This is a genomic window from Pseudoneobacillus rhizosphaerae, from assembly GCF_917563885.1.
Taxonomy (GTDB): domain Bacteria; phylum Bacillota; class Bacilli; order Bacillales; family Cytobacillaceae; genus Pseudoneobacillus; species Pseudoneobacillus rhizosphaerae.
In genome coordinates this window covers 1-42,328 of the sequence record NZ_CAKJTG010000032.1, presented here as the reverse complement: position 1 = coordinate 42,328, position 42,328 = coordinate 1, and the positions used below count along the sequence as shown (strand labels likewise).

Annotated in this window: 39 protein-coding genes, 24 tRNA genes, 2 rRNA genes and 1 pseudogene; 7 read left to right on the top strand and 59 right to left on the bottom strand. The window is 37.7% G+C overall.

The window, feature by feature from the left end:
* Window positions 1–79: 79 nt before the first annotated feature.
* From LRP83_RS20420 to LRP83_RS20340, 17 genes are all read right to left on the bottom strand, one after another.
* Window positions 80–156, bottom strand: a tRNA-Asp gene (locus tag LRP83_RS20420).
* A 41-nt stretch (window positions 157–197) separates the two neighbouring features.
* Window positions 198–271: transfer RNA gene (locus LRP83_RS20415), tRNA-Met, on the bottom strand.
* Window positions 272–296: 25 nt separating this feature from the next.
* Window positions 297–389: transfer RNA gene (locus LRP83_RS20410), tRNA-Ser, on the bottom strand.
* A gap of 34 nt (window positions 390–423) precedes the next feature.
* Window positions 424–500: transfer RNA gene (locus LRP83_RS20405), tRNA-Ile, on the bottom strand.
* An 81-nt stretch (window positions 501–581) separates the two neighbouring features.
* Window positions 582–658, bottom strand: a tRNA-Met gene (locus LRP83_RS20400).
* A 37-nt stretch (window positions 659–695) separates the two neighbouring features.
* A tRNA-Ala gene (locus tag LRP83_RS20395) sits at window positions 696–771 on the bottom strand.
* A gap of 22 nt (window positions 772–793) precedes the next feature.
* Window positions 794–870 (bottom strand) — tRNA-Pro (locus tag LRP83_RS20390).
* A gap of 6 nt (window positions 871–876) precedes the next feature.
* A tRNA-Arg gene (locus LRP83_RS20385) sits at window positions 877–953 on the bottom strand.
* A 74-nt stretch (window positions 954–1,027) separates the two neighbouring features.
* Window positions 1,028–1,113: transfer RNA gene (locus tag LRP83_RS20380), tRNA-Leu, on the bottom strand.
* 89 nt (window positions 1,114–1,202) lie between these two features.
* Window positions 1,203–1,287: transfer RNA gene (locus LRP83_RS20375), tRNA-Leu, on the bottom strand.
* Window positions 1,288–1,319: 32 nt separating this feature from the next.
* Window positions 1,320–1,395 (bottom strand) — tRNA-Lys (locus tag LRP83_RS20370).
* Between the two features lie 24 nt (window positions 1,396–1,419).
* Window positions 1,420–1,494: transfer RNA gene (locus LRP83_RS20365), tRNA-Gln, on the bottom strand.
* A gap of 15 nt (window positions 1,495–1,509) precedes the next feature.
* Window positions 1,510–1,586 (bottom strand) — tRNA-Asp (locus tag LRP83_RS20360).
* 104 nt (window positions 1,587–1,690) lie between these two features.
* Window positions 1,691–1,762 (bottom strand) — tRNA-Glu (locus tag LRP83_RS20355).
* Window positions 1,763–1,771: 9 nt separating this feature from the next.
* A tRNA-Ser gene (locus LRP83_RS20350) sits at window positions 1,772–1,862 on the bottom strand.
* Window positions 1,863–1,869: 7 nt separating this feature from the next.
* A tRNA-Asn gene (locus LRP83_RS20345) sits at window positions 1,870–1,944 on the bottom strand.
* 132 nt (window positions 1,945–2,076) lie between these two features.
* Window positions 2,077–2,550, bottom strand: coding sequence for a SprT family protein (locus LRP83_RS20340; RefSeq protein ID WP_230498587.1), 474 nt, complete (start codon window positions 2,548–2,550; stop codon window positions 2,077–2,079).
* Between the two features lie 121 nt (window positions 2,551–2,671).
* Between LRP83_RS20340 and cmpA the strand changes: the two genes are divergently transcribed.
* The gene (gene cmpA / locus LRP83_RS20335) at window positions 2,672–2,785 is read left to right on the top strand and encodes a cortex morphogenetic protein CmpA (protein WP_230498585.1); all 114 of its coding nucleotides are present in this window, start codon (window positions 2,672–2,674) and stop codon (window positions 2,783–2,785) included.
* A gap of 596 nt (window positions 2,786–3,381) precedes the next feature.
* Here the strand turns inward: cmpA and LRP83_RS20330 are convergent.
* The 9 genes and pseudogenes from LRP83_RS20330 to acpS all read right to left on the bottom strand — a co-directional run bounded on the left by LRP83_RS20330 (window position 3,382) and on the right by acpS (window position 11,037).
* A pseudogene (locus LRP83_RS20330) lies at window positions 3,382–5,132 on the bottom strand (Tex-like N-terminal domain-containing protein).
* A gap of 166 nt (window positions 5,133–5,298) precedes the next feature.
* On the bottom strand, window positions 5,299–6,093 hold the full coding sequence (gene sigB / locus LRP83_RS20325) for an RNA polymerase sigma factor SigB (protein WP_230498583.1): 795 nt from the start codon (window positions 6,091–6,093) through the stop codon (window positions 5,299–5,301).
* On the bottom strand, window positions 6,071–6,544 hold the full coding sequence (rsbW, locus tag LRP83_RS20320) for an anti-sigma B factor RsbW (protein ID WP_230498582.1): 474 nt from the start codon (window positions 6,542–6,544) through the stop codon (window positions 6,071–6,073). The genes sigB and rsbW overlap by 23 nt, the downstream gene beginning before the upstream one ends.
* Complete coding sequence (locus LRP83_RS20315) at window positions 6,541–6,873, bottom strand: anti-sigma factor antagonist (RefSeq protein ID WP_230498581.1); 333 nt, start codon at window positions 6,871–6,873, stop codon at window positions 6,541–6,543. The genes rsbW and LRP83_RS20315 overlap by 4 nt, the downstream gene beginning before the upstream one ends.
* 223 nt (window positions 6,874–7,096) lie before the next feature.
* The gene (ndoA, locus tag LRP83_RS20310; RefSeq protein WP_007083556.1) at window positions 7,097–7,447 is read right to left on the bottom strand and encodes a type II toxin-antitoxin system endoribonuclease NdoA; all 351 of its coding nucleotides are present in this window, start codon (window positions 7,445–7,447) and stop codon (window positions 7,097–7,099) included.
* 4 nt (window positions 7,448–7,451) lie between these two features.
* On the bottom strand, window positions 7,452–7,733 hold the full coding sequence (locus tag LRP83_RS20305) for a CopG family ribbon-helix-helix protein (protein WP_230498580.1): 282 nt from the start codon (window positions 7,731–7,733) through the stop codon (window positions 7,452–7,454).
* Between the two features lie 153 nt (window positions 7,734–7,886).
* Window positions 7,887–9,074, bottom strand: a complete 1,188-nt coding sequence (alr, locus tag LRP83_RS20300; RefSeq protein ID WP_230498579.1) for an alanine racemase — start codon at window positions 9,072–9,074, stop codon at window positions 7,887–7,889.
* A gap of 250 nt (window positions 9,075–9,324) precedes the next feature.
* Window positions 9,325–10,341 (bottom strand): LolA family protein, encoded by a 1,017-nt coding sequence (locus tag LRP83_RS20295; protein ID WP_230498592.1) that lies wholly within the window; start codon window positions 10,339–10,341, stop codon window positions 9,325–9,327.
* 315 nt (window positions 10,342–10,656) lie between these two features.
* Window positions 10,657–11,037 (bottom strand): holo-ACP synthase, encoded by a 381-nt coding sequence (acpS, locus tag LRP83_RS20290; RefSeq protein ID WP_230498578.1) that lies wholly within the window; start codon window positions 11,035–11,037, stop codon window positions 10,657–10,659.
* A gap of 73 nt (window positions 11,038–11,110) precedes the next feature.
* Between acpS and LRP83_RS20285 the strand changes: the two genes are divergently transcribed.
* Window positions 11,111–11,695 carry a rhomboid family intramembrane serine protease gene (locus LRP83_RS20285; protein ID WP_230498577.1) on the top strand — a complete coding sequence of 195 codons (585 nt, stop codon included), beginning with the start codon at window positions 11,111–11,113 and terminating at the stop codon, window positions 11,693–11,695.
* 63 nt (window positions 11,696–11,758) lie between these two features.
* On the opposite strand, the gene cshA is transcribed toward LRP83_RS20285, so the two are convergent.
* From cshA to LRP83_RS20250, 7 genes are all read right to left on the bottom strand, one after another.
* Window positions 11,759–13,261, bottom strand: coding sequence for a degradosome RNA helicase CshA (cshA, locus tag LRP83_RS20280; RefSeq protein WP_494337130.1), 1,503 nt, complete (start codon window positions 13,259–13,261; stop codon window positions 11,759–11,761).
* A 166-nt stretch (window positions 13,262–13,427) separates the two neighbouring features.
* Window positions 13,428–13,616: a hypothetical protein gene (locus LRP83_RS20275; RefSeq protein WP_230498574.1), complete on the bottom strand. Its 189-nt coding sequence runs from the start codon at window positions 13,614–13,616 to the stop codon at window positions 13,428–13,430.
* A 2-nt stretch (window positions 13,617–13,618) separates the two neighbouring features.
* The gene (locus LRP83_RS20270) at window positions 13,619–14,305 is read right to left on the bottom strand and encodes an alpha/beta hydrolase (protein ID WP_230498572.1); all 687 of its coding nucleotides are present in this window, start codon (window positions 14,303–14,305) and stop codon (window positions 13,619–13,621) included.
* 19 nt (window positions 14,306–14,324) lie between these two features.
* The gene (locus LRP83_RS20265) at window positions 14,325–15,701 is read right to left on the bottom strand and encodes a UDP-N-acetylmuramoyl-tripeptide--D-alanyl-D-alanine ligase (protein WP_230498571.1); all 1,377 of its coding nucleotides are present in this window, start codon (window positions 15,699–15,701) and stop codon (window positions 14,325–14,327) included.
* Between the two features lie 74 nt (window positions 15,702–15,775).
* The gene (locus tag LRP83_RS20260; protein WP_230498569.1) at window positions 15,776–16,858 is read right to left on the bottom strand and encodes a D-alanine--D-alanine ligase; all 1,083 of its coding nucleotides are present in this window, start codon (window positions 16,856–16,858) and stop codon (window positions 15,776–15,778) included.
* Window positions 16,859–17,080: 222 nt separating this feature from the next.
* Window positions 17,081–18,568, bottom strand: coding sequence for a SulP family inorganic anion transporter (locus LRP83_RS20255; protein ID WP_230498568.1), 1,488 nt, complete (start codon window positions 18,566–18,568; stop codon window positions 17,081–17,083).
* A gap of 203 nt (window positions 18,569–18,771) precedes the next feature.
* Window positions 18,772–19,551 carry a hypothetical protein gene (locus LRP83_RS20250; protein WP_354002359.1) on the bottom strand — a complete coding sequence of 260 codons (780 nt, stop codon included), beginning with the start codon at window positions 19,549–19,551 and terminating at the stop codon, window positions 18,772–18,774.
* Window positions 19,552–19,737: 186 nt separating this feature from the next.
* On the opposite strand from LRP83_RS20250, the gene LRP83_RS20245 reads away from it, so the two are divergent.
* The 3 genes from LRP83_RS20245 to LRP83_RS20235 all read left to right on the top strand — a co-directional run bounded on the left by LRP83_RS20245 (window position 19,738) and on the right by LRP83_RS20235 (window position 20,819).
* Complete coding sequence (locus LRP83_RS20245; protein ID WP_230498566.1) at window positions 19,738–19,839, top strand: YjcZ family sporulation protein; 102 nt, start codon at window positions 19,738–19,740, stop codon at window positions 19,837–19,839.
* A 113-nt stretch (window positions 19,840–19,952) separates the two neighbouring features.
* Window positions 19,953–20,078, top strand: a complete 126-nt coding sequence (locus LRP83_RS20240) for a YjcZ family sporulation protein (protein ID WP_230498589.1) — start codon at window positions 19,953–19,955, stop codon at window positions 20,076–20,078.
* Between the two features lie 186 nt (window positions 20,079–20,264).
* The gene (locus LRP83_RS20235; protein WP_230498564.1) at window positions 20,265–20,819 is read left to right on the top strand and encodes a thioredoxin family protein; all 555 of its coding nucleotides are present in this window, start codon (window positions 20,265–20,267) and stop codon (window positions 20,817–20,819) included.
* Between the two features lie 49 nt (window positions 20,820–20,868).
* Here the strand turns inward: LRP83_RS20235 and LRP83_RS20230 are convergent, their stop codons facing one another.
* From LRP83_RS20230 to LRP83_RS20190, 9 genes are all read right to left on the bottom strand, one after another.
* Complete coding sequence (locus LRP83_RS20230; RefSeq protein ID WP_230498563.1) at window positions 20,869–21,672, bottom strand: P-loop NTPase family protein; 804 nt, start codon at window positions 21,670–21,672, stop codon at window positions 20,869–20,871.
* A 44-nt stretch (window positions 21,673–21,716) separates the two neighbouring features.
* Window positions 21,717–22,499, bottom strand: a complete 783-nt coding sequence (locus LRP83_RS20225) for an ABC transporter permease (RefSeq protein ID WP_230498561.1) — start codon at window positions 22,497–22,499, stop codon at window positions 21,717–21,719.
* 5 nt (window positions 22,500–22,504) lie between these two features.
* Window positions 22,505–23,308, bottom strand: a complete 804-nt coding sequence (locus tag LRP83_RS20220; protein WP_230498560.1) for an ABC transporter permease — start codon at window positions 23,306–23,308, stop codon at window positions 22,505–22,507.
* Complete coding sequence (locus tag LRP83_RS20215) at window positions 23,305–24,282, bottom strand: ABC transporter ATP-binding protein (protein WP_230498558.1); 978 nt, start codon at window positions 24,280–24,282, stop codon at window positions 23,305–23,307. The genes LRP83_RS20220 and LRP83_RS20215 overlap by 4 nt, the downstream gene beginning before the upstream one ends.
* Window positions 24,283–24,412: 130 nt before the next feature.
* Complete coding sequence (locus LRP83_RS20210; protein ID WP_230498557.1) at window positions 24,413–25,000, bottom strand: NADPH-dependent FMN reductase; 588 nt, start codon at window positions 24,998–25,000, stop codon at window positions 24,413–24,415.
* 242 nt (window positions 25,001–25,242) lie between these two features.
* Entirely contained in the window at window positions 25,243–25,722 is a 480-nt protein-coding gene (locus LRP83_RS20205) for a DMT family transporter (RefSeq protein ID WP_230498556.1), read from the bottom strand.
* Between the two features lie 25 nt (window positions 25,723–25,747).
* A complete protein-coding gene (locus LRP83_RS20200) occupies window positions 25,748–26,443 on the bottom strand; it encodes a Crp/Fnr family transcriptional regulator (protein ID WP_230498554.1) in 696 nt (231 codons plus the stop codon).
* A gap of 26 nt (window positions 26,444–26,469) precedes the next feature.
* Complete coding sequence (locus tag LRP83_RS20195; protein ID WP_230498553.1) at window positions 26,470–26,895, bottom strand: DMT family transporter; 426 nt, start codon at window positions 26,893–26,895, stop codon at window positions 26,470–26,472.
* 174 nt (window positions 26,896–27,069) lie between these two features.
* Window positions 27,070–30,159 (bottom strand): efflux RND transporter permease subunit, encoded by a 3,090-nt coding sequence (locus LRP83_RS20190; RefSeq protein ID WP_230498551.1) that lies wholly within the window; start codon window positions 30,157–30,159, stop codon window positions 27,070–27,072.
* A 100-nt stretch (window positions 30,160–30,259) separates the two neighbouring features.
* Here LRP83_RS20190 and LRP83_RS20185 point away from each other — a divergent pair, with 100 nt between their 5' ends.
* Window positions 30,260–31,093: a TetR/AcrR family transcriptional regulator gene (locus LRP83_RS20185; RefSeq protein ID WP_230498550.1), complete on the top strand. Its 834-nt coding sequence runs from the start codon at window positions 30,260–30,262 to the stop codon at window positions 31,091–31,093.
* Between the two features lie 210 nt (window positions 31,094–31,303).
* A complete protein-coding gene (locus tag LRP83_RS20180) occupies window positions 31,304–32,314 on the top strand; it encodes a nuclease-related domain-containing protein (protein WP_230498548.1) in 1,011 nt (336 codons plus the stop codon).
* A 288-nt stretch (window positions 32,315–32,602) separates the two neighbouring features.
* Here LRP83_RS20180 and glmS read toward each other — a convergent pair whose 3' ends face one another.
* The 17 genes from glmS to LRP83_RS20095 form a co-directional block, all read right to left on the bottom strand.
* Complete coding sequence (glmS, locus tag LRP83_RS20175) at window positions 32,603–34,405, bottom strand: glutamine--fructose-6-phosphate transaminase (isomerizing) (RefSeq protein ID WP_230498547.1); 1,803 nt, start codon at window positions 34,403–34,405, stop codon at window positions 32,603–32,605.
* Window positions 34,406–34,892: 487 nt separating this feature from the next.
* Window positions 34,893–36,245: a phosphoglucosamine mutase gene (gene glmM / locus LRP83_RS20170; protein ID WP_230498545.1), complete on the bottom strand. Its 1,353-nt coding sequence runs from the start codon at window positions 36,243–36,245 to the stop codon at window positions 34,893–34,895.
* A gap of 41 nt (window positions 36,246–36,286) precedes the next feature.
* Window positions 36,287–37,519 carry a CdaR family protein gene (locus LRP83_RS20165; RefSeq protein WP_230498544.1) on the bottom strand — a complete coding sequence of 411 codons (1,233 nt, stop codon included), beginning with the start codon at window positions 37,517–37,519 and terminating at the stop codon, window positions 36,287–36,289.
* Window positions 37,512–38,339 carry a diadenylate cyclase CdaA gene (gene cdaA, locus LRP83_RS20160; protein ID WP_230498542.1) on the bottom strand — a complete coding sequence of 276 codons (828 nt, stop codon included), beginning with the start codon at window positions 38,337–38,339 and terminating at the stop codon, window positions 37,512–37,514. Before cdaA ends, LRP83_RS20165 begins: the two co-directional genes overlap by 8 nt.
* Before the next feature lie 226 nt (window positions 38,340–38,565).
* The gene (locus LRP83_RS20155; protein ID WP_230498541.1) at window positions 38,566–39,189 is read right to left on the bottom strand and encodes an anti-sigma factor family protein; all 624 of its coding nucleotides are present in this window, start codon (window positions 39,187–39,189) and stop codon (window positions 38,566–38,568) included.
* A 15-nt stretch (window positions 39,190–39,204) separates the two neighbouring features.
* The gene (sigW, locus tag LRP83_RS20150; RefSeq protein ID WP_230498539.1) at window positions 39,205–39,768 is read right to left on the bottom strand and encodes an RNA polymerase sigma factor SigW; all 564 of its coding nucleotides are present in this window, start codon (window positions 39,766–39,768) and stop codon (window positions 39,205–39,207) included.
* 192 nt (window positions 39,769–39,960) lie between these two features.
* Window positions 39,961–40,857 carry an arginase gene (gene rocF, locus LRP83_RS20145; RefSeq protein ID WP_230498538.1) on the bottom strand — a complete coding sequence of 299 codons (897 nt, stop codon included), beginning with the start codon at window positions 40,855–40,857 and terminating at the stop codon, window positions 39,961–39,963.
* A gap of 177 nt (window positions 40,858–41,034) precedes the next feature.
* Window positions 41,035–41,107 (bottom strand) — tRNA-Lys (locus tag LRP83_RS20140).
* A gap of 1 nt (window position 41,108) precedes the next feature.
* A tRNA-Gln gene (locus LRP83_RS20135) sits at window positions 41,109–41,183 on the bottom strand.
* Window positions 41,184–41,274: 91 nt separating this feature from the next.
* Window positions 41,275–41,358 (bottom strand) — tRNA-Tyr (locus LRP83_RS20130).
* Between the two features lie 13 nt (window positions 41,359–41,371).
* Window positions 41,372–41,444: transfer RNA gene (locus LRP83_RS20125), tRNA-Thr, on the bottom strand.
* 94 nt (window positions 41,445–41,538) lie between these two features.
* Window positions 41,539–41,614, bottom strand: a tRNA-Val gene (locus LRP83_RS20120).
* A 62-nt stretch (window positions 41,615–41,676) separates the two neighbouring features.
* A tRNA-Glu gene (locus LRP83_RS20115) sits at window positions 41,677–41,751 on the bottom strand.
* A gap of 20 nt (window positions 41,752–41,771) precedes the next feature.
* Window positions 41,772–41,844: transfer RNA gene (locus LRP83_RS20110), tRNA-Thr, on the bottom strand.
* Window positions 41,845–41,886: 42 nt separating this feature from the next.
* Window positions 41,887–41,961, bottom strand: a tRNA-Asn gene (locus LRP83_RS20105).
* A gap of 10 nt (window positions 41,962–41,971) precedes the next feature.
* A 5S ribosomal RNA gene (gene rrf / locus LRP83_RS20100) occupies window positions 41,972–42,087 on the bottom strand.
* A gap of 150 nt (window positions 42,088–42,237) precedes the next feature.
* A 23S ribosomal RNA gene (locus LRP83_RS20095) occupies window positions 42,238–42,328 on the bottom strand; the annotation flags it as partial.

Sequence of the window (42,328 nt, the reverse complement as noted above, 5' to 3'; positions counted from 1 at the left end):
CACAAGGATTTTCAGTCCTTTGCTCTACCGACTGAGCTACTGAGCCATAAGTAGAATTTACATTTTTTTTAGAAAAAAATGGCGGTCCGGACGGGACTCGAACCCGCGACCTCCTGCGTGACAGGCAGGCATTCTAACCAACTGAACTACCGGACCAAGTATTTTCAAGTGTTTTTCTTGAAAATAACCAAAAATAATTGCGGGGGCAGGATTTGAACCTGCGACCTTCGGGTTATGAGCCCGACGAGCTACCGGGCTGCTCCACCCCGCGACGATAATAAACTATTAAAAAATTATGGAGGAGGAAGAGGGATTCGAACCCCCGCGCGGTATGACCCGCCTGTCGGTTTTCAAGACCGATCCCTTCAGCCGAACTTGGGTATTCCTCCGTATTGAATGTTATTTTGCTATCGCAAAAAACTCTGGTGGACCTTGTAGGACTCGAACCTACGACCGGACGGTTATGAGCCGTCTGCTCTAACCAGCTGAGCTAAAGGTCCAATAAATATTTGTGTCTGTAAAACTCATGGTTATTTTGCATTCGCAAAAAACTTGGTATTTTTCAAAGTACAAAAAATAATTGGTAGCGGCGGAGGGGTTCGAACCCCCGACCTTTCGGGTATGAACCGAACGCTCTAGCCAGCTGAGCTACACCGCCACAATTTATATATGTTGTTTTGCTTTTGCAAAAAACTTGGTGGAGTCTAGGGGGATCGAACCCCTGACCTCCTGCGTGCAAGGCAGGCGCTCTCCCAGCTGAGCTAAGACCCCAGGAATAGTCATTAAAATGAAGTGGTCGGGAAGACAGGATTCGAACCTGCGACCCCTTGGTCCCAAACCAAGTGCTCTACCAAGCTGAGCTACTTCCCGTTCATATGGCGCGCCCGAAAGGAGTCGAACCCATAACCTTCTGATCCGTAGTCAGACGCTCTATCCAATTGAGCTACGGGCGCATATGTTGTAAAAGCAACTTAATCATAATACCATTTTGAAGTTATAAATGTCAAGGTGTTTTTTATTTTAATTTTGGTGCGGCCGAGAGGACTTGAACCTCCACGGGGTTGCCCCCACTAGGCCCTCAACCTAGCGCGTCTGCCATTCCGCCACGACCGCATTAGTAAATAAGAACATTTATAATGTTAACAAATACCATCGTTATTTACAAGTGTAAATAACTGGTTTTTCTACTCAGGAATGATAATTGGTGCGGGTGAAGGGAGTCGAACCCCCACGCCTTGCGGCGCCAGATCCTAAGTCTGGTGCGTCTGCCAATTCCGCCACACCCGCATATTAATGATAGTTTGTATTCACAAAAAACTTGGTGAGCCATGAAGGACTCGAACCTTCGACCCTCTGATTAAAAGTCAGATGCTCTACCAACTGAGCTAATGGCTCAAAAAAAAAAGAAAAAAAAAAAAGTGGCTGGGCTAGCTGGATTTGAACCAACGCATGTCGCAGTCAAAGTGCGATGCCTTACCGCTTGGCTATAGCCCAATTATAGGAAAAAAATGGCGGTCCGGACGGGACTCGAACCCGCGACCTCCTGCGTGACAGGCAGGCATTCTAACCAACTGAACTACCGGACCAAGTATTTTAAGTGGTTTCCTTAAAAACAACTTACAAGATTTATTATATGGTAGTCAGCAAGGAAGCCGTCCTAGCCAGCCACTTACTAACCACCAATTGCCAATGACCCCTACGGGATTCGAACCCGTGTTACCTCCGTGAAAGGGAGGTGTCTTAACCACTTGACCAAGGGGCCTAAAATTTATGGCGGAGAAGGAGGGATTTGAACCCTCGCGCCGGTTACCCGACCTACACCCTTAGCAGGGGCGCCTCTTCAGCCTCTTGAGTACTTCCCCATAAAAATGGCTCCGCAGGTAGGACTCGAACCTACGACCGTTCGGTTAACAGCCGAATGCTCTACCACTGAGCTACTGCGGAACATTATTAATTGTTGTCTTATCGACAATTTATATTATAAAAACGTCGAGGTCAAAAGTCAAGAAGTAAAAATCATCCTTTTATCAAACAATAGAAACCTTCCTAGTTGCAGAAGTTGATTTTAGCAACAGTTTATTCCGATGTCAATACTGTTATTTGTTTTAATTTGCCTTTACATCTTCCACAAACATACTTCTTCACATTGACAGTCCGCTTTCTTTTAAAGACTAGCGAACACCCCAAACATGAATACACGTAAATCTTTGCGCTTCTATTTGTTTTCGGTCGATCAGGTAATTGCCTGCAAAACCTTGGAGCACCGACCTGCATCATTAAATTCTTAAAATCTTTATCTTGATGCTTATATCCCTTCTTTTCTAAATGGAGATGATAATGACATAATTCATGCTTAACAATCCCGATTAATTCTTCTCTCCCTAATTGTTCCAAATACCGTTTATTAATCTCAATATTATGCGTTTGTAGGATATACCTTCCACCAGTTGTCTTCAATCTTGAATTAAAGATAGCTAGATGGCGAAATGGTTTTTGAAAGAACTGAAGTGAAACTTCTTCCACTAATAATTGTAGCTCTTCATTTGTCATTTGTGCCCCCTCCATTTTCAAGAACATGACAAACTATTATAGCATACATTATAGATACCTAATCATATAAAACGATGTGAATTCCACCTGAAAATCTATCATATTAAGGAGGTTTCCTCTTATGCCTGTTTGGCTCCAAAACCAAATGCAAAGGGCTTTTTATGAGAAGAACCGTTATCAAATCAAACTATTAAATCAATGTTGGTTTTTTTATAGAAAAAAACACTGCTCCTAATAGTAATCCCGTTTTGATACGGAAATGGCATACGAATCGACGTATGCCATTTTCCCTTTCATATCATATAAGGATTAGAAATGCCTCTTATAGAAAAGTAAAACCTTTAATAATAAATTTTAAGGAAGAAGCTTGTTGGACACACAAAATTAAGTGTCAATTGGGATTTCATTTCTTACGACATTTCTAAATACATAAGAATTCTTATCCTTAATTTTGTAACAGGTGATATTTAGATAAGCGGAGATTTTCCGGTTAAAGCACGTAATAGGACATGGTTCGAGGTATATAAGCGGAGGTTTTCCGATTAAGCAATGTAAAATGACCCATTTTGACGTTTTTTGAGTAAATAGTCGGAATCCTTCCGTCTATTTAAGCTATTTTCAGTGCTATTTCGTAATTAAGAGAGTTTTCTCCGCTTATTTATCCAACCAAACCGATTCCCTCATCTAGGTCCTTAGGGTTCGCACTATATTTAAATTTATGGGTGGTGGCATAATAATGGAAAGGCGTGTCAAATCTGTTGTCAGATTGCACGCCTTCTTCATTGTTATTTATAGGATATGCACCTCAAAACGGAAGGGCTTATCCTTGAATTATTCCCCTGGTGGCAACATTGTTAGTGAAACGCGTCCCTTTTGTTTATCTACTGAATCTACCCAGACGGTAACGATATCACCAACTGATACGATGTCTAACGGATGCTTTACAAAACGTTTTGTTAATTTAGAAATATGGACAAGGCCATCCTGCTTCACACCGATATCGACAAATGCACCAAAATCAACTACATTTCGAACGGTACCTTGTAGCTCCATTCCTGATTTTAAATCCTCGAGTTGCAATACATCCTTTTTTAATAAAGGAGCTGGCAACTCATCACGAGGATCTCGTTCAGGTCTCACAAGTGCATCAATAATATCCTTTGTGATACATCATGTTGGTATTGCCCAACCCCAACCGATTTCGGATCAATTTTTACTAGTTCTGCTAACGGATCCTGTAAACGACGTGCAATGGAAACAGCACTACGTTCTTCTACCTGATAATTAGGAAATTCTTCACGGGCTAAATCAGATGCCGAATAAACACTAGCACCAGCTTCATTAACAATGAGGTAATATACCTCTTCTTCAACCTCTTTTAATATATCCGCGATGAACTGTTCTGTTTCTCGAGAGGCAGTTCCATTTCCTATTGCAACCATTTCGACCTTATACTGTTTGATAATGTCAAAAATTCTTTTTCTTGCTGCTTCTAATTTATTTACTGGTGGATGCGGATAAATAACACCAATCTCTAATACTTTACCAGTATCATCTACTACTGCTAATTTACAGCCTGTCCGATAGGCTGGGTCGACACCTAAAACGATTTTCCCTTTTAGTGGTGGTTGTAATAAAAGATTTCGTAGATTCTCCGAGAAAATGTGTATCGCTTGTTCTTCGGCTTTTTCGGTTAATTCATTACGAATTTCCCTTTCAATCGAAGGCTGTATCAACCTTTTATAGCTATCTTCAATCGTCTCTACAACAAGGGTTGCTACAATGGAGTTGGAGTTCTTCACCCATTTCTTTGTTAGAAACCCCAGTATTGACTCAGTCTGAGGCTTTACTAAAACCTTCAAAATATCTTCCTTTTCCCCACGATTAACAGCTAACACACGATGGGGAACAATTTTTGCAACAGGCTCTTCATATTCGTAATACATTTCATAAACTTTCTTTTCGTCCTTTTCTGCATCTTTAACATTCGTTTCAATTCTACCGTTTTTAAACGTTTCTTGTCGGATCCACTTTCGACTGTCTGCATCATCAGATATCCATTCAGCGATAATGTCCTTTGCTCCAGCAATTGCCTCATCAATTGTAGTTACTTCTTTTTCACCAGATAAAAACTCTTGAGCTTTTGCCTCTACACTTCCCGTTTGCGGGAACGACATAAGCCATTCTGCCAGGGGCTCAAGACCCTTCTCCTTCGCAATCGTCGCACGAGTTCGTTTCTTCTGCTTATAAGGACGATAAAGATCTTCTACTTCTTGTAATTTAGTTGCTTTACGTACTTGTTGCTCTAGTTCTGGTGTCAGCTTACCTTGCTCATGGATAATCCTTACTACCTCTTCTTTTCGTTGTTCTAGGTTTTGTATGTATTGCCAGCGCTCACTAATGTCTCTTATTTGAACTTCATCTAGAGCTCCTGTCTGTTCTTTCCGGTAACGCGCAATAAACGGAACCGTATTTCCATCTTCCATCAGATCTATTACACTTTTTACTTGTTTTAATAATAAATTTTGCTCAGTTGCAATTTGTTTCAATAAAATGTCTTTCTTCTCAATAGTTTGTTCCAATTTTTCAAACCCCCAGCTCTTAAAACTCTATCACCATTGTATCAAAAAAGTGCCTAAACGTTAAAAATCCTATACGAATCTTTACAGAAATAAAGCCTACTCTATCCAGAGTAGACTAATAATGGGCTGTGTACATAAATTTAACTATTCTTATTTTTCGACTCTATTATGAAAAAAACTCCATATCGTTCCTATCTGTTTGGATTGCTTCCTTTAATTTTTTTATCGCTCGCCGCTGAATACGTGAAACATGCATTTGAGAAATCCCCAATTTATCACCTGTCTCCTTTTGACTTAGGTTTTCAAGATACGTATACTGAATAATCTGCCTCTCCCGTTCCGAAAGAATAAATAGTACCTTTTCAAGCGCTAATTTTTGATTAATCTTTTCGTACCCTGAATCAACTGTACCAACTAAATCTAATAGAGTGACCGTTCCACCTTCTGAATCGGCCTCTATAGAGTGATCGACCGAAAGTGCTTGGTAGCTCTTCCCTATCTCCATCGCTTCTAATACTTCTTCTTCTGAAACATCTAATTCCTCAGCTATCTCTATTACTTTAGGAGAACGTTGTAGTTTACTTGTGAGTTCTTCAACAACCGTTTTAATTTTTGGCCCGAGCTCTTTTATCCGTCTTGGAACGTGCACACTCCAGGTTTTATCACGAAGAAATCGTTTAATCTCTCCTAAAATGGTCGGAACAGCAAATGCTTCAAAACTTTTGCCGAACCCTTCATCATACCTTCGAATGGCCCCTAATAGTCCTAACATTCCAACTTGATAAATATCCTCATGATAAGCTTTACCTTTCGAATACTTTCTGGCTAGTACCACTACTAGATTTTGATAGTGAATAACTAACTGGTTTAGAGCCTGTTCGTCTTGATGTAGTTGATAAGCTTTAATTAGTTGATAAATCGACTCTTGAGAAAGACTATTAGGTTGAGATGGCTTTTGCATCAATCTCCACCTGCTCTCCTTCTATATATTTGGTCATAAAAACTGTTACACCCTCGGTTTGATGAATTCTTACTTCATCCATTAAAGTTTCTATCAGGTAGAGACCTAGACCTCCTTCTCGCAAAAAATCGATAGAATCATGCATAGCATATGGACCCTTCCCATTCCTAGCCAGTTCAAAATCGAAGCTTTGACCATGATCAACAACCATGATTTCTATTCGATTACGATAAAGCCCAAATCCAACTTGTACTTCCCCTTGCCCCTCTAACTTATAGGCATGCTGTACGGCATTTGTACAAGCTTCACTAACAGCAATTTTCAAATCATCTAAGTCTTCGTAGGAAAACCCCATCCGATTAGCTATCCCCGATAAAGTTAAACGGATGACCGCGACATATTCTGGTTTGGCTGGTATCTTTATCTCAATATAATCATACGGTTGATTCATACTTCTTCACCTTCTACCCCACTTTTTATATTCATAATATCCGCAAGGCCTGTAATCATAAAAAGCTTATTTATTCGGTCTGATAAACCTGTCAATTGAAGTCTTCCGTTGTGTTTACGCAGCGATTTAAATACCCCAACCATAACGCCTAAACCGGTGCTATCCATATATGTAACTCCATTGAGATCGACTATTAAATTCATTTCTTCCTTTTCAGAGAATGGAAAAAGCTTCTCCTTTAACTTGGGAGCCGTGTATACATCAATTTCTCCACTTACAGATACATGTGTTTGCCGTTCTGTCGAATTAATAGTTATAGACAAATTCATACCTGACCTCCGCTTTTTTTGATAGTAGTCATGTATTTTAATTACCCCAATATTTTTCCGCCTAAACCTCTCTTTTGATGATTATGATTGTAGAATTGTCTCGATTCTCTTTTTTTCAAAACAATTAAAAAAAGACAAGCCTCGGTTGCTTGTCTTTTGCAGATACACCAGTATATTACGTTTAGTATGTAGAAACGCTCTATAAAAGAGCGTTGATGATTCTTTAAAACTCGATAAGACCTAAGCTAACTTGTAGGGCTTCATCCACTTTTTCCATCATTTCGTCATCAAGATGAGTAATCTTATCGGTTAACCGCTGCTTATCAATTGTACGAATCTGTTCTAGCAGAATAACGGAATCCCGTTCAAAACCATAACGTTTCGCATCAATTTCGACATGAGTTGGCAGCTTTGCTTTTTGGATTTGAGCTGTGATTGCTGCAACAATGACGGTGGGACTAAACCGGTTCCCGATGTCGTTTTGGATGACAAGTACTGGTCGGACGCCGCCTTGTTCTGAACCAACAACTGGGGATAGGTCAGCAAAATATACGTCACCACGCTTCACAATCAACGGATTATCCTCCGCTAACAAGACGTTCTACTGTGTGTCCCGCTTCGTACTCCGCTAAGAATGCTTCGGATGCAATGGTAAGATTAATCTTTGCCATTTCCATATAGCCTCTTCTCATGGCTTCACGAATTTGTCTCTTTTTCCGTTCGCGCAAGTACATTTTCGTTGCTTGATAAATGAGTTCACTTCGGTTTACATTCTCTTGTTTAACAAAACCATCTAACTCGTTTAATAAATGTTGCGGTAATTCCACTAAGATTTCCGTTGTTGCGCTGGATTCAGACACAAACATACACCTCCGCCATCACTACACACCATTATACTTACCAGTTTTAATAATACCATCAATCCTACGATATGCAAAGTATTTTAAGAGTACTTCTGTATTATCCGCTTAAAAATCAACTTTTTATACAGACTTTTTATGCTATTTTGCCATTCAGTGGTCATTGTGTAATAAAGGGTTTTGAAGTTCAACCATTTTACCAGAACGCATGTACACTCTTGGAACACGATTTGAGATAATACATGGAATCTCATAATTAATCGTTTCAAGCTTTTGAGCTATTTCATTACATGAAATATTCTCATCTTGTTGCTTTCCAATTAACGTAACCTTTGTACCGACGGGGAGAGCATGAGGGAGGTTAATCATGCATTGATCCATGCATATTCTTCCAACAATCTTCGTTCTTTTTCCTTCGACGATTACCTCTTGTCCCTGTAGTCTACGTATCCACCCATCCGCATAGCCGATTGGGACGGTGCCAATCCACTCCTTTTCGCCAGTCTCATAGGTAGCTCCATAGCTTACCTTCTCACCCTTTTGAAGCTTTTTCACGTGTACAAGCTGCGAATGAAGACTGAAAGCTTCTTTTAATTCGAAAGGAAGTAATGGCTCCATTTCTCTCGAAGGAGTTAAACCGTACATCGCAATTCCAACTCTGACACCATTAAATAAAGCAAATGGAAATCTTAAGGTTGCTGCACTATTACTGCAATGGATCAACTTTGGTTTTTCTTTAAAAACAGATAGAATTTCAAGAAACCTTTGGTGCTGACCACGCAAATAGTTATCGTCTAATTCATCAGCGGTGGCAAAATGGGTAAAGACTCCTTCTAAGAAAAACCGACTATCTTTTTTTACAAAATCACAAATAGCTTTCACTTCTTCTTTATCTCTTATGCCAATTCTGCCCATACCTGTATCTATTTTTACATGTACATTTAAAACTTGATTTTTCTCAAGAAATTGTTGAGCCTCAGTAAACCAATCGGTCCGAAAAGCTGTTAATGTTACGTGATGTTGGGCAGCTACACTTACATCCCTCGGACGACTAGCTCCTAATACAAGTATAGGTGCATCAATCCCTTGTTCTCGTAGCGCAAGAGCTTCATCTAAAAAAGCAACTGCTAAATAGGTTGCACCAGCCTGTAGTGCGGTTTGAGCAACTTGAACAGCGCCATGGCCATAAGCATTTGCTTTCACAACCGCAATAAACTGAACCTCATTCGGGAGGATCCGTTTGATCGATTGAACGTTTTCCTTAATTGCATCTAAATCGACTTCTGCCCACGTATCTCGATAAAAATAACCTTGCTCCATCATTCCACTTCCTATATACATAAAACTTAATGTATCGATTATTAAACTGTTTTGTACCGCTTGTCAAATCGTTTTTTACCCTTAGAGTGTCTTGCGTTATCGTCTACCTCTTTCTAACTGTTTTTGGCACTCAAGAATCCTAATGTGTCATCGATTCTTTTACCTATTCTATACCTTTTCCAAACCTATATAAATCATCAATAATAACTATTTTATTTTTAAACAAAGGTAAAGCAGACCTCATATAAAGGCCTGCTTTTAGCTTGGGTTGTTATTTTACCCCATTTACCTCAACAGAACGAGCTACCATAACCATTTCTTCTGGAGTTAGGTCGTTGGAAGCAAGCTTGTAATCCACACCATCTTGGGTCCAGGTAATGGAACGCTCAGTTAATGCCCCGATAGTGAAGCCTAAATCAATTGGTTCACCATTTACAAGGGAAGAGGTGCCAATTGTTTCAACAGCTACTGCTCTTTCTTGGATTAAGGTGTATGATTTTTCTCCACCACCGTATGTTAAAATCACACGTTTTCCATCTTCAATTGCCACTTCATCTTCATCAATTAAACCTACACCTTGAATTTCTGCAGATGGATATTTAACGGTAAATTCATTATTTTTCACTTCAGCCATTGCCGGTAATCCAATATTAGCTCTAGTCATGTTATTTTTCATATCAAAGTCATCTTTATCAAAGCTAGCATCAAATTTCACTTTCTCAAATTCGACAGTCACTAGTGCATTACGATCTGGATCCATCACTTTCACCTGACTTGGAGATAAATCCTTTTTGTTTAACTTAATTTCTTGTAGTGGTAGCATTTTATTATTTTGATATCGTGTCTTTGTTTCAAAGACATAATGATCTTTAGTCGCTTCAAATTTCGCTTCTTTATCCTCAATGATATCTGCAATTAATGATTCATAAAGGTAGGCTTGACTGCTATTTTGCGGCCAGTCACTTTGGAATTTAAAACTTTTATTTAACGCAGGCGTTAAAACGAATACTCCTTCATCATTGCGTAAGATCATTTGACTTTGATCTTGCTTTGCATTCTTCAAGTTTACACGATAATAAGTAGGGTCCTTATGCCAGATTTCCACATTATAAACTTGTGGTTCTGCACCCATTTGTAAGGTCATCTTAGCATTGACCTTATAGCTATCTAAATCACCCAACTTGCTATTTAGTTCCTTCACCACATCTTCTTGTGATTTTGCACCACATGCTGCTAGTACAAACATTACCATTAGCCCAACGAATAGCAGGAACAACTTCCTTTTCATTCCTTCAACCCCTTCTTGTCTCATTTCATACGTATATAGAGAGACGACATGGCAATTCTTTGCGAAAGGAAATTCCTTTCGTCCAAGCATAGCCTTGTCTCCCCTATTGCACTATGAATATATGAGACAACCTGAGGGATTATGACGGACATGGATGACAAGCTTGAAAAATTTTAATTTTTTTGATTAGGCTCTTTTCGTAAACTTTGTTGCTATTGCTACTAAAATACCAAACAAAATAAAGGTAGAGCACATAAAAATTTGAATACAATGACGAAAAGATGCCCCGAAGCCTTAATAAATACGGGTTTAAACTTAGTTCGAAAAGCAACAATCTTTGCGAAAACAGCCTTCTATTACTACTTGGGCAACCGCATACTCTCTACTATGAGAAATAGAAAGATGTACACCTTTATTATTCGGTGCAACAATTTGTGGTTTTCCAAAAGAATCTGGCTGAATTTCGATATCAAGAAAGGAAAGTTGGTTTCCGATTCCGGTCCCATTTGCTTTAGCATATGCTTCCTTTGCAGCAAATCTTCCCGCCAGAAATTCAACTTTTCTTTCAGCAGATAATTTTTCAAAAACTAACAGCTCATTCTCAGTTAATATCCGTTGTATAAATTTTGGTTGTCTATCTATAATGGTTTTAATACGGTTCAATTCAATAATATCGATACCAATTCCCGAAATCATTATTCAACATCCTTCTAAATAGGTTTAATCTGCATAACCATTAGTACAAACTTCTTTTTTCAGGGGGGCATTTATGTTTACTCGTACAGAAAGCTTTAAAGAATTCCTGCGATTTTATCCGATAGTTTCAGTCATAATCTTCATTAATTTGTTAGTATTTGTTATTGGATATATCCCTTTCCTTCCTAGGACGTGGATATACGAAACGTTTTCTGGTGTGAATTTATATGTAGCACATGGTGAGTTTTGGCGGCTTCTTACCCCTATTTTTTTACATAGCGGCTTTACTCATTTACTATTTAATAGCTTTTCCTTAGTTCTTTTCGGACCAGCATTAGAAAGAATCGCAGGAAAAGGCCGTTTTCTAACTATTTACCTTGTTTCTGGAATCGCTGCAAATATAGCTACCTTCCTTATACAACCTCTCACTTATATTCATGTAGGCTCAAGTGGTGCGATTTTTGGTCTTTTTGGTTATTATTTAGCGATTATTTCATTTCGAAAATCGATGCTTTCCCGTGAAAATGCTCAATTAGTAAAAACCATCGCTATCCTTAGTATCATTATGACGTTTTTACAACCTAATATAAACGTTACCGCACATATTTTCGGATTAATTTCAGGATATTTAATTGGAGCTATACTTTTAAAGAAATAATGAGGAAAAAGGATAAAAAAAAGAACATGAACGTTATCATGTTCTTTTTTTATTTGTTTCTAATTAACGGTTAAAACTTCTAGGCTTTGATGATTTACCAGATCCAGTGCTACCGCCAGTACCGCCGCTCGGTTTACGTCCTTGACCTTGACGTGCTGGGCTCTTTTTACGCGCTGCACCGCCTGCATTAGAATCTTTATAATTTCTACGACGATCACGATCTTGTGGCTTTCTATCGCGACGTTGTTGTGGCGATTCTTCAGTTAATTTAATTGGAGTTGTATCCGGTTCTTTCGTAAGCATCTTTAATACAGCTGCTACTACAGTTGAAGCATCATGCTCTTCTAAAATCTGGTCAGCCATACGCTTATAGAATTGAAGGTTGTTGCTTTCAATAGCGGCCATAATTTTATCAAGTGCTGCTTTTTGTTGACCTTCTAGAGCTTCATCTAAGCTTGGTGGCTTCATGCGCTCCATTTTTGATCTTGTCGTTCTTTCAAGAATGTCTAAGAAAGACTTCTCACGTGGTGTGATAAACGTGATTGCTTCTCCTGCTTTACCAGCTCTACCTGTTCTACCAATACGGTGAACATAACTTTCAGGATCTTGTGGAATATCGAAGTTGAATACATGAGTAACTCCAGAAATGTCCAATCCACGAGCAGCCACATCTGTCGCTACTAGGATATCAATGGAACCATCTTTAAACTTCTTCAGTACAGAAATACGTTTTGCTTGGCTTAAGTCACCATGAATTCCTTCTGCTGTATATCCTCTTTGAGTTAACGCATCTGAAAGCTCGTCAACACGACGCTTCGTTCTTCCAAAAATAATAGCTAATTCAGGGGATTGGATATCCAATATTCTTGTTAACGTATCAAATTTATTTCTTTCTTGTACTTCAATATAGAATTGATCGATAAGAGGGACAGTCATCTCTTTCGTTTTCACTTTAATAACTTCCGGATCCTTCATGAAACGATCGGCAATTTTGCGAATTGGTCCTGGCATTGTTGCTGAGAAAAGTAAAGTTTGGCGTTCTGAAGGAGTTTGAGAAAGAATCGACTCAATATCCTCAATAAAGCCCATGTTTAACATTTCATCTGCTTCATCTAAAATCACGGTGTGAACTTTAGAAAGATCCATGGTTTTACGGTTAATATGATCCAGCACACGACCAGGTGTACCAACAATAATATGTGGATTTTTCTTAAGCGATCGAATTTGTCTGCTAATATCTTGCCCACCGTAAATCGGAAGGACTTGAGCTCTTTTACCGTACCCAACTTTGTAAAGCTCTTCAGAAACTTGAATCGCTAACTCACGCGTTGGTGCAATAATAATTCCTTGGATACCGTTAATCTTTGGATCAATTTTATCCACTAACGGAATACCAAATGCTGCTGTTTTCCCTGTTCCTGTTTGCGCTTGTCCGATCAAGTCCTTACCTGATAAAGCTACAGGAATTGTTTCTGCTTGAATTGGAGTTGATTCCTCAAACCCCATTCTTTTTAATGATTTCATCGTATCTTGACTTATACCTAAATCTTCAAATCTTGCCAATATTTTCATTCTCCTTCGTAAAGCCTTATATTTAAAAAATTTCTTACCATACGTCTATCAGTAAGGTCTTTTCGTAAATTTTGTTATTTTTCAATACACTTATAGTGCGAATCATTTAAGTCACATGGGAACTAATGTATAGTTCATATAAAGAGCACGAAACTCTAGTTTACAGTTTTAGTGTGTTTCGAAAAACAACATTTAATGCAAGACAAGCTATCATCAAAAAAAGACATTCTCCCTGTGGAGTATGCCCTAAATTTAAAAAGAAATTTCCTCTAGACACTTTGATTTCAATCATAACACCAAATAAATTCAATTGCAAACGATTGGCAATAAGCACCATTATTCCTTCCATCTCTAAATGACTAAAAAGGACAGGATTTTCTCGAAAAGTAGCTCATTATCTTCGCAATGACATATATGATGTTTCGATTTCGGTATATAGAGAATTTCTTTTTTATTTGCTCCAATGGATTCATATAGATATTGGGCACTTTTCATTGGAACAATCCCGTCTGCTTCACCTTGGGCAATCAAGGTAGGTACCTTAACCTCGGGTAACATCGGTCTAATCTCCGCAACCAATTTTCGAAATTGGATGGTTGCTCCGATGTTCGTTTCTGTTATTTTTTTCTTATAACGCTGAAATAGCTCGTTACTCGCCAGATTTCCTCTAAAACTGTCCCGAACTATTTCTTTCATATCCTCTGCTAGTTGCTTTAGATTAATATAATAAGCAGCCGCACTTAATAAAACAAGCTTATCAACCGGGTATTTTGTCGATAAATAACTGGCAATCATGCCACCCATAGAGAACCCAATGACATACACCTTTTCACATTGATCAAGCAGCCACTTTAGTTCCACTTCGGCATGTTCCAGCCATTCCCTATAGGAAATCCCTTTTAACCGCAAGGTGTCACCATGTCCAGGCAATGTTGGTATCCTTAGTAGCCAATCCGTTCTTTTTTTAAAAAAATCGACAAGAGGAGCTACTTCATATGGAGAGCCAGTAAATCCATGAATACATAAACATCCGATCATTATAGCTCACCACTCATTACTAGGTCTGTAATCCGACAACAACTTCTTCTAATTTCATTCCTCTTGATGCTTTTACTAACACTAAAGTATTTGGTTTTGATTGTTTTTTTAATTCCTCGATGAGTGTTTGTTTATTTGTAAAAGTTTGGACTTGGTTTTCCTGTAGAGTTTCTCTTGCACCTCTTGCTATTTCATTACCCAACTTACCAAAGGTATAAACCAAATCAATTTTCTCTGGATGTAACGCCTTCCCAATTTCATAATGAAAATCCACTTCATCTGGACCTAGCTCAAGCATATCTCCGAGCACAAGAACCTTCTTCTCATAACCCGGTAGTGAGGAGACTAATTCAATCGCAGCCTTCACAGAAGTAGGACTTGCATTATAAGCATCATTTATTATTTTTACACCATTTGCCCCTTCCAGTAGCTCCATTCTCATATTTGTCAGCTTTAAACTTTTAAAGCCTTCATTAATTTTTGAAAATGGAATATGAAACTCGTTGGCTACAAGCATCGCACTGAGTGCATTCATAATATTATGGGTCCCTAATACAGGTAAGTGATAGACTTCATCAATATTATTCACCTTAAAATAACTTCCACTATCAGTTGTCGTGATTTCAGTTGGGTAAATGGTATTGCTTTCAGTCTTCCCAAAAGTGAAAAGGGTTGCATCGCCGTCGTAGTGGTCCAATTTATCCCTTAATAACGGCTCATCGCCAAAATAAATAATCTTACCATTAGCTTTAAGACCATTTAGAATTTCAAGCTTCGCTTCCGCAATCCCCTCACGAGAACCTAAATCTAGTAAATGCGACTCCCCGATATTTGTAATGATAACCGCATCTGGACTTGCGAGCCTAGACAAAAAGTCTATTTCACCTCGTCCACTCATTCCCATTTCCAATACCGACATCTCAGTATCTTCCTCTAGTTGCAATATTGTTAAGGGAAGTCCGATGTGGTTATTATAGTTTCCTTCTGTTTTCTGAACCTTATACTGAAGCGAAAGAAGATTCGTGACCATATCTTTCGTTGTTGTTTTTCCGTTACTTCCCGTTATCCCAATCACCTTAAGGTTCAATTGATGACGGTAACTCTTGGCCAATTGTTGAAGTGCTTCTAAAGTGTCTTCTACGATGAGAATAGGTAGATGTACAGGGGGATTCGGAACATTTCTTTGCCAAAGAGCTGCTGCTACTCCTTGATTAATCGCTTCCTCCACAAATTGATGTCCATCAAAATTCTGTCCAATAATTGGAACATACAAACTGCCCATAACCAGGTTGCGCGTATCGATACAGACACCTTGAATCGTTTTATTTTCAAAAGACTGATAATCATTTATTACTGAAATCATTTCCGATAATTGCTTGATTGTTCTTTGAATCATGGGAATTCTCCTTCCTATACAACAATAAGCCTGACCAAAAAAGCACTAGTTCGGTCAGACCCATGATGTATGTTTTAGTCTAAAATATGTTTAATATTTTGTTTTTCCTTATGTCTTTCTGTTCCAAGGTCTACAAGTCGCTTGATCAATTCTGGATACTCTACACCTGTATGCTTCCAGAGTAATGGAAACATACTGAATGGCGTAAATCCAGGCATTGTATTGACTTCATTAATTAATAGCTTTCCTTCTTTTGTTAAAAAGAAGTCGGCACGCACCAATCCTGAACAATCTAAAGCTTTATAGGCTCGGATGGCCATTTCCTTCATTTCATCATACACTTCTTCGGAAATATCCGCAGGTATGACTAAAGCTGTATCCCCATCCTCATACTTCGCTTTATAATCATAGAATTCTGTTTTCGGAATAATCTCACCTGCGACCGAACACTCCGGTTCATCATTTCCAAGAATCCCCACTTCAATTTCCCTTGCCACAACACCTTCTTCAATAATAATCTTGCGATCAAATTGGAAAGCATCAATAAACGCATTTTCTAATTCTTCACGGTTCGAACATTTACTAATCCCTACACTTGAACCAAGGTTTGCAGGTTTAACGAAACAAGGATATCCTAACTGGCCTTCCACTTTTAAATAGCTTGCTTCTCGTTCCTTTTCCCATTCGCTTCTGATAAATGAAACATAGGCGACCTGAGCTAAATCTGCTTGCGCAAAAATATTTTTCATAAAAACCTTATCCATTCCAGCAGCTGACGCAAGTACCCCATTTCCGACATATGGTAGGTTCAATAGTTCTAAAAGCCCTTGAACGGTGCCATCCTCTCCATTTGGTCCATGGAGTAATGGGAAAATGACATCTAATGCCTGTGAATCATGATCATTTCCGTTAAATACCTTCGGTGCTAGTGCCGTAGGAGATTGCGCCTCTTCCGAATTGAACTCCAAAGCTTTTATATTATCAACTGGTCCAGTTAATTGTGGTCCTCTAACCCATTGACCTTCTGTTGTAATATAAATGGGATGTATATCAAACTTTTCTAAGTCAAGAGCTTTAATGACTGCCATTGCAGTTTGCATCGAGACTTTATGTTCGGCAGACTTGCCTCCGTATAATAAACCAAGTTTCGTTCTCATGTAGTTGTACCTCCATTTTTTTCACGTATTTATTTTACCACTTTCTCTAATAACATACGAAAGATAACCGAATCATTTTGCCCAATTAAGTCTATACTCCTATATGTTTATGAAAATGGAGCTCGGTTGTATCTTATTATTTTCCTAATCAGTAGTAGTTTTGCCTAACACTAAATAACCCGCCGATTGAACGACGGGCTATTCTTTACTATGAGTACAAAATTAATGACTTGATATACTTGCACCTTCTTGCTTATGAACAGCAAGTGTGTCAATGAGATGTGAGCTAGGTTCATTCAAACCTTTTAGTCTTACGTGCGCTCCATTTTCACTTAATTTAATAACAATTTTATCGATTGCTGCTACTGCTGAATCATCCCAGACATGAGCATGTGTAAAATCAATATCGACCTCTGCTACAGATTCTTTTAAATCAAATGCGGCAATTAAATCTGTAACGGATGCAAAGAATAGCTGTCCAGTGACCAAATAAGTACGTCGCCCTTTATTATTTAAAGAGGAGGAAACCTTTACTTTTGAAATTTTCGCCACAAAGAAGATCGCACTTAGAAGAATCCCAGCAAATACCCCTTTAGATAAATCATGTGTAAATACAACTGTTACAACTGTTACTACCATAACAATTGAGTCGGTTATTGGTGTTTTTCTCATCATCTTGATCGATGACCAATCAAAGGTTCCAATTGATACCATGACCATGACCCCAACAAGAGCTGCCATTGGTATTTGCACAACTAAATCACCTAATACAATAATTAAGAACATGAGGAAGGAACCTGCTACAAAAGCTGATAGGCGACCACGGCCACCCGATCTCACATTAATTCCTGACTGACCAATCATGGCACAACCAGCCATTCCTCCGAAGAAACCAGTCACAATATTAGCAATCCCTTGTCCTTTTGCTTCACGGTTTTTATCACTTTCGGTGTCAGTTAGGTCATCTACGATGGAAGCTGTTAATAAGGACTCTAATAGACCTACCATAGCTAAAGCTATGGAATAAGGAAAGATAATCATTAATGTATCCCAATTAAATGGGACTTGCGGAATCAAAAAACCTGGTAATTCACTCGTAAGTTTCCCCATATCCCCAACTGTTCTAACATCAATCCCAGCAAATATCACTAATGCGGAGATGACGATAATCGCCACTAATGGTGAAGGTATAGCCTTTGATATCCTAGGAAAAAGGTAAATGATTGCTAAAGCACCCGCTACAAGCGTATACATCACCCAAGTAGCTCCAACAAACTGTTCAAGCTGCGCCATAAAAATCAGAATCGCTAATGCATTCACAAAGCCAATCATGACTGACCTAGGAATAAACTTCATAAATCTTGAAAGCTTTAATACACCAAATAAAATTTGAATGATTCCTGTTAATATTGTCGCCGCAAACAAATATTGCAATCCATGATCTTTTACAAGTGTGACCATTAATAAGGCCATCGCCCCGGTAGCAGCAGAAATCATACCGGGTCTACCACCAACAAATGCTATAACAACAGCGATACAAAAAGAGGCATAGAGACCTACCATTGGATCAACACCAGCTATAATGGAAAAGGCAATGGCCTCTGGAATTAAGGCTAATGCAACAACTATGCCGGAAAGAATATCACCTTTGATATTGCCAAACCATTGTTCTTTAAGTACGTTTAGATTCAAAAAAACACTCCTTTTCATTTTTTTGACTTTGAACTCTCATCAAAGCCGATTCCGTTTAAAGCAAAGTGAATCATAACACATATTCCTGCTTTTGAAAATTACAGAAGTAAGCGTTAAATTACTTATTAAACTAATAAATACTCACCTTTCCTCGTTATTACAATACAAAGTATAAACCAAAAACCTCCTAATTTTTATAGGAGGTTTTTTGACTTTTATACTTACATAAGCAGCTTCCACTCATCCGTTTTTTTCTCATAAACGAGTTTTGCCTGACAATTATTTTTTTCAATTTTTAAAGCTTCCTCATACATATCGTCCATATCAATGTAATCCCCAATTACCCATATAGGAATTTCGATTCGTTGCTTAATTTCTTCTCTGTTTCTTAATGAAATAACGATCCCTTCTTTAATTAGATGGGAAATTTGAGATAATGTTTTACCTGAAACGGCTGGAAATGGTTTGTTTTTTCGAAGATTAAACAATGACTTTCTCGTATGAAGCTGGCTCATTTTTATACCAACTACATTTCCTAGCATTTCATAAAAATCATCTAATTCACGATAGTAAACTTTATTAAACCAACCATCATCATGCGCTAAATACGCAAATCGATTCCTGAGCTTCTGATAAAACGGCTGTTTTAAATGCTGCTTAATATGCCCAAGATAGAGTAATTCAGCTATCTCCTGACCACTCAAATCATTAAGCCCTTCAATCCCATTGAAATCAATCCAACAAAAATTACCGTATCCATATACGCCATCATTCATCAATACATCCATTTTTTCTTGCGGAACAAATTCTAGTAAAGTATGCATGTTGAATTCACCATCATTAAATCGATGCTTCAGTAATAAAAGATATTTCAATTTTACAGATAAAGATTCCATGAATTCCTTAAACTCAATTCCATAGGTGATTACATATTGATCGTAGTTATTATGATGTATGTATATAAGATCACGAACTTCGTGAACCTGCTTTTTCAATTGCAATTGTAAGACCTCCAAAAAAAGAAATGCGAAAAGCACCTTTACTATTTATATTGTAACAAAAATAGCACGGTAATCCTATTAACCTGTCCTAATATGACAGACATCCTAAAATTCCATGTTTGCCTAGGTACACCTAAAGAGGAAATCCCATATGTTATAGGGAAAACTTACAAAGGAGGAATGGTTATGTCAGGTTCAGCTGGATGTCACAGTGGGGGTTTCGCTCTACTTGTCGTATTGTTCATTCTTTTAATCATTGTGGGAGCTTCTTGGGGATTCTGTTACTAATTATCCCTTCCTACTCTCATTTTTAAGGTGAATTCTTCTACTTTTTGTTTAGAGAATCATCTCATCTTATTAAACTTGAAATTGGTTATATTATAATAGGTGGTGAAAATCTTATGTACGGGTATGGGTACGGATATGGTTGTGGTTGCGGTACTCCTGGTTATGGCTATGGTGGTACATTCGTTCTAATCGTTGTATTATTTATCCTATTAATTATCGTTGGAGCTGCTTGGGCTTAATATATAAAAAGGTACAAAGAGAATAGCTCTTTGTACTTTTTTTGTTGTTATTGATTAACCCATGGATCAATTATCTGTTATTTTTCAGCCAAATATACATACAACTTTTTAGGCAGAAGAATTGCTAATGATTTTATATATCGTTACTATAAAAAAAAAGAACTAAAAATGAAAGGGGAAGTTTTGATGTCATTAGTAGCATGGTTTGAAAAAGGGATGACTTTTGAAGAATATCGAAACAGTATGCAAGTTAATCAACAGGAATTATCCCATGTCTATGAACAATTAACCTTCACTGCGGAGGACCTATCTATTTTTAAAGAAGTAGCAAACCGAAACTGGAGAGGAATTGTTCTAACGGCTGATTGGTGTGGAGATGCTGCATTAAATGTGCCAGTTTTACAAAGAATGGCAGAGGAAAGCAACATTGAATTGCGTTTTCTCATCCGTGACGAAAACCTAGAGCTCATGGATCAATACTTAACGAATGGGAAATCTAGATCGATTCCCATCTTTGTATTCATTGATCAAGAAGGCAAAGAAACAATGGTTTGGGGACCACGAGCACCTCATGTAGAGGACCTAGTAACCTCATTAAAATCGACATTACCTGAGGCAGATTCACCTGAATTCCAAGATGCGCAAAAAAATATGTTTCGTGAATTCAGAGAAAAAATCACTTCAGACCCAACTATTTGGAGAACAGTTGTTAATAGTGTTAAAGAGAAACTAGAAGCATAAAAATAAAGAAGCCATTCATCTGAATTTCCGATGATGGCTTTTTATTATATTAAATATAAGCAAGTATTTGTTCCTTACACATATCCCAATCAAAATTGCTGTTATTTAGGATTAAACTTTTTGATTCTAGCTGCTCTAAACATCTCTTTTCTAGCTTTTTACGTTCCTCTAAAAAATGAAGAACTCCTGTTTCACCCGCTAGTCCTTGAGACTGTCCATACTCTTGCCCTGTATAATACCAAGTGAGAAACTCAAACCATTCTACAGAACGGTCCTTCCTCACACGATCCAAGCTTTCTTTTATATTGTCTTGCTCAAAATAAAGAATCACCGGGTCTAAACTAGCAATCTCCCTTGCAATCTTTTCAATATGAGAAAAAATCACTTCCGCAGAAACATTATGCTTAGCTAATAAAAACGTAAAAGGATTTTGTAGAAAGCAGCATTCTAACACGTACACCTTATCCTCCGCTTCGGCTAATTCAGCAAACTCCTGCCACCTCAGTAATGTAACCTCACAAAAGTTTTCTACAGATAACTCATAAACATCAAATTTCTGTAAAGCTTTATGTAGGTCTGGGTTGCTATCTGACAAAGAAGCATATGAGATGAAAAACCATCTATCTTTATTTACACCGAAGTTGCGAATGAAGGGAAATTCCTTCTCCATTTCAAGTAATTGGTTTTCATTAAGACAGGCAACAGATTCATAGTCTGCTGGATGTTCCGGATTTCCTTCTAAGAAAAGATGTGTATCCTTTCCTTGTTCACTTAGTACTTTAGCTAACCAATTTGCAGTTGTTGTTTTCCCCGATCCTGGAATTCCTTCCACTATATATAATTTTCTAATCATCTTATTCTCCTTTCAAATTTGTGGATTCAAATTAAATAATTGTTCTAAGACCCCGTTGAGCGGTAATGCCTAACTCCGAAATGCCAAACAAGAAGACAAGGTAGGATAAATAGACTTCCTATTAATGGTGTCAACATATGAAGAATATCATTTCCTTCTGTCCTTCCCAGGATATACATGAGAGGCAAATAATTGACTGTCCCAAACGGAATCACATAGGTAAAAAATTTAGTTATCCATTTTTGATAAATATTCAATGGATATTGAGCGATTTCTCTTCCACCGTCTGTAAAAATATTGATGACTTCAATCCCCTGTATGGTCCAAAAGCACATAGTCGCTGCTACTATATATATTCCTGTAAAAATAAGAACCCCACTTATGATCATCAGGCAAAGGGTAATCGCCTTCACCACACTCCATTCAATCGACAGATTCATTAAAGCCCAACATAATACCATAACACTTTGAAGGATTCGACCAAATCTAGTAAACTCAAACTTTGAACCAAGCACTTGTACAACCGTACTTCTTGGACGTACTAATACCCGATCAAATTCTCCATTCACGACTAAGCCAGAAAAGGCGTCATACCCACGAGCAAAGCACTCACTCGTAGCAAATGCCATATGAATAACGGCAAAACATAGCGCAACCTCGAAAAAATCCCAACCTTTAATTTGGCCGAAGCGTTCAAATAAGAAATAAAGTCCTGCGAATACAGTAAAAGGGATAAAAAACTGTCCAAATGAAAGTAGCCAAAAGGATGTTCGATATTGCATCTGAGATTTAAATAATATCAGTAAGTATTTAAAATATAGCTTCAAACCTTTTACCCTCCTTGTACGACAACTCTTCGTAATGCTTTGTTAAGTGCTATTCTGCCTAACCAAACAAGACCAACTAACCATACAAGTTGCACGAGTATACCGTTTAAAGCTTCATTCTGTGGAATATGTCCTGAATAAACCCTGAACGGAAAATCAGCTGTTAGACGAAACGGGAGCATATAGGCGATTGACTGAAGCCAATCTGGCATAAAGGGGATGGGAATAATTAATCCTGCAAAAAACTCCCCAAGTACTCCAATCATCAATGTAGATCCTATTGGTGACATTGTGTAAAAGACAGAAATATAGATATACATCGAAATGGCCACTAGTAGGAGTAATCCCAATAATAATGCCAGAAGAAATAATATCCCCGTCACAACATTTGGTGGAAGGGTCATCGAATAGGGCTCAGGTAAAAAGAAAGCCACTATTAAAATGGGGAAACTTCGTAATAAAGCACTAGAAAGCCGCCCAGCAAGTAGCTTTGCATACCAAAATCCATAAATTTCACATGGTCTGCAAAGCTCATAGGCGATATTACCGCTCGTAATTAAAGTAAATAATTCATTATCACGAAACCATAACATAACAAAGGCTAAAAAGGATTGTTGGAGCCATATGTAAGTAATCAATTCTTTTAATGATATAGGTGGGGTGTAAGGAGAGTATTCATAGAAGGCTTCAAAAATCATGATGTACATAAATCCCCAGAAAAACTGTGTAGCTACTCCTGCCAAAGCTGCAGCTCGATACTGCATCCCATTCAATAAACGTAGCTTCAAAACCGAATAATAAGCACTCATATTTGATATTCCTTGTAGAGCTGTACGATGATTTCTTCAATCGGTCGAGATTCAATCGCCACATCAATTAGGTCTACTTTGCTTGATAATTGCGTGATAACTTTTGAGGTCAAAACAACCTCAGTATCGACACTTATAACCGCACGGACAGGAGACCATGAGAGCAAAGTTGTATCTGGTATTTGAAAAGGATAGTTATTTTCATGATAATCTACTGTAATCGTTTTTTCCGTACCAAACCGACTACGTAGTTCCTTTAATTTACCATCATACAATAATTTCCCTTTTCCAATTAGAATCACTCTCTCGGCTAACGCTTCAATATCACTCATATCATGAGTCGTTAGGATAACTGTAACTCCTCTTTCTTGGTTAATTTTTTTAATAAATTGGCGGACAGCAATTTTAGAAACAGCATCTAGACCAATCGTTGGTTCATCTAAAAATAGTATTTTAGGGTTATGCAGGAGAGAAGCGGCAATTTCACACCTCATTCGTTGCCCTAAGCTTAATTGACGAACAGGAGAATTCAAAATATCTTGTAACTCTAACGCTCCCACAAGAAGCTCCAGATTGTTTTCATATTCTTTTTGCGGAACTTTATAAATATCACGCAACAAAAGAAAGGAATCAATAACTGGCACATCCCACCATAACTGTGAACGCTGACCAAAGACAACACCAATATTTTTTACATATTGAACTCGGTCCCGCCATGGATTGAAGCCCATAATGGTACAATTCCCGCTGTCTGGAACTAGAATCCCACTCATTACTTTAATGGTTGTCGACTTTCCCGCTCCGTTTGGTCCAATGTAGCCGACAATTTCGCCAGGTTCAATTGAAAAGGATATATCATTTAGCGCTGGAATGATTGTATGTTCACGATAAAAAAGAGCCTTTGCTGCTTGACGCAACCCAGAAGCTCGCCTGGCAATCTTATAAGACTTGCTAATCCCTTCTAATTTAATCAAATAATTCCCCCCTTAGGTTATAGTCACAGAGGAAAATATTAACATTCACCAAACAAGATTGTCAAGAATTTTTAGAATAGTTTATTATAAAAAAGAGCGAACAGGTCTAACCTGTTCGCTCTCATTTATTTTATCTTAGTGTTTTTAGGGCACCGCTCCATGCATTAACCTGATCAAGCATCGCATTTACATTATCAAGGTGTAGTGCTTGAGGTTTGAAATCCGCTCCGTTTTCAAAATCTGTAAACAAAGATAATGTTGGATGTACACGTACATCTGCAATCATTAATTCTCCCATAATTCCGCGTAAATGTTCAGCAGCACGCGCTCCACCTGTTGAACCATAGCTTACAATACCTGCTGCTTTGTTGTTCCATGCATCACGAGCTAAATCAAGGGCATTTTTTAATGCTCCTGTAATACTGTGGTTATACTCTTGAACAATAAATACGAAGCCATCTAAGCTAGCAAGCTTTTCATTCCAAGCTCCAATTCCAGGTGCGTCCGCTTCACCTAAGAACGGTAATTTAAAGTCTGCAATATCAACAATTTCATACTCTGCGTCTCCGCGTTTGTCTGCAATTCCTTTAACCCATTCTCCAACTTGTGGACTAACACGCCCTTGACGTGTACTACCTAAAATAATTCCAATTTTTAATTTACCCATTGTTTTTTCCTCCTTAGTTGAATTGCCAAATAATTTATCTATAAAACCCATTGCTGGCACCACCCTATAATATTTTAATTAAATATTCTTGAATTCAAGACACCGGAGATAAAATAAAGTGCACATCTCACTTCAGGTACACTAATTTAAAATATCTCGAATACGAGATTTATACTACTATACTATATATTGATTGTCAAACAAATAAATCTTAAGTTGCCATTCTAATAGAAAAAGCCTTACTTCATTAAAGAAGTACGGCTAGGTTAATTTGAAAAATCTAAAAGTTATTCCTAACCAGCTGCATTTTCCACTTTAGATGTCTCCTGGTTCTTACGTGCACCAGCAAATTTAAAAACAAAAATACCACCTATGATTACTAGTACACCAATTAGCTGCTTGAAAGTAAAAGCGACTTTTTCGAGACCTAACCAACCAAACGAATCAAAAATGAGAGCAAACCCAAGCTGTGATGTTAGAACGATCGCGATAGCATAGGTAGGACCTAGTAATCTCATCCCCTGCACTAGACAGGTTACTACTCCCACTCCTAGCAAACCACTGAACCAGTACCACGGCTCCATATTTTGTAAGTTAAACATTTTTTCGCCTTCAAAAATTAGACCAATTGCCATTGAAGCAAGGAATCCCATTCCTAAGACCAGAGTAGTTGTCGCCCAAGACCCAGCTCGTTCATTCACTTTACTATTGAAAATATTTTGAATACTTAACAGAGAACCTGCAACAAGTGAAAATATTAGTCCTAAAATCATGTTCATTTTGCTCCTTTGAAGAGATTTATTCATAAATATTATGATTGGCCATCGCTCTTAAGCCTTCTCGGTCCTTAACTAGAATAGAACCCTTACTTCGCTCAATCATACCCTCTGCACAAAATTGACCGATAACTCGGTTTAAATGTCGATAACTAGTTCCTATTAAGTTCGCTGCATCCTTTATATTGATACTTAATTGTCCATTAAATAGAGAATCAGATTTATCAAAGGAGACTGACAATAGATAGCTTGCCAATCGCACTTCCACTGGATACATCAAATTAAAACTCATTGAATTTGATTTTATGGCAAACTTCCGAGTAATAATATCTAGTAAAAATTGCAGCAGCGGTGCGTAATCCTTGCCATATTTTCTTAACCAACGATGATGAACGCCAATCATACGAACAGACGATACTGCTTCAACGGTATTGATAATGTTGATATTCTGTACGTATTCAATATCCCCAATCAATTCAAGTGGTGTTTTAAATGAAAGAATAAGCGTTTTGCCTTCCGCTGAGGTGGTATAAATTTTCACCTTTCCCTCCACAAGTAAATACAAATGCTCTGAAGGATCTCCCTGCGAACAGATAAGTTCACCTTGTTCAAAACTGTATAACGACAAATGCGGTAGTATCTGTTCATTAAAAATTGACTCTAGATTGTAGGAATACATATAAGATTTAAGTAGCTCCGCATCATTCATTTCTTTCATTAAAGTCTCACCTCAAATTCTTCCGATTAAAGCCTTAATATCACAACACCAATAACCATCATGCCAATGCCGATGAGTTGGGGTAGCCTCATCTTCTGCCTTTTCAAACCGAACCATCCATTGCCATCAATAACAAAAGTCAAACCTAGTTGTGAAATTAGGATCACCGCTATCGAAAGAGTAACTCCAATCTTTTGAATAGCCTCAACATTACTAAAAATAATGACTGCTCCAAAAGCTCCTCCAGTTAAATATAACGGATTCACCCGCTTAAACTTTTTCCACTTTTTATCTCGAATAAACATTAAAATGAGCATTGCCATCAGAAATCCAGTAAACTGTGTAACCGCCGCTGCTTGCCAAGTACCAATATCTTGACTTATCCGTGTATTGGCAACACCTTGTAATGTAATAAAGGCTCCGCCTAAAAATGCAAATACAAACCCTCGCATTATATTCTCTCCCTAATTTAGATTCCTCTTTAATTAAATGATAGAGACAGGTATTTTGGATAGGACATATGTCCTTAAGTTGCAACAGATTTTATTAATTACTCATAAAATCAATTTTTTTCAAATAAAAAAGCCCTACAAGAGGTCAAAGAAACTTGTAGGGCTTTTTCCATTTTAGTTTTCTACTACTTCTTTACGATTTTTCTTGAATAGTTTAGACAATACTTCATAAACGATTGGTACAACAATTAATGTTAATAACGTTGAACTTGCTAAACCACCGATTACGGTAATACCTAGACCCTTCGAGATTAAACCGCCACCGCCAGAGCCAATTGCCAATGGGATTAGTGCACCAATTGTTGCAATAGCTGTCATCAGGATTGGACGTAGACGAGTTGCACCGGCTTCTAAAATCGCTTCACGCATTCCCATTCCATCACGTTCCATATGGATAATGCGGTCTACGAGTACAATGGCATTTGTAACAACGATACCAATTAACATTAATAGACCCATCATGACAGAGACAGAAATGGTTTCACCAGCAATTAATAACCCAACAAATGAACCAATTACGGCAAATGGTAAAGAGAATAGGATCGCAAATGGCGCGACACCTTCACCGAATGTAACAACTAAAATAAAGTAGACGATGGCGATGGCAGCAAGCATGGCCAATCCAAGTTGTGTAAAGGTTTCAGTCATGTCTGCCTGTACTCCAGCAACGCCCATTGTTACACCTTTTGGTAAATCTAATTTATCAATTTCTTTCTTTACTTCTGAAGTTGCTTTTGAAATATCCTTACCAATGATGGTACCCGAAACGCTTGCGTAGTACTCGCCTTTGCTACGTGCAAGTGTATTTAGCGTAGTTCCTTTTTCTACTTTTACAAGCTCAGAAAGAGGCATTGTTGTGCCAAGTGCTGTTGGTACTTGTGTTGCTAAAATATCATCAATTGATTTAGGTTGTGCTTTTTGTTCTTGCTGAACGATTACTTGTAGTGAGTTGCCGTCCTTTTCAATCGTTGTGAGAACATCTTGTGTTTTATTTGGATTTAACATCATTACAATTTGACCCGTTGTTAGACCATACTGCAATAGTTCATCTTGTGCTACTTTAAAAGTGTACTCAACATATGCATCCTCTGCACTTGAAGAAACATCTTCTAACCTATCATTTTTACTCATCACTTTTTCTACCATTTTTACAGCATCATTTAGTTTACCTAAATCCTCACTATAGAAAGTGTAGCTTACTTCATTTGTAGACATTGAAGTAGGAGCAAAGTTCTGAGATTTCCATTCACCTGTTTGACCAATGTTGAAGACATACTCTTCAATCTCAGTACGAGCTTCTGGGAATCCTTCCATTTCAGGATCAAAGATGAGGTACATTAAGGCACCTCCGCCTCCTCCGCCCATCATCGCTGCCATTGGATCTCCACTTTCAGTTACTGATATTTGAATAATATCAATATCCTTATGTTTAAGCATATCTTCTTCAACCGCTTGAACATTTGCTAATGTATCTTCCTTTAGCTCACCTGCTTTTGGAGTGTAAGTTAAATACATTACTTTATCTTCTTCACTACCCATGAAACTAAACCCAATTAATGGGGTTAAGGCTAAACTTCCAGCTAATAAAATAATTGAAATGGTGGAGGTAATAATTTTATGGTTAAGTGTCCATCCAAGGATCCCTTTGTACCAATTAGCTAATTTACCAGCTTCTTTATGATGGCTATGGCTTGCTGTTTTTTCACTATATAATTTTTTCTTAAATAAGAAGTGAGATAACGCTGGCACAATTGTAATCGCTACAACTAACGAAGCTCCAAGCGAAAACGACATCGTTAATGCAAAAGGTGTAAATAGCTCGCCGACCATACCACCAACAAAGATCAATGGTGCGAAAACCGCAACTGTTACTAATGTTGATGAAAGGATAGGTTTGAACATTTCAATAGTCGCTTCTCGAACAAGGGCGCGACCGGTTAATCTTTCTTCTTTTAAATGTAGACGACGATAAATATTTTCCACTACAACGATGGAATCATCGATTACACGACCAATGGCAACCGTAATCGCACCTAGTGTCATTATATTTAGCGTAATATCCATCCAGTTTAAAATCAGTAAAGCCATGAAAATCGAAACTGGGATAGATACAATAGAAATAATTGTTGATTTAAAATCGCGTAGGAATAAAAGAATGATTAATACGGCAATTAATCCACCAAATAACGCTTTTTCAATCATTGTTGAAACGGATTTTTCAATTGGAGCACCTTGGTCAAGTGATACATCAATAACAAGACCTTCGATTTTTTTCTCTTGTTCCTTAATTAACTTCTTTACTTCGTTTACTACAGTAACAGTGTTTGCTTGTTGCCCTTTCACAATTTGAATGGCAATAGCATCTTTTCCATTTGTACGGGACACCGATTGTACTTTACCAACTAAGTTTATAGTAGCAATATCGCTAAGCTTTACAAATGGTGTTGGACTTGCGGCTGTAGGTGTGACAGGAATAAGCATTTCTTTCAATTCATCTTCTGTCATGAACTTCCCGTCAACAGATACCGCTTGTTCTCCTTCTTCGAACTCAAAAAGGCCTAATGATACAGCTAGGTTACTTGCTTGGATCATTTGCTTTACTTTGTCTTCTGTTAAGCCAAGCTCAGTCATTTTCGCTTCGTTATACGTCAGCTGAACTTCTTCAATATGCTGACCCGTAATGGTTGCAGAAGCAACACCTTCAATTTTCTCAATTTTAGGAAGTAAAACTTCCTCTACTGTTGACGTAATTTCAACAATATCCTCATGGGCACTACTTACACTTAATGCAACTACAGGCATCATGTTCATGCTAATAGCTGTGATAATTGGCTCCTGTGCCCCTTCAGGTAATTTCACTGCATCTAAAGCAGATTCTAATTCCCGTTTAGCTTCAGCCATATCAATACCATATTCATATTCCACCTGAAGACTTGCCATGTTGGAATATGAATTTGAATAGACAAATTTAACATTTTCAAGGTTTTCTACCGCTTCTTCTAAAGGAATAGAAACCTCCTCCATCACTTTCTCAGGAGTTGCTCCAGGATATACGTCCATTACCATTAAATAAGGAATGGAGATATTCGGAATCGTTTCCATATTCATACGAGTACCAGAATAAATACCCGAAACAGTAATAATTATGGTAAGCAACCATACTGCAAGTTTATTTTTTAAAACAAAATTTACTAAACCGTTCACCTTAACACCTACCCTAAATTGACTTATCAAGCTACTTTATTTATACTAATGACTAACTGGTCATTTGTCAATGATAGGACATTAGGAGCGATAAAATTAGATGATTAAAAAACAATTAATTATGGAAAAATCATTAGAACTTTTTGCTAAGCAGGGGTTTGAAGCTACCTCAGTTCAGCAAATAACAGAACATTGTGGTATATCAAAAGGTGCCTTTTACTTATCATTTAAATCAAAGGATGAATTGATAACAGCCTTAATTGACCATTTTATGAGCCAATTCATTTCAAATATTGACTATGTAGTCAAAAATACGATAAATGATGATCAATTGTTATTTGAGTTTTATTATGCAACATTTGATTCTTTTCAAAAGCAATCAGATTTTGCCAGAATTCTCGTCAAGGAGCAAATGCAATCATTTAATGAAGACCTTATATTAAAGTTTCATTCATACGATAGATTAATCGAGAAAATTATTTTAGAGATGATTGAAAATTTATATGGGGAAGACGTCAAACATACAAAATATGATTTAATTTACTGTATAAAAGGCTTTATGAGTATGTATTCACAATTGTTTTTATTTTATAATGTACCGATAGATTCAAACCTACTATCTCAATCACTTGTAGAAAAAACAAATTTACTAGCTAAACATACTACCATACCATTTATTTCTGAAGACCTAATCGACATGATTAAACAACCAATAAAGGATGATGTTACGAAAGAACAGGTCCTTGAACTCATTGAACAAAAACTAATAGAATTAGGAGATTCTATTGAAAAGCAATCTTTAATACTTTTAAAGCAACAGTTACTTGAACCTACCTTAAGTCCTGTTCTTGTGAAAGGACTATTAGAAAATATTCGAAATCATCCTCATTGTAAATGGATTGGTTTTTTGCTTCGGAGGTACTTTGGGTTTTAGCATCTAGAAGTATTTTATCTTAGGCACATATATTTTTATGTGCCTGTTTTAAGGCGTATTTCTGCTTATCCGGGCGTATTTTCGGCTATCCGGGCGTATTTTCGGCCATCCGGGCGTATTTTTCCTCTTTCATATGTTTACATTTTAGACACTTTTTTTATATCCGAGGAAAGGTATAATTTTACTGTAATAAGAAAAGGGGGTTATACTTTGTCTACATCAAAACTGTTAGACTATTCAAATGTAAAAAAGGTTCGATCACCCAATTTACAGTTACAGGGATTGATTGCCGCACAACGCCGTTTACTTAATACTCATCCAAGCGTGCCGTTAATTTCCTCCAATCAATCATCCTTACAAGCTGGAATTGGAGGTGAAGATAGAGTAGCAAATGAACTTAGTAAACATACTTTTTTTATGGAAAACTTTATTTTCCATGACTTGTCACTTTATTATTATAGCAAATACCAGATGGATACCTTTTTTCTAACTCGATATTACGCCATCATATTTGAAGTCAAAAACTTAGCTGGGACCTTGTGCTTTCTGGACAATCCTCCACAACTTATACAAAAAAAAGATAATGGCGAAATAAATGGTTATGATAGCCCTGCGGCACAGGTTGAACGTTATGGTGAGTTAATGACCCTTTGGTTTGGTAGTCGTAAGATTTCGCTTCCTATTTATCGTGTAGTGGTTTTAGCATATCCTAAACAAAAGGTGGAAAGGCCACCTTCCAAAACAAAAATCCTGTTTCCCAGTTTAATATCTTCCTACATCAGAAACATTCCCCTAGACAAAATTTGGTTGGACAATGAAACATTCAACTGGCTTTCTTCTGAACTAGTAAATAGACATCAATTCTATATTCCCGCTCCAATTTGTGAAACCTTTAATATTTCAACCAGTGATGTACGTACCGGAGTACTATGTAAAACATGTGGTCAGTTAGGTATGAAAAAAACAATTAGAAGTTGGAAATGTATCCATTGTGGTTCCCAAGATCACTTGGCCCATTTGCCAGCAATAAAGGATTGGTTTTTGATAATGGGAAGTAAGATGACTAATACAGATTGTAGGGAGTTTCTACATGTTGATAGGAGGACAGCTACTCGTATATTAGCAAGCATGGAATTGCTAAGTGAAGGAACCTTTAAGAATCGAACCTATTTGATGGACTTTGAGGGTTTATTACGAACTGGTAAGCTACTTGAGCTATAAGATGAAGTTGATTTTTCAGTCCTTGTCTAGTGACATGGCGCAAAACACTAGAAATTAGGCTGCTTGAATTTGGCGCAATCTTCTAAATCAACGTATTCTGCTTATAGGGGCGTATTTTCTGCCATCCTGGCGTATTTCTGCTTATCCGGGCGTTTTCCCTGCCATCCGGGCGTTTTCCCTGCCATCCGGGCGTATTTCTGACTATCCGGGCATATTCCCTGCCATCTCAGCTCTAAATAAAAAAGCCTCGACACAGATCAATTCTGCATCAAGGCTTTTTCTCAAAAATTACTCAACTGTCACACTTTTAGCAAGGTTGCGCGGCTTATCAACGTCACAATCACGGTGTAAAGCAGCATAGTAAGAAATCAATTGTAAAGGAATTACAGCTATAAGCGGTGTTAAGATTGGGTTCACTTCAGGAATCACGAAGCTATCCCCTTCTGAATTTAATCCTTCCATAGAAATGATACAAGGGTTAGCACCACGAGCTACTACTTCCTTCACGTTTCCACGGATACTTAAGTTCACATATTCTTGAGTGGATAAAGCGATAACTGGTGTGCCTTCTTCAATCAAGGCAATCGTTCCATGCTTTAATTCCCCACCGGCAAAGCCTTCAGCTTGAATATAAGAAATTTCCTTCAACTTAAGTGCACCTTCAAGACCTACATAGAAATCAAGGCTACGGCCGATAAAGAAGGCATTGCGAGTTGTTGATAGGAATTCGCGGGCAATACGTTCGAATTCTTCTTTTTCATCACAAAGTACTTCCATTGCGTTCGCAACGATACCTAGCTCTTGAACAAGGTTGAAATTAAGCTCATGACCACGGCTCTTACCTGTAACTGCAGCTAAAATTGATAATACTGCAAGTTGTGCTGTGTAAGCTTTTGTAGAAGCAACTGCAATCTCAGGACCAGCATGAAGTAAAAGCGTATAATTTGCTTCACGAGATAATGTAGACCCAGGAACGTTCGTAATCGTGATTGCCTTATGACCCATTTCTTTCACTTCTACTAGTACGGCACGGCTATCAGCTGTTTCTCCACTTTGAGAAATGAAAATGAACAATGGCTTTTCAGAAAGCATTGGCATATTGTAAACAAATTCGCTTGAAATATGAACTTCAACTGGAATTTTAGCCATTTTTTCAATGAATTGTTTTCCAACAAGACCTGCGTGATAAGAAGTTCCTGCAGCAATAATATAAATACGGTCTGATGCATTCATCGCATCAAGAATCGGTTGATCAATCGTTAATTCGCCTTGATCATCCTGATATCTTTGAATGATTTTACGCATAACTGGTGGCTGCTCGTCAATTTCTTTTAACATATAGTGAGGGTACGTACCCTTTTCAATATCGCTCATATCTAATTCTGCTGTATATGGATCACGCTTAATCACGTCACCATTTAAATTCTTAATTGTAACGAAGTCTTTTTTAACGATAACAATTTCTTTATCCATTAACTCAACATATTGGTTTGTTACTTGTAGCATTGCCATCGCGTCGGAAGCCACCACATTAAATTCATCACCAAGACCAACTAGAAGTGGGCTCTTATTTTTAGCAACATAGATTGTTTCTCTATCTTGTTCGTCTAAAAGTCCAAGAGCATATGAACCGTGTAACAATTTCAGTGTTTTGCGGAAAGCTTCTTCTACGTGTAAGCCTTCACCTACAAAAAGTTCAATCATTTGCACGATTACTTCCGTATCGGTTTCACTCTTAAATTCAACACCAGTTAAATATTCACGTTTTAGTAAGTCATAGTTTTCGATGACACCATTATGAACAAGCGTAAAGCGAGTAGACGTACTTTGATGTGGATGTGAATTCTCTTTACTTGGAACACCATGAGTGGCCCAACGAGTATGTCCAATTCCAGCACTAGCAAATACATCAGTATTTACGCCTTCTCTTAAATCAGCAATACGACCCTTTTCCTTAAAAACATGAACACCTTCTTCATTCATAACAGCAATTCCTGCTGAATCATAACCGCGGTACTCCAGCTTTTCTAATCCCTTTAATAAAATCTCTTTTGAATCAAGATTCCCAATATATCCAACAATTCCACACATCTGTTTTTCCTCCTTGATTAAGGGGGACATGCTAGCACAGGAGGCATAGCTTGCCCCCCCTATCTTTGTAGTTAAAATGATATGAATAGCCGGACCACTCTTTTTCCGATTCTCATGTCACATAATCTTCCCTTTGTACTTTAGGTTACCCCAAAGGTTTAAGGAAGAAATATTCGGTTGTGTGATTCAACCGGGAGGTATCCGCCGAAAACTCGATACTCCTCCTCCTCGTCAACTAACCTCTTTTCGATCAATGGTTAGTCCTGGCGCTTTTTCGTGCAATGTTCTCTATACTTGCCTCCTTTTAACAAAATTGAGTGGAATGTTTTTTACAAAACAGGTTAAGCATACACCAGGTACAGTAGAAACGTCAATAGATAAAAGGAAATTCATTTCCAGTATAGTTATAGCAATCATTAGAAGAAAAGGTGTTTAAATAAAATATGCATGAGGGCGCGTTAAGGTTCCCTCATGCATAGCTTTCCCTCTATTCTTCTTTTAAGCCCATTTCCTCTTCAACTACGTTGGCAATTTTCTCTACATAGCTTTTTACTAGTTCTTCTGTTGAAGCCTCTGCCATTACTCGTACTAATGGTTCTGTTCCTGAAGGGCGAACTAAGATTCTACCATCACCATTCATCTCAGCTTCAACTTCATCAATAATAGCCTTCACTTTTTCATTGTCAGTCACGTGGTGCTTATCTGTCACACGGATGTTAACAAGCTTTTGAGGGTATTTCTTCATTTCACCCGCTAACTCTGATAATGATTTTTTGGTCATTTTCATAATATTTACAAGCTGTAGTCCTGAAAGTAGCCCATCACCTGTCGTATTATAATCAAGGAAAATAATATGACCAGATTGTTCTCCACCTAAGTTGTAGCCATTCTTTTTCATTTCTTCAACAACATAACGATCGCCTACAGCGGTTTGCACACTTTGAACCCCATGATTTTCAAGACCTTTATAAAAACCTAGGTTACTCATTACGGTAGAAACTACTGTTCCGTGTTTTAATCTGCCATGTTCCTTCATATATTTTGCACAGATATACATGATTTGGTCGCCGTCAACGATATTTCCGTTTTCATCAACGGCAATAAGGCGGTCGCCATCCCCATCAAATGCTAAACCAACGTCCGCATTCTTTTCCTTCAAAAAGGCTGCTAGGGCATTTGGATGAGTGGAACCAACACCCTCATTGATATTTAAACCATTCGGAGAAGCTCCCATCGTCGAGAGATCCGCTTCTAAATCAGCAAATAAATGTGCTGCTAATGAAGAGGTTGCTCCATGGGCACAATCGAGTGCAACATGAATACCTGCAAAATCCTCATCCACTGTTTGTTTAAGATATTGGAGGTATTTTTGCCCACCTTCAAAATAATCAATAACCTGTCCTAGCTTCGCTCCAGTTGGTCTTGGAAGATTATCTTCTAAAAGGTCTATATAGGTTTCGATTTCTTCTTCTTGATCATCTGAAAGCTTAAAGCCATCAGGGCCAAAAAACTTGATACCATTGTCGGCAACCGGATTATGGGAAGCGGAAATCATTACACCTGCTTGAGCGCCTAATACTTTAGTCAAATAGGAGACACCTGGAGTAGAAATAACTCCTAACCTAACTACTTCAGCACCTATGGACAAAAGGCCAGCAACCAATGCACCTTCTAACATATGGCCAGAAATTCGTGTGTCACGTCCGATTAGAACTTTGGGGCGATCCTTATCCTTTGTTAAAACATATCCCCCAAATCGCCCTAATTTAAATGCAAGTTCTGGTGTTAACTCACTATTAGCTACTCCGCGTACACCATCAGTACCGAAATATTTACCCATCTATAAATCGCTCCTTTATTTAAGAAAAATTGCTTTGAAAATTATACTTCCTTTTCTGTTATCGTGATTCGAGCTACTGATTTACTTAATTTCCAGTTTAATTGAGCAGGACCTTCAACTTGGATATCTACTATATGTAATCCAGTTGTTAAATTAGATAAATCAATAAACAAATTAAAGTCATCTGCATTTAGACTATCTAATTCTTCACTTGCCCCACTGACTGTAATATTCACCGTTGCATCTACAGGGTCTCGATATTCAAGATTATAATCATCCGATAACCCATCACTTGAGATGGGAATACCTGAAAAAGTTCTTTCTTCCATCTTTGTCACATCCACTTTAACCTCTACGGTTTGTGGGCTTACTTTTGTAATTCCCTCTGAAATAATAACAGGAAGAGTGAGAATTGTGTCTCCTGTAATTTTATTCATATCAACCTCTACTCGAACACTTTCTGTTTTCTTAAGTAGCTCTTCTGGCCCAATAATGATAGCTTCAGCTAAATCAAGAATTTCAATAGTGTTTAAAACGATACTTTGTGGTAGGCTACCTTTTTGGACAATTTTGATTGGAACTGTTTTCTTCGCGCTCTTTACTGGTATTGTCACTTGGACTGTTTCAGGCTCAACCACTACATCGAGTTTATTTAATTCCTGGTCTAGCACTCGAACCTTTGCCTCTCTTGTTACAGATCGATTGATTTTATCCTTAATATCAAGTGAAGCTTTAACATAAGTAATTCGCTCGATCGTATCTTTTGCTCCAGTTATTTTAACCGTAGAAGGCTCTACAACTGGTTGCTCGGCTTCATATCCTTCTTCAAGTAAGGCTGTATCATATTCTGCTTCGACTTTAAATTCTTTTGTTACTCTCTCTTGAACGGTTATATTCGCATAAGCTGGGTCAATTTGAACCCCTAACTTATTATTAATGTCCTTAATTTTGATAGGTACGGTATGATTACCGATTTTAATACCATCAAGGTCTACATATACCTCAAAGTTTTTTAATGCTTTTGCAGCCTGTACATTTGGTAATGGTCCCTGAATTGTTACATCTACTGTATTTGGGACTCCAGATATGACAAGATTCTCTGTATCATAATACGCTTTTACAGGGACATCCTGAATAGTTTCCGTGTTTTGCACTCCTGGAACATTAACATCATTTGTTTTGCTTTCATTATCAGGAACAGCCGAATAAAGAAGTAAAGCTAGAGCAAGAGCAATTGCTTTCATAAACCAACGGTTATCCATTAATTTATCCATGATTCTTCCCCCTCCAATTCCATAGAGTGGAAGACGTTTGCTTGTCTAGCTGTTTTGATAAAAGTTCATTTGACAATAAATCTTTAAATGTCGTTAAATTTAAATCTCGATGTAATTCACCATTTTTTGTTAATGAAATACTTCCCGTTTCTTCAGAGACAATCACTGTCACACTGTCCGTTACTTCACTTATCCCTAATGCGGCACGATGTCTAGTTCCTAACTCCTTTGAAATAAACGGACTTTCAGATAGTGGTAAATAACAAGCAGCAGCTGCAACATTGTTTTTTTGAATAATCACCGCTCCATCATGAAGGGGTGTATTGGGAATAAAAATATTAATTAAAAGCTCAGATGAAATTTTAGCGTGTAAAGGTATACCCGTTTCTATGTAATCGCTCATTCCTGTCTCTCTCTCAATGGAGATAAGAGCACCAATGCGACGTTTTGCCATATAATCGGTTGCTTTCACAATAGCCTCAACGCCCTTTTCTCTTTCATCATCCTCCTGACCGTTCGTTCTAGAAAAGAATTTACCTCGGCCGAGCTGTTCAAGAGCCCGCCTGAGTTCCGGTTGAAAAATGATAATAATTGCAAGAAATCCCCACGTAATGGTTTGTTCTGTAATCCAACTTAATGTTTTCAAGCCGGAAAAATCACTGACAACTTTCACTAGAAGGATGACAAAGATTCCTTTTAACAATTGGACAGCCTTTGTTCCTTTTATTACCATTATCAGTTTGTAGATAACGTACCATACTAGGAGAACATCAACAATCATAGCTAGATATTTCAAAATACTGAAATCGGCCATTGACATTGTCCTTCCTCCGTATAAGGCTTAAATGATAATTCCTGTTAATCTTGGCTTTTTAAAAGAGCCACTAACTCTAATGAATCAATTTAATATTAGGATAACTTATACATTATAACATAATTAGGTTTACTATATATTCTTTGAAAAAAGCTCATTCCATACTCTGTTGCTAAAAAGGCTAAGAAGAATGATAGTCCCTCTATTCGAAGGACTATCATTCTTCTTAAGCTTATTTAACTATATTAACCGTATCTTTGGTTATTTTTTTCATATGATACCAAAGCCAATCAAATAGTTGATTAATTTCTTCAATTTCTCCAGTAACTTGACCAGCAGAAGCTAAATATTTCTCACCATTGATATCTCCATTGATAACTGTAACATTTCCATCCACTTGTCCCTCGATTTTTAAATCGCCGTTTTTTACGACGATATCTCCATTAACCGTTTTACCTTCTGGAACAATGACAGTATTATTTTCAATGATTAGATTAGGATTTTTGGAAACAGAAAATTCCTGATCCTCATTCCACCCTGTAATTAAACTTCCAACCATTAAGGTTAAAAATAACGAAGCTGCCGTCACCATTGGGTGTCTACGGAACCATCTTTTTAATCCTACTTGTTTCTTCTCGTTCGGAAGACGTGCCATTACAGCCGAAGTGAAATTTACAGGCGCTTGAATATGAGAGGTGCTTTGAACTAATGCTATGGTCTTTTTTAATTCTTGGAAATGACTTTGGCAGTCTGCACATATTAAGAGATGTTCCCTAAGCTTAGTCTCATTATCTGGTGTTATTTCTTCATCTAAGTAATCGTGCATATAGTCAGTATAGATGTCTGGACAATTCATTTTATTCACCTCTATTTAAACATGGCGTAGTTGCTTTCTTAAAGCTTCTCTTCCCCTATGAATTCTTGTTTTAACCGTTCCTATCGGTAAATTTAAAATCTTACTAATTTCAATTAACGATAGCTCTTCGATATATTTTAAGACGATAACTGTTCGGTACTTTTCAGGTAGTTTTAGAATCTCACTTTGAATGGTTTCCTCTAACTCTAAGCTTTCTATTTCTTTCTCTGGCATATCAGTTTTAGAGGGTATTTGTGAATACATATTTAAACCATCAGTCCCAGCCACTTCAGCATCTAAATAATAATCTGGCTTTTTCTTTCTAATCCGGTCAATGCAAAGATTAGTTGCTATTCTAAATAACCAGGTTGAAAACTTTAAATCAATATTAAAACTATGGATATTAATAAAGGCCCTAATAAAAGCCTCTTGAGCGATATCCTCCGCTTCATGGCGATTCCCAAGCATTCGATAGCTAATCTGATATACTTTGTCCTTATAAAGCTCGACAATTTCTCCATAAGCATCCTGATCGCCTTTAAGTACTTGTAGTATTCTTTTTTTCACTAACGCTTCCATTTATTTATACCTCCGCTCTACTGCGGCTAATCGATATACGTACCGATTGCAAGAAAGGTTTCATTTTTTACAAAAAAAATATTAACTCTTCTATATTAACAAATATTTACTAATAAGGTTTGAAAAATTAAAAAAGGGCTACAAAAAAGTTTTAGAAAAAAAATAGCAGCTCAAAAGTTGAGCTGCTATTTTCTATTTTAACTTTTCACCAAGTAATGATCCCATTAATGCAACGGCTACCGTAGCTGTTTTATTTTTTTCATCTAATATCGGATTTACTTCCACAAATTCTGCTGATGTAATAATTTCGGCTTCCGCAAGCATTTCCATTGCTAAATGGCTTTCACGATAACTTATTCCACCAATTACTGGGGTTCCTACACCAGGAGCATCATGTGGGTCTAATCCATCTAAATCTAATGATAAATGAACACCATCTGTATTTTCTTTAAAATAAGCAATGGTTTCTTCCATCACTCTTGTCATTCCAAGGCGATCAATTTCATGCATCGAATAAACCTTAATACCTTTTTCTCTAATGAGTTCCTTTTCACCTTCATCTAATGAACGAGCCCCAATTATAATAATATTTTCTGCTTTAACCTTAGGGTTATAGCCTGCAATACCTGTTAAAGTAGGATGGCCAAGTCCCATACTCGCTGCTAGAGGCATTCCATGTATATTTCCAGATGGAGAAGTATCAGCCGTATTTAAATCACCATGAGCATCATACCATATAACTCCAAGGTTCTTATAATGTTTTCCAACTCCAGCTAATGTTCCAATGGCAATACTATGGTCGCCACCAAGAACGAGAGGAAAATCACCATTTTGGATAACTTTATCAACCACAGCAGCTAATTTTTCGCTACCTTCTGCAACAGCTTTTAAATTCTTTAAATTGGATTCAGTATTAGGTACTCTCTCTGCTCTGCCAATTTCAATATCCCCGATATCTTCAACTTCATAATTTAAGTTTTCTAATCGTTCCACGACCCCAGCATAACGTATCGCGCTTGGTCCCATATCCACCCCACGACGTGTTTGCCCTAAGTCCATTGGAACACCGATAATTGATATTTTCTTCATGATTGCTTTCTCCTCCCTCTGCCTTGTATATACTATTTTAACCGCTTTCATAGAAATGGCTCAACTCGACAAAATTATGTATATATATACGAAAGGAAAAGAAAAAAAACGAAAGTGTATTGGTCTTGGTCAATAAAAAAATGTCCTTACTTTCTAGTGAAAGTAAGGACATTTTAATGAGCCATGAAGGACTCGAACCTTCGACCCTCTGATTAAAAGTCAGATGCTCTACCAACTGAGCTAATGGCTCTTGGCTGGGCTAGCTGGATTTGAACCAACGCATGTCGCAGTCAAAGTGCGATGCCTTACCGCTTGGCTATAGCCCAATTATTCAAAATAAAAAGGACATTTATATCTTGTCCCATTTTTTTGTTTTTTATTAAAAATACTTAATATTTTTCAAGTACGAAAAATACATGGTGGAGGGGGACGGATTCGAACCGCCGAACCCAAGGGAACGGATTTACAGTCCGTCGCGTTTAGCCACTTCGCTACCCCTCCAGGTAAAATACAGTGCCGGCGATAGGAGTCGAACCCACGACCTACTGATTACAAGTCAGTTGCTCTACCAACTGAGCTACACCGGCATAATATAAAAGGTATAACTATTAAAAATTTAAAGGAAAGATATTTTCACTATCGTGAAAAATCTTTGGTATTTTTCAAAGTACGAAAAATAGTTGGTGGAGGATGACGGGATCGAACCGCCGACCCTCTGCTTGTAAGGCAGATGCTCTCCCAGCTGAGCTAATCCTCCATATAAATTTAATTTTTTTCGCTATCGCGATTAAAGGTTAGATATTTTCTTACGAATAAACTTGGTGACCCCTACGGGATTCGAACCCGTGTTACCTCCGTGAAAGGGAGGTGTCTTAACCACTTGACCAAGGGGCCATAATTTTTAAAATATGGTAAGCTTCCAAGCGGGCTCGAACCGCTGACATCTTCCTTACCATGGAAGTGCTCTACCTGCTGAGCTATGGAAGCATAAACAACTACCTGCTCGCAATTAAATCTTCTAAAAAAATATGGCTCCGCAGGTAGGACTCGAACCTACGACCGTTCGGTTAACAGCCGAATGCTCTACCACTGAGCTACTGCGGAACGATATTATGCCTGGCGACGTCCTACTCTCACAGGAGGAATCCTCCAACTACCATCGGCGCAGAGAAGCTTAACTTCCGTGTTCGGTATGGGAACGGGTGTGACCTTCTCGCAATCGCCACCAGACTATTTTAGTTGCGACACTATTTTATTATAATGTCTTTTTGAAAAATTTCAAGAGAAAATTTTAAGGAAAATTATTTAGTTCGCAAAAAATTTTGTTCCCTCAAAACTAGATAATGTAATAGAAGAAGTAAATCATATCGCAAATCAAATTTGGTTAAGTCCTCGAACGATTAGTATCAGTCAGCTCCACACGTCACCGCGCTTCCACCTCTGACCTATCAACCTGATCATCTTTCAGGGT

Bases quoted from the DNA above. Each gene is read 5' to 3' on its own strand.
- LRP83_RS20210 (WP_230498557.1), bottom strand. From the start codon at position 25,000: ATGGGTTTTATAGATAAATTATTTGGCAATTCAACTAAGGAGGAAAAA.
- LRP83_RS20255 (WP_230498568.1), bottom strand. From the start codon at position 18,568: ATGAAAAGGAGTGTTTTTTTGAATCTAAACGTACTTAAAGAACAATGG.
- LRP83_RS20270 (WP_230498572.1), bottom strand. From the start codon at position 14,305: ATGATCGGATGTTTATGTATTCATGGATTTACTGGCTCTCCATATGAA.
- glmS (WP_230498547.1), bottom strand. From the start codon at position 34,405: ATGTGTGGAATTGTTGGATATATTGGGAATCTTGATTCAAAAGAGATT.
- LRP83_RS20165 (WP_230498544.1), bottom strand. From the start codon at position 37,519: ATGGATAAATTAATGGATAACCGTTGGTTTATGAAAGCAATTGCTCTT.
- LRP83_RS20315 (WP_230498581.1), bottom strand. From the start codon at position 6,873: ATGAATTTGTCTATAACTATTAATTCGACAGAACGGCAAACACATGTA.
- LRP83_RS20340 (WP_230498587.1), bottom strand. From the start codon at position 2,550: ATGACAAATGAAGAGCTACAATTATTAGTGGAAGAAGTTTCACTTCAG.
- rocF (WP_230498538.1), bottom strand. From the start codon at position 40,857: ATGAAGAAAATATCAATTATCGGTGTTCCAATGGACTTAGGGCAAACA.
- LRP83_RS20295 (WP_230498592.1), bottom strand. From the start codon at position 10,341: ATGAAAAGGAAGTTGTTCCTGCTATTCGTTGGGCTAATGGTAATGTTT.
- LRP83_RS20260 (WP_230498569.1), bottom strand. From the start codon at position 16,858: ATGAGAACGAAACTTGGTTTATTATACGGAGGCAAGTCTGCCGAACAT.
- LRP83_RS20155 (WP_230498541.1), bottom strand. From the start codon at position 39,189: ATGAATTGTCCAGACATCTATACTGACTATATGCACGATTACTTAGAT.
- LRP83_RS20195 (WP_230498553.1), bottom strand. From the start codon at position 26,895: ATGCGAGGGTTTGTATTTGCATTTTTAGGCGGAGCCTTTATTACATTA.
- LRP83_RS20185 (WP_230498550.1), top strand. From the start codon at position 30,260: ATGATTAAAAAACAATTAATTATGGAAAAATCATTAGAACTTTTTGCT.
- LRP83_RS20265 (WP_230498571.1), bottom strand. From the start codon at position 15,701: ATGATTCAAAGAACAATCAAGCAATTATCGGAAATGATTTCAGTAATA.
- rsbW (WP_230498582.1), bottom strand. From the start codon at position 6,544: ATGAATCAACCGTATGATTATATTGAGATAAAGATACCAGCCAAACCA.
- sigB (WP_230498583.1), bottom strand. From the start codon at position 6,093: ATGCAAAAGCCATCTCAACCTAATAGTCTTTCTCAAGAGTCGATTTAT.
- LRP83_RS20235 (WP_230498564.1), top strand. From the start codon at position 20,265: ATGTCATTAGTAGCATGGTTTGAAAAAGGGATGACTTTTGAAGAATAT.
- sigW (WP_230498539.1), bottom strand. From the start codon at position 39,768: ATGGAAGCGTTAGTGAAAAAAAGAATACTACAAGTACTTAAAGGCGAT.
- LRP83_RS20205 (WP_230498556.1), bottom strand. From the start codon at position 25,722: ATGATTTTAGGACTAATATTTTCACTTGTTGCAGGTTCTCTGTTAAGT.
- LRP83_RS20200 (WP_230498554.1), bottom strand. From the start codon at position 26,443: ATGAAAGAAATGAATGATGCGGAGCTACTTAAATCTTATATGTATTCC.
- LRP83_RS20230 (WP_230498563.1), bottom strand. From the start codon at position 21,672: ATGATTAGAAAATTATATATAGTGGAAGGAATTCCAGGATCGGGGAAA.
- LRP83_RS20275 (WP_230498574.1), bottom strand. From the start codon at position 13,616: ATGGAAGGAATAATGGTGCTTATTGCCAATCGTTTGCAATTGAATTTA.
- acpS (WP_230498578.1), bottom strand. From the start codon at position 11,037: ATGATTTCGGGAATTGGTATCGATATTATTGAATTGAACCGTATTAAA.
- LRP83_RS20220 (WP_230498560.1), bottom strand. From the start codon at position 23,308: ATGAGTGCTTATTATTCGGTTTTGAAGCTACGTTTATTGAATGGGATG.
- cmpA (WP_230498585.1), top strand. From the start codon at position 2,672: ATGCCTGTTTGGCTCCAAAACCAAATGCAAAGGGCTTTTTATGAGAAG.
- alr (WP_230498579.1), bottom strand. From the start codon at position 9,074: ATGTATATAGGAAGTGGAATGATGGAGCAAGGTTATTTTTATCGAGAT.
- cdaA (WP_230498542.1), bottom strand. From the start codon at position 38,339: ATGTCAATGGCCGATTTCAGTATTTTGAAATATCTAGCTATGATTGTT.
- LRP83_RS20240 (WP_230498589.1), top strand. From the start codon at position 19,953: ATGTACGGGTATGGGTACGGATATGGTTGTGGTTGCGGTACTCCTGGT.
- LRP83_RS20245 (WP_230498566.1), top strand. From the start codon at position 19,738: ATGTCAGGTTCAGCTGGATGTCACAGTGGGGGTTTCGCTCTACTTGTC.
- glmM (WP_230498545.1), bottom strand. From the start codon at position 36,245: ATGGGTAAATATTTCGGTACTGATGGTGTACGCGGAGTAGCTAATAGT.
- LRP83_RS20285 (WP_230498577.1), top strand. From the start codon at position 11,111: ATGTTTACTCGTACAGAAAGCTTTAAAGAATTCCTGCGATTTTATCCG.